This is a genomic window from Pseudoxanthomonas sp. LH2527 (genome assembly GCF_022539275.1).
GTDB lineage: Bacteria > Pseudomonadota > Gammaproteobacteria > Xanthomonadales > Xanthomonadaceae > Pseudoxanthomonas_A.
On sequence record NZ_JAKZBW010000020.1, the window covers coordinates 1 to 53,791 of the forward strand.

Here is a 53,791-nt window from a genome sequence, read left to right on the forward strand (position 1 = left end):
CCTGCCCGCCTTCGAGGACAACTACATCTGGGCGCTGGTCGACGACGAAGGCGACGCGCTGGTGATCGATCCCGGCGATGCGGCCCCGGTGCTGGCGGCCACCGGCAGCGGCCTGTGGCCGGCGGCGGTGCTGGTGACCCACCACCACCCCGATCATGCCGGCGGCGTCGCCGCCCTGCGCGCCCGCTGGCCGACGCTGCCCGTGTTCGCACCCGGGGACGAACGCATCCCCGACGCCACCGAGCGCGTGGGCGATGGCGATGTGGTGCGGGTGAAGCACTGGCAGCTGTCGGTGCTGGGCGTGCCCGGGCATACGCGCAGCCACATCGCCTTCCACGGCGGTGGCACCGACGGCCCACCGCACCTTTTCTGCGGCGACACCTTGTTCAGCCTCGGCTGCGGGCGCCTGTTCGAGGGCACACCGCCGCAGATGCTGGCCTCGCTGGAACGCCTGGCGGCGCTGCCGGCGGCGTCGCTGGTCTGCTGCGGCCATGAGTACACCCTGGCCAATGGCGCGTTCGCCAGCGCCGTGGATCCGCACAATCCGGCGCTGCGCGAGCGCCTGCAGGACGCCCGCGTGATGCGCCAGGCCGGTCGCCCCACCCTCCCCGTGACGCTCGCCAGCGAGCTCGCGACCAATCCGTTCCTGCGGGTGGACACCGACGCCATCCGCGCCGCGGTGTCCCACCGCCTGGGCCGCCCTCCCGCCGACCGGGTGGAGACGTTCGCGACCCTGCGGCAATGGAAGAACGATTTCCGCGCATGAATCCACCTCGCCCCCTGTATCTCGCGCTGCTGGCCGCAGGCATGGCTTGGATGCCGCACGCGGCACTCGCCACCGACCCACCCGCCGAGACCCAGGCCGCACCGGCCGCGCCACCGCTGGATCCGGCCAGCGTGCCGGCCAGCCATCAGCGCAGCGGGCTGGAGATCTACCAGCGCTTCCGCGACGGACTGGCCGATCCGGAGTGCGATAGTCAGGCCACCAACGGACGCTGGAAGAAGCACTTCAGCCATGCGCCCGGGCAACTGGCACGCGCCGAGGACGACCTGCTGCCGCTGTTCGGTTACGTGGTCGATGCGCTGCGCGAGGCGCACCTGCCCACCGAGTACGCACTGATTCCGTTCGTGGAAAGCGGCTACAAGCCGGGCGCACGCAATCCGCAGGGGCCGGCCGGGCTGTGGCAGTTCATCGGCATCACCGCGCGCAACCAGGGCGTGCCGATGCGCGAGGGCTACGACGGCCGGCTGTCGCCGGTGGATTCCACCCAGGCCGCCATCCGCTACCTGAAGACGCTGCATGGCATGTTCGGGGGCGACTGGCGCCTGGCGGTGATGGCCTACAACGCCGGCGAATACCGCCTGCTGCAGTCCATGCGCCGTGCCGGCATGAACGCACGCAATGCGCGCCCGGCGGAGCTGCCGGGGCTGTCCGGCATCACCTACGCCTACGTCGAGAAGCTGCACGCGCTGGCGTGCATCTTTCAGCAGGCCGACGATCGCGATGCCTGGCTCAGGCAGATGGATCGGCCGGTGCCGCGCCTGGCGGCGCACGTCCTGCCCGGTGATGCGACCCTCGATGCCTGGGCCAGGCAACAGCAGCAGCCGGTGGCACTGCTCAAGCGCCTCAATCCCGCCCTGGCCGGCCGCTTCAGCCGGGGCAGCAAGCCGATCCGGCTGCTGGCGCCGACGACGGCAGGCGTGGACGACATCGCGGCAGACGCACCGCCCTCATCGACACCCGACGCCGCACTGGCATCGACGTCCGCCGGCACGTCCCACGACACCCGCACGCACACCGTCAGGCGTGGCGACTCCGCCTGGACCATCGCCCGCCGCTACGGCATCACACCCGCGCGCCTGCTGCAGGTGAACGGCCTGGAAGCCGACGCCGTCCTGCGTCCCGGCATGGTGCTGAAGCTGGACAGCAGCACGGACTGAGCCGTTTCGCACGATGGAAAAAAGAATCCCGCCTGGCGGCGGGATTCGGTGGGAACCTGCTGCGCGGCTCAGAGCCGCTCTTCAAAGACCTTCACCTTGAAGCGCTTGCGCAGCGCATCCACGTAGGCCTGCGTCGCGATGCCGCCATTGAGCTGCACCAGCTGCTGCTGCATGCTCGCGCGCTCTTCCGGCGGCATGTCCGCGATGGCACCGTCGGTCACCTTGTCGACGGTGAAGATCGCATAGGCGCCGTCGCCCAGCGCCACCTTGCCGGCGACGACCTTGCCCTCCGCCGGACGACCCGCGGCGAAGATGGCTTCGTTCGCTTCGGCCGTCGGCATCGGCATGCCGCGGCGCAGGCCCGGCAGTTCGTTGAAACGCAGGCCGTCGGCAGCGGCGACCGTCGCCAGCGACTCGCCCTTCTGCACGCGGGCGACCAGCGCGTCCGCGGCGGCCTGGGCGGCCTTCTCCTGACGGTCCGTGCGGATGGCCTGCACGACGGCATCACGCGCCTTGTCCAGCGGCAGCGCCTGCTCGGGCGTGTGCTGGGCGACGCGGATGACGACGCTGTGGCTGGGCGCGATTTCGATCGGATCGCTGATCGTGCCGTCCTGCACCAGCGTGTCGGAGAACGCCGCACGCAACACCGCCGGCACCGTCGCGATGCCCTGCGGCTGGTCGCGCGAGAACGGACCGACCTTCTGCACCGGCAGGCCGGTGACTTCCGCCGCCGGTGCCAGCGCGGTGGGGTTCTTCAGGGTTTCATTGACCACGCGACCGGCCAGCTCGTTGTACGCACGCTCGCGCTCGCCGTTGGCCTCTTCGGCCGCCAGTTCGCCGCGCACTTCCTCGAAGCTGCGACCGGTGCCGGGATTGATCTGCTTCAGCTGCAACACGTGGTAGCCGAAGTCGCTCTTGACCGGGCCGCGGATCTCGCCGGCCTGCATCGCGAACGCGGCGTCCTCGAAGGGCTTGACCATCGAGCCGTCCTTCGCGAACGGCGGCAGTTCGCCACCGGCATCCTTCGATCCCGGATCCTCGGAGTTGGCACGCGCCAGCGCGGCGAAGTCGGCGCCTTCGCGCGCCTGCTTGGCCAGCGCGGCGGCCTTGTCTTCGGCCTTCTTCTGCGTGGCGGCATCGGCGCTCGCGTCCGCTGCGATCAGGATGTGCGCGACCACGCGCTGCTCCGGCGACATGAAGCGCGACTTTTCCGCCTCGTAGCGCTTCTGCAATGCGGCCTCGTCGGCCGTCGCCGTGACCGGCAACGTGGCGCCGTTGATCTCCACGTACTCCAGCGAGACCTGTTCGGGCTGCTTGAAGTCGTTCTTGTGGCTGTCGTACCAGGCCTTGATCTGCGCATCGGTGACCGACGCCGTGTCCTCGGCCACGGGCGGCAGCAGCGCGATACCGATGTCGCGCGTCTCGCCCAGCAGCTTCCACATGCGGGCCTGCTCACCCTCGGTGACGAAGTCGGAATCGCTGATCGCCTGCGGCAGCAGCATCATGCGCAGGCGCTCGCGCTGCTGTTCCTCGAACTGCAGCGGCGAGACCGCCGGCACCTGCGACGCCAGCAACAGCTGGTACTGCTCGGGACTGAACTTGCCATCGACCTGGAACGCCGGCTCGCTCGCGATCATCTTCTGCACGGCGGCGTCGCCCACCACGATGCCCGCGCGCTTCGCACCCAGCGCCAGCACCTTCTGGTCGATCAGCTGCTCCAGCACCTTGCGCTTGTTGTCGACGCTCTCGAACTCGCGCGGATCGAACGCATCGCCCAGCGCCTGGCGCTGCTGCTGGCGCGCCTGCTCGAAGGCCGTGCGGAAATCATCCTGCGTGACCTCCTCGCGCTGCCACAAGGTGGATACCGGCCACCACTGCGGCGCGGATTCCCACCATGTCGGCGGCGCCTCGACGAGCGCCACGTCACTGGCGGTGCCGCCGGTCACGTATTCGTTCACGCCGACGAAGGCGAACGGAATGATCAGCAGACCCAGGATCAGGCTGGCGACCCAGCCGGTGGTTTTGTCGCGGAGTTTCTGCAGCATGTGCGCACGGGACCCGAATTCTTTCAGCCGCGCAGTTTAGCGTGCCAGGGCAGCGGCGTCTCGCCGCCCGGCGGCTCCCTGGATACCGCACATCTTCGGGCGCCCGGCGGAACACGGACAGCAAAAAGCCCGCTTTCGCGGGCTTTTTGGGTGAAATGGCGGAGTGGACGGGACTCGAACCCGCGACCTCCGGCGTGACAGGCCAGCATTCTAACCGACTGAACTACCACTCCGCGCTGAGACGAACATTGTAAGACGATTTCAGCGATTTCCGCTAGACCATCCGACAATTTTTTTAATCTTGCATCGCCCCGATGTGGTGGGTGCTGAGGGTTTCGAACCCCCGACCCTCTCCGTGTAAGGGAGACGCTCTACCGCTGAGCTAAGCACCCGGGTGATCGCACCCTGCCATCGGCAGCGAGTCGATTAGTTTACGGCATCCTTCAGGGCTTTGCCAGCCTTGAACGCGGGGTTCTTGGAGGCCTTGATCTTGATGGTATCGCCGGTCTTCGGGTTGCGACCCGTGCGAGCGGCACGCTTGCGGACCTGGAAGGTACCGAAGCCGACCAACGTCACGCTGTCGCCCTTCTTGAGGGCCTTGGTGATGCTGGAGATGACGGCGTCGACGGCACGGCCAGCTTCGGCCTTGGACACTTCAGCTTCGTCGGCGACGGCATCGATCAATTCGGTTTTGTTCATTGAGTAACTCCCTGTGCGGCACAACCGCGGAATGAGTGACCGGCACCTCTGGCTTCGCTCGCCTGATCGGAACCGGTCGTGATGTCCACGCGCATCGAGGCACTGCCTCGTGCATGCGGGTGACGTCGTTATACCAGTGCGAAAAATGCCACGCAAGCCGAAAACCCAGTAATGACGCGGGTTTCAGGGCGATGACAGGCATCGCCGAGCATCTTCTTCAATGCTTCACGCCGGGTTGCTGGGAGCCCTTGCCGCGCTCCTTCTTGGTCGCCGGCACCACGCGTTCGCCACCATCGCCGCCGTCGGCGGGCACGGGCGCCAGCGGTCGCTCCAGCGCCAGGTCGAGCACCTCGTCGATCCACTTCACCGGCACGATCTTCATGCCCTCGGTGACATTGGCGGGAATGTCGGCCAGGTCCTTCTTGTTCTCGTCGGGAATGATCACCGTGGTGATGCCGCCGCGCAGCGCCGCCAGCAGCTTCTCCTTGAGGCCGCCGATCGCGGTGACGCGGCCACGCAAGGTGATCTCGCCCGTCATCGCGACATCGGCGCGCACCGGATTGCGGGTGAGTGCGGACACGAGTGCGGTCGCCATCGCGATGCCTGCGCTCGGTCCATCCTTCGGCGTGGCGCCATCGGGCACGTGCAGGTGCACGTCGTGCTTCTGCAGGAACTCCGTGTCCACGCCCAGGCTGGCCGCGCGACTGCGCACCACCGACAACGCGGCGGAACCGGATTCCTTCATCACGTCGCCGAGCTGGCCGGTCAGCAGCATGCCGCCCTTGCCCGGTACCAGCGCGACTTCGATCTGCAGCAGGTCGCCGCCGACTTCCGTCCACGCCAGACCGGTGACCAGGCCGATCTCGTTCTGCTCTTCGGCACGACCGAAGTCGTAACGACGCACCCCGGCGTACTTCTCCAGGTTCTTCGAGCTGACCTGCATCGCAGTCGCTTTCTTGCGCGCGGGCTTCGGGCCGGCGAGGGCGATTTCCTTGACCACCTTGCGGCAGATCTTGGCGACTTCGCGCTCCAGGTTGCGCACGCCGGATTCGCGCGTGTAATAGCGGACCAGGTCGCGGATCGCGTTCTCGGCGATCTTCAGCTCGTCCGCCTTCAGGCCGTTCGCCTTCAGCTGCTTCGGCACCAGGTAGCGCTGCGCGATGTTGACCTTCTCGTCCTCGGTATAGCCGGGGATGCGGATCACTTCCATGCGGTCCAGCAGCGGGCCCGGGATGTTGAGCGAATTGGAGGTCGCGACGAACATCACCTCGGACAGGTCCAGGTCCACTTCCAGATAGTGGTCGTTGAAAGCGCTGTTCTGTTCGGGATCCAGCACTTCCAGCAAGGCGGACGACGGGTCGCCGCGGAAGTCCATCGACATCTTGTCGATCTCGTCCAGCACGAACAGCGGATTCTTGCTGCCGGTCTTGTTGAGGTTCTGCACGATGCGGCCCGGCATCGACCCGACGTAGGTGCGTCGATGTCCGCGGATCTCCGCCTCGTCGCGCACGCCGCCCAGCGACATGCGCACGAACTTGCGGTTGGTCGCCTTGGCGATGCTCTGGCCCAGCGAGGTCTTGCCGACGCCCGGCGGACCGACCAGACACAGGATCGGTCCGCGCAACTTCTTCACCCGCGACTGCACGGCGAGGTATTCCAGGATACGCTCCTTCACCTTCTCCAGGCCGTAGTGGTCGGCGTCCAGCGTGTCCTGCGCGACCTTGAGGTCCTTGCGCACCTTGCTGCGCTTGTTCCAGGGCACGCCGAGCAGCCAGTCCAGGTAGTTGCGCACCACTGCGGCCTCGGCCGACATCGGCGACATCTGCTTGAGCTTGTTGAGCTCGTTGCGCGCCTTGGTCTCGACGGGCTTGGGCATGCCGGCAGCCGCGATCTTGCGCGCCAGCTCTTCCAGTTCGTTGGGCGCCTCGTCCAGCTCGCCCAGTTCCTTCTGGATGGCCTTCATCTGCTCGTTGAGGTAGTACTCGCGCTGGCTCTTCTCCATCTGCGACTTCACGCGGCCGCGGATGCGCTTCTCCAACTGCTGAACGTCGATCTCGCCGTCGACGAAACCGACCAGCAGTTCCAGCCGTTCGCCGACTTCGACCGTCTCCAGCAGCCGCTGCTTGTCGCTCAGGCGCACGCCCAGGTGCGCGGCGATGGTGTCGGCCAGGCGGCTGGGCTCGTCGATGCCGGCCAGCGTCTGCAGCAGTTCCGGCGGCAGCTTGCGGTTGGTCTTCACGTACTGCTCGAACAGGCTCATCAACGAACGCGCGACGGCCTCGATCTCGCGCGGCTCGCGCGCGTCGGTGGAATCGATCTCCTCGCCCTGCCCGTACAGCGATCCGTCGCGCTCGGTCACGTTCGACACGCTCACGCGCGCCGTGCCCTCGACCAGGACCTTGATCGTGCCATCCGGCAGCTTCAGCAACTGCAGCACCTGCGCGAGCGTGCCGACGCTGTACAGGTCCGCGGCTGCGGGGTCGTCGGTTTCGGCGGACTTCTGCGCCAGCAGGATGATGCGCTTGTCGGCTTCCATCGCCTGCTCCAGCGCACGCATGGACTTGTCGCGACCGACGAACAGCGGGATGACCATGTGCGGGAACACCACCACGTCGCGTAGCGGCAGGACCGGCAGGTCGAGGATTTCAGTCTGGGGACGGCGGGGCATGGGGGCTCCAGCAAGTGCGGAATGCAGGGGTGCGCAGGCACCAATGGGCCCGTTATGGGGCCATCGCCCGAGGGATGCAAGAGCGTCGCCAAAACCCCAAGGGAACCGGCCACTTGCGGCAGAGCTCCAGAAACTGAACAGGCGCCACATGGGCGCCTGTCAGAGGAGAGGATCCCGGTCGGATCACTCGGCCGATGCGACCTTCTGCGCCGGCGGATTCTGGTAGATCAGGTACGGCTCGGACTTGTGCTCGATCACCGACTCGTCCACGACCACCTTGCTGACGTTCTCCAGCGACGGCAGTTCGTACATCGTGTCCAGCAGCACCGACTCGACGATGGTGCGCAGGCCGCGCGCGCCGGTCTTGCGCTTCAGCGCCTTGCGGGCGATCGCCGCCAGCGCATCGGGACGGAACTCGATCTCCACGCCTTCCATCTCGAACAGCTTCTTGAACTGCTTGGTGATGGCGTTCTTGGGCTCGGTCAGGATCTTGACCAGCGCGGTCTCGTCCAGCTCTTCCAGCGTGGCGACCACCGGCAGGCGGCCGACGAACTCGGGGATCAGGCCGAACTTGATCAGGTCTTCCGGCTCGACTTCCGACAGCACCTTGCCGACTTCCGACTTCTTCTCGGAGCTCTTCACCTTGGCGCCGAAACCGATGCCGCCGGCTTCGGTGCTGCGCTGCTGGATGATCTTGTCCAGGCCGGCGAACGCACCGCCGCAGATGAACAGGATGTTCTTGGTGTCGACCTGCAGGAATTCCTGCTGCGGATGCTTGCGCCCGCCCTGCGGCGGCACGCTGGCCACGGTGCCTTCGATCAGCTTGAGCAGCGCCTGCTGCACGCCTTCGCCGGACACGTCGCGGGTGATCGACGGGTTTTCGCTCTTGCGCGAGATCTTGTCGATCTCGTCGATGTAGACGATGCCCTGCTGCGCCTTGTCGACATCGTAGTCGCACTTCTGCAGCAGCTTCTGGATGATGTTCTCGACGTCCTCGCCCACGTAGCCGGCTTCGGTCAGCGTGGTGGCGTCGGCGATGGTGAACGGCACGTTGAGCAGGCGCGCCAGCGTTTCGGCCAGCAGCGTCTTGCCCGAACCGGTCGGACCGGCCAGCAGGATGTTGGACTTGGCCAGTTCGACCTCGTCGTTCTTGCTGCGGCTCTCGATGCGCTTGTAATGGTTATAGACCGCCACCGCCAGCGTGCGCTTGGCGCGGTTCTGGCCGATCACGTACTGGTCCAGGACCTCGAGGATCTCGCGCGGCTTGGGCAGGTGGCTGCGGGCGGACTGCGCCTTCTCTTCCAGCTCTTCGCGGATGATGTCGTTACACAGCTCCACGCATTCATCGCAGATGAACACGCTGGGACCCGCGATCAGCTTACGCACCTCATGCTGGCTCTTCCCGCAGAACGAGCAGTACAGGATTTTGGTGCTGTCGCCGGAACGGCCCTGACGATCTTCGCTCATGCTGGTATTACTCGGTCGCTCAACCTGCCCGGAAGGGCTCGCGGTCGGAGAATAGCACACGGTCCCGGCTTGTCGGCCGGGACGGTGAACAGGGGGATTTGTGCCTGAAAACCGGCAATCCGGGGATCAGGCCGACTGGATGGTGTCTTCCGGACGGCGCTCGAGCACCTGGTCGACCAGGCCGTAGGCCTGCGAATCCGCCGCGCTCTTGAAGTTGTCGCGCTCGGTGTCGCGCTCGATGGTTTCCAGCGACTGCCCGGTGTGGTGGGAGAGGATGGCATTCAGCTTGGCACGCAGCGTGAGGATCTCGCGGGCGTGGATGTCGATATCCGTCGCCTGGCCCTGGAAGCCGCCCAGCGGCTGGTGGATCATCACGCGCGAGTTGGGCAGCGCATACCGCTTGCCCTTCGCGCCCGCCGCCAGCAGCAGCGCGCCCATGCTGGCCGCCTGGCCCACGCAGATCGTGCTGACGTCCGGCTTGATGTACTGCATGGTGTCGTAGATCGCCATGCCGGCCGTCACCACGCCACCGGGCGAGTTGATGTACAGGCTGATGTCCTTCTCCGGGTTTTCCGCTTCCAGGAAGAGCATCTGCGCCACGATCACATTGGCCACGTGGTCGTCCACGCCGCCGACCAGGAAGATCACACGTTCCTTCAGCAGGCGGGAATAGATGTCGTAGGCGCGCTCGCCGCGGCTGGTCTGTTCGACCACCATCGGCACCAGGTTGAGGGCTTGGGTTCGGATGCTCATTGGGTTATCGCGCCTGTCGTTCGTGGGAAGGTCCGGCCTAGGATAGCCGGACCCTCTGCCCGGGCGTGCGCCCGGATCAGTTGCGGATGGCTTCCTGGAAGGAAAGCGCCTGCTCGGTGTGCTGGGCGCGCTCGGCGATCCAGTCGATCACCTGCTCCTCCATCACACGACCCTGCAGACTGTTCATCAACTGGGGGTCGTTGCGGTACAACTCAATGACCTGCTCCGGCTCTTCGTAGGTCGAGGCGATCAGGCGCAGCGTCTCGTTCAGGCGCTTCGGGTCCAGGCGGAGCTGGTTGCGGCGGGCCACCTCGCCTACCAGCAGGCCGACCAGGACGCGCTTGCGGGCGGCATCCGTGAAGCCTTCGTGGGCGTTGTCGGGGATCTGCACCTGCTGGCCCTGGCGGCGGGCCTGCTCGGCGGCCTGCTGCACCATCACCCGCGCCTCGTTCTCGACCAGGCGCGGCGGCATTTCCACATGCGCATAGGCGGCGATCAGCTGCTCGCCGACTTCACGGCGCAGGCGGGTCATCAGCGCACCCTTCAGCTCGCGCTCGAGGTTGCTGCGGATGTCGGCGCGGAACTGCTCGGCGTCGCCGCTCTTCACGCCGAAGCTGCGGATGAACTCGCGATCCACGTCCGGCAGCACCGACTCGGCCACGTCGGTGACCTTGACGTGCACGTCGACCTGCCGGCCCGCCAGCTGCGGCACGCGCCAGTCGGCCGGGAACGTGACCGACACGGTCTTCTCGTCCCCCTTGGCCAGGCCCACGAGCGCCTGCTCGATCTCGCCGAACATCACGCCCGAGCCGATCAGGGTGGCACCCTTCTCGACGCCCTCGGCCGGCATGCGCTCGTCGCCGGCCTGCGACCAGGTCTCCAGGCCCACGCGATCGCCGTCCTTCGCGCCGCGCTCGACGGCCTGGAACGTACGACGCTGCATGCGCAGGTTGTCGATCATCTGGTCGATGTCGGCGTCGGTCACTTCGGCGGTGTTGCGCACCACGTTCAGCTTGGCCACGTCGATGTCGCCGAAGTCCGGCACCACTTCGAAGGTGGCGACGAAGTCGAGCTCGCCCTCGCCCTGTTTCTCGATGCGCGGGTTGCCGGCCAGTTGCAGTTCCTGCTCGCGCACGGCGTTGTTGAAGGTCTCGCGCAGCAGGCCGTCGAGGGCCTCGGCACGCACCTGGTCGCCGTAGCGCTGCTCGATGACCTTCGCCGGCACCTTGCCCGGACGGAAGCCCTTGATGCGCGCGGTACGCGACAGCTCGCGCAGGCGGCCGCCGATATGGGTGTCCAGACGCTCCGCCGGCAGGCTGAAGCTCATGCGGCGCTCGAGGTTGCCGACCGATTCGACCGAAACTTGCATACTCACTGACTCCTGCGGCCACGGCACAGCCGGGGCGATGTTGATAATCCGGGACGCCTGGGACGTGGGCGCAAGGCCCCTCCCGGCGGAACTTGCTAGTTTGGCCGATTCCGGAGCGGGCTGCCAGCGGTGGAGCCCGGAGCACGGGCGTTCCGGCCCCCCTTCATCGGCAGCGGGACTCAAAAAGTGTGGAAACCGCCGGCCCAGTCACGGTGGACCATCCAACGGTCGCAGCCCCATGACGGCTGGCGCTTCGCCCGCCGGGCGCGCCATGGCGCGCTCATGTCCGTGCCATCCGGCGCTCGCCGGGGCCTGGTGCGAAAGGAGGGACTCGAACCCTCACGGGGTTACCCGCTGGAACCTAAATCCAGTGCGTCTACCAATTCCGCCACTTTCGCGATTCGCCGCATTGTACCGGCCGCGGCGCCGGCAAGAAAAAAGCGCCCGGGGTGACCGGGCGCTTTCTGCTTTGGTGGGCTGTCAAGGATTCGAACCTTGGACCTATTGATTAAGAGTCCCCCGCGCTCACCAAGTTTTTCAAGCAGTTAAGCCCGCGATCATTACGGTACCACGGCCGTGGAACGCCCGCCATTGGGACGTCGCCCACCCTTTATTACGGAGGCGCGCGTAGTCCTGTCACACCCATTCTGGGCATGGACATACCCAGAATGGTCACACGGTCGGCCGCCAGGTCTGGCGGGCCATCCATGCGGCGTGCTGGGCGTAGACCTCTCGGCGAAGCCGCGCCTCGTGGCGGGCGGCCCAGAGCTCGACACCGCGGCGGCCGGCCTCGTAACTGGTGCAGTCGCGGATCCGGTAGACAGCGGGAAGGTGGGTGTCGAGGCGGGCGAACCATGTACCATCGAGCCGGTCGATCAGGCGGGCGACCCCGCTCGTGCCGAGCTGGTAGACCACCTCGCGGCCGCCGACGTCGGCGCCGAGCCAGGTCCAGCTGAAGGCGTCGTCGTTCATGTCGAAATCCTACCCCGCCTATCGTCACACAGCCTGAGACGGAGGCGACGGTATAGTCAGGCCCATGGACAGAAACGAAGTGATGGGCCGCCTCGCGGAGGCGGAGACCCAGATCCGGGACGGCCAGGTCGGGAGCAACCCCGAGGAGTTCGTCGAGACGCTGTGGGCGCAGGTGCACCAGGAGGCGCCCGAGGACATGCAGGACGAGGTGTACACCCGCCTGACAGCCTTCGTGGACCTGCTGGGCATCGGACCCGTGGACCTGCCGGAGCGCTGACATGTGCTACTCCGCCCAGATCAAGTCCGACTACAGCAAGTTCCTCCGGCAACAGGTGCCGGTCATGGACCTGGCGGCATTCGCCCGCCTGTGGCTGCGCGAGAATGGGCTCGAGCGGGAGAAGATCCCCAAGGGCGTCATCGATACCGTCGGTCCACGGCTGCCGCCCGATGTCAGCGCGGCACTGCACGCACGCTTCGCAGAAGACGAGGCCGCCTGGCAAGCCGAGGCGTTCAAGCAGGCCAAGCGCAAGGCGGACAACGAGCGGAAGCTGCAGACAAAGGTCACCAAGGCCGCCAGCGAGCATGTCCGGATCGCCACCAACAAGATCGAACAGCTCAAGGGCTGGATCGCCGACCTGCACCGGACCGAGCTGAAGGGGCGCGACTGGCAGTTCTTCCCGCAGTGGTGGGTTCCCGTCATCGTCCGGGATGGCGACGACTACGTGGTGCGCCCCATGCGCTACCAGCTGCGGCAACCCGGCACGCCGGCGTCGAGCGACTTCACCCGCAAGGGCGAGATGAGCGGCACCTACAACGCCCGCCGGGACAACCTGGCGCGGTACTGGCGCCGGCAGTTCGGCTACACGCACGGTCTGATGGTGATCGAGGAGTTCTGGGAGAACGTCGACAAGCCTGGCGGCGGTAGCCAGCGCATCAAGTTCCGCCCCAAGACGGGCGAGCCCATGCTGGTGGCCTGCCTGTGGGCCAACTGGACCGACCCCGCCGGCATCGAGCCCGACCTGCCCTGCTTCGCTGCCATCACGGACGAGCCGGAGCCCGAGGTCGCGGCCGCTGGCCATGACCGCACGATCATCAACATCAAGCCCGAACACGTCGAGGCCTGGCTGAACCCGGACCCCAGCAACCTGCAGGCGCTCTACGAGATCTTCGACGACAAGCAGCACCCCCACTACGAGCACCAAGTGGCGAAGGTGGCTTAGCGTAGTCCGATTAGCTGTTCGGAAACGGAGCCGTCGGCGGCGGAAAGTTCGCCGTGTACCTGGCTACGCCCTTGGTGATGCGCAGGTCATCCATCATGCCCTTGTAGGCGTAGCGCGCGTCACCGGTCACGGAACCCAGCAGCAACGGGTCAGTGCTGGTGTGATTGAAGGAACGCGACGCGCTGCCCACCTGCGTGCCGTTGACAAAAAAGCGAACGGTTCCGCCGTCACGAACGAAGGCAACATGCGAGAAGTCCGAGGTGCTGAGCGACACGCCCACGGTGGTGTCCGTGGTGCCGTTCGCACGCAGGTTCAGCTGCCCAGGCATCACTGCAAGCTGAAGCCCATCCGTCGTGTTCTGACCCTTGCGGAAGAATGCACCGAACCCCACGACCGGCGTCTGCGGACGGAACCACCCCTCCACGGTCCAGTCGCCCGTACCGAATCGAAGGTCGGCATGGTCGGGGGTGCTGATGCGGGAGCCGTTCTCCGATCCGATGCTGGGGGTGTTTTCAAACCATCCCGATGCGCCGCCAAATTTGGAGTAGTCGGTTTCTATGCGCGCACTATTCTGCGCCGTCCATACTCGTCCCTTGACGTCGGTGAAGACGGTCGCCCCATCCGTACCGTCGAAATGCAGGAGTGAGGTGACAGAGGCAAAGTGTGGGTCGCTTGCTGCGCCCCTAAGGAGCAGACCGCGGTGGCCGACGGCACCCGTCACGGCGCGAAACCGTTAGCAAGGGTGGCCAGCCAAGTGGCGCCGCCGTCGAACGTCGTGAGCGCCAGCATGTCGATCGCACCAGATCCGGTCGATACGACCCCGTCCGTACCGGCGGCCCATCGGAAGGACGCGGGCCATGCCACCGTGACCGGCGTCGAATGCTGAGTGAACTTCACCAGGATGGAACAGGCCGGCGGCACGTTCGTGAAGCTCCAGCCGGTGACGGCCGCGGTGGGCGCCAAGGTGTGGTAATCGCCCAGGGCGCAGTCGATCGGCACCACGCCCGCGCTTGGCACTGCGGCTGTCACGATGTTGCGATCGACGCCGGGCGACGGCGGCGGCTGCTGCAGCACCATCTCCAGTTCGTCACCGTCGGCGAATGCGCCGTTGCTAAGCTGCAGACTGCAGCTCACCTTGGTGTACCCGCTTGCATCGGTCACGCTGGTGACCTGCCACTTCTGCCAGTTGTCGCGGTCCTCTTCCTCGCGGCCCTGGAAGTACAGGAAACCACCGGGCTGTAGCGCCGCCAGCGCAGCGGCCAGGTCCTCCGCGGCTTCGTCCACGTCGTCGATGAAGATCTGCGTCGCCGAGGTCGGCGTGGCGTGATTCCACCGCACCTTGCCTGCACCCGGATCGGCGTCGGCGGTGGCGGTCATATCCGCCAGCACAGGCGCACGCATCACGAGCACCTGGCCGCCGAAGGGCGCGCCGATCGACAGGATCGGCATGCCGACGTTGCCATCTAGGCCGCCGCCCTGCAGGACCGGAATCAGCTCAAGTCCGCTCAGCGGCATCGCCGGCGGCGGAAGTTCAGAAAGTCGTGCCATTTCAATCACTCCATAAGGATGGGTTCGCCGTTCTCCATCGTGATCAGCGCACCCGACTCCATCTGGAGCGGTGAACCGATCGAGAACTCGCGAACGTGCATCTGATAGCTGCTTAGGCCGTCTCGAACGGCCTCCATTTCCACGCGCGCCAAGCCGGCGCCGACCGGCGTGTGGGTCGATTCAGGTACGAGGAGACCGGCATCGGTGTGTTCCAGCACGCCATTGATGAAGTAGCGCACGGTGTAGGTGGTGCCGGGTTCCGGACCCACGGCCGCCATACTGACGTCGACGAGCTGGTCAGCCTGCTGCACGCGATCACGGTGGACGCCGGTAACGGTGACCTCGCCGATCACCGCGTCGACCTCGAGCAGGCCATTGATGCGGAACTGGCCCGGCGGGTACGGGCGCGCCGCACGCCCGGAGAACTCGACCTCCATTGCGGTGGCGAGCCCGATCGCCAGCTGCTGCGTGCCTGTGTTGGTCAGCAGCTTCACGAAGATGGTTTCGCCGTCGACGTATTCCGTGACGTCGCCGGCGGCGCCGACTTGGAAGAACCAGACGCGCTCGCCGGCGGCGTGTTTGACCGGGACCGTGTCGGAGCAGCCGCGGCCGAACTTGACCGCGCCCGTGATCGAGTTCAGCTCGTCCACACGCACGATCTCGCTGCCCCACAGGGCGGCCATGCCGATCTCCACCTCGTCCAGCCGGTAGCGGTTGGACAGCGTGAACAGCTCATCCTCGTAGCCCGATGCCTCGACAACCACGGCCGCGGCGGTCCAGTCGCCCTGAGCGCCTTCCTCGTACCCGGTGCCCGTATCCACCATCACGGTGTAGTTGCGGCTGGTGGCGGGATCAGCAGCGACCGTCAGCAGGTAGCCAGTCTCCGCCGGCAGCACCTCCAGATCCGCGCGCGACAGTGCGGCTGCAACCTCGATGTAAGGTGCCTCGAATGCGCGCTGCTGGACGATAGGCAGCGGTGTCTGGCTCGGGTTGGTGTCGACGCCGTCCTCGACCTCAATGAAAGCCGTCTCGGGCAGGCTGTAGACATCCTGCAGCGCGGTGATCGACATCGCGCCGCTGCGCAGCTGGCCGCTGCTCTTCTCGCTGAAGATGCAGACCATATCGGCGATGCGCCGCTTCTGCAGCTGCAGGCGGAAGTAGGTGCCCGGACGCCAGGCGTACGGCTTACGCGTGGTCTTCAGCGGAAATCCGCGTAGTGCGTTCGCCCTGGCCATCAACTCGCGCTGCGCGACACGGGCAGCGAGGCCCGCCGTCGGGATCTCCAGGAACTCGATGGTCAGATGGTTCGTGCCGAACTCGGTGATCAATGCCGGCGACTGCACTGGCGGCGTGACGATGGCTTCCTTCTTCTCCGGGTCGAAGTACTTCACCGAGACGCTGTTGACGGCGCTGTCGAGCAGCGTGGGCTGCTCTTCAAACTCCAGCACGTCGTCGTCCGTCAGGACCGGCAGGCTCTCCAGGTCGTAGATGCCGTTGGCGATATCCAAGTACCACTGGCCGTCGATCAGACTGCGCGTCATGGCGCAACCCGCCACGCGCTGGATGCGCTGCTCGAACTCTTCCACGCTCTCCGCGCTGGGGTCATAGGCGGTGCAGAGGCCGAAGCCTTGCTCGTGGAACCAGTCGGCGGCCGCCCGGAAGCTGGCGTCGTTCAAGCTCTCGATCGGCTCGCGCCCCATGTCTGCCTGGGTGCGTGAGTAGAACAGGATGTGGGCCGGGTTCATGGCCAGCTTGTCCTGCGACAAGCCAGTAAACACCATGCCGGCGAAGATGTTGTTGCTGCCCTCCGGCACGCCGTCGGTTACCTTCAGCGCCACCACAGACGCCCCGGTGAACATGACCTCTGCCCGGGAATGGAAGTAGTTGATGGACGTGAGTGCGATCGGCTCTCCGTCGATCCACAGCCATGCGCCATCATCGTGGTAGACGTCGATCGTAGTCGCACCGACAAAATTGACTTCGCGGCGAATCCAGATGGTGCGGCCGAGCCCACCGCTGACGACGGTGTTACGCGCCAAGCCACTTCCTGCAGGCACATACGAGCCGAAGCCACCACGGTCCACCGGCCAGTCCGAATGGTCGTAGGTAGGCGAGGAATAGTCGGCGGTGCTGCCAGGCAGCTCAACCTTGTAGGCCCACATGCCGTCATAGGGGACATCCAGCGAGTTGAACGGGATTGCCGCCTTCTCGGGGTACCAGCACTCCTCATCCCAGCCCTTCAAGATTCGCCGGATCTTGTAGCTGGCCTTCTGCGGATAGGGGTTCATCGCGCCGTACTTGCCGCCCTTGAACACCAGCGTCGTGAGCCCGCGCCACGCTGACTGCTGGGGTCCAAACGCTGACGCGAGGTAAGCATTGACCTGCTGGTCTGGCTCGCCGAACAGCACCTCGACATCCCCCACGATGCCGCCCTGATCTTTCTCGCCGCCCCACAGGTTCGGCGCGTTGATGCTGATGGTGCCGCTCTCTGTGAGCTGGCCCATCCAGGCGGTCTTGTCGCCGCCGCGGAATTCCAGGAACGCGTCCGCCGTCAGCCCCAAGCCCGCGTGGTAGGCGGGCTTGTACCAGTAGCCGACGGTCGTCTTCTTGCTCTTACCCACCGGTGGAGTCTCCGTCCGCGTTCTTCATCGCCTCGCACTGGCGGGCCCACTTCACCAGCGCGATCGCCAACCCATCGCCTGTCGCTTCCAGCACATCGGCCTCGATGCCGTGCTTGATGAAGCTTCGCCAATCCAGCCCGTGGGAACGGAACCAATCTGCAGACTTGCTGCGGCAAAAGCCGTTGCGCTTGCTGAAGCCGGGGATCGTGAACAGATGGGTGCGGGTGACGATCACTTCTTGCCACCCTTTGTCTTGATCGCCACGGTGCCCATCAGCCGCCATGCGAGCAGAAACTCATCGGTCACCCAGCAGGTGCCGAAGTGGTGCTTCACGGCCAGGCCGTCTTCGACGGTAGGCGCGTCAGCGGCCTGCGGCTGCGGTGCCTGCGGCTTCGGGCGCATCGCGTAGCTGATCACCGCCGCGACGATCATGATGATCAGCTGCACGACCCACCAGTAAATGGCCTTGACCGGCTCACCCGGCGGCGGCGGGATGATCGCGGCCACCGCCATCTTGATCAGTTGCAGGATGCACACCAGCACCGCGAACGCGAACACGACCAGGTGGGCGATCTCTCCGCCGCGGGTATCCAACCACCAGTAGCGCGCGCGCCACGACCAGACGTAGTGGAGCCGGCGAAGTTGCTGCATCAGCCCCATGACATGCTGTCCTCTTTGGGGTTCTTACCCGGCTTGTAGATGGCGCCGCCATAGTGCGGCGTGTTGCCGCGCGCGGCGCATGCGGCCCACGTGCGCGGGCAACCAGGCAGGACAGTCACCAGGTCATCGATCTCTGGATTCGGCCCACCTGGTGCGAGCTGGAGCGTTTCACTACCGATGCCGTGAGACACGATCGGCCGGCGGATCACCAGGCCGCTGGCGGTCGTGTAGGTCAGGTAGCCGCCTGCCAGGGTGAAGATAGAATCAGCGAACTCGGGCGCCGTCATCAGCAAGCCGTCGACGTCGGTCAGTGCGGCGGTGATGCCCGTTGCCGGAAAATCCACCTCGATCGCGCTGTCCTCCGCCAAGCCGGTGGCATCGGCAAGGACAAGTGCCGGGCGCTTCGTGTAGGTGATGCGCTCGATCGGACTCGACAGTTGGTCAGTCAGCGTGGTGCCATCTTCCCAGCTGAAGCCCTCCGTGACGTGCACGCCGAGCCCTACAAAAACGCGCCTCCATTCGTAGGCGAAGTAGGCGGCCAGAATCGTCGACGTGCGCTCGATACCGCCGCCGTCCGTCCACCTTGCCGTCCTGCCGACCAGCGCGGTGAGATGGGAGATCAGCTCCGGCACGACCACATGCGCCTGCGGCGGCGTATCGCTGCTGGTCTGTTCCAGCCGCTCGATCGTGCCCTGCACCGTGTGCGCCGCAGGATTGAGGTTGCAGCCGCGTGGCCCGGTGGAGTAGACCGTCTTCCAGCAGCCGCGCTGCCACTTCGCGCCCTGGTTGCGAGCGCGATCGACGCCGTTGTCAGGCTCGCAGGTGAGCTCCAGTTCCGTGTCGGTGAACTTGGGCTGGGTGACCACGCCCTGCCACTCGATAGCAGGCGGATCAACGTCGCCGATGTGCGTTGCCAGGCACATCACCGACATCGTGTCGGTCGGCACGTACGGGAACCAGTTGTCGCCCAGCTCTTGCGTACTCGGATACTCCAGCGCATCGGGCGCGCGGACGTACGCCATGGTGATCTTGATCCGATCCTTTGCGCGTTCGGTCGTCTGCTTGATCTCGCTGCGCTGGATCTGGGCGCCCCGGTAAAGGTGGCCTCCAAACTCCCGATCCTCGTCGCCCGCCCAGTAGCGCCAGGTCAGGCCCTGCCGGCGGAACACGAACAGGTGCACGGGCCGGCCGGTGAAGCGGCCCAGCTCGAACAGGTCAAAGGCCATGGTCGAGCTCCCGCCAAACCAGCTCGCACTGGGCCACATCCGGGCCCATGAAGCGAAGCAGGTTGGTGTCGGTGTCCTGCACGCTGAGCGTCAGGAAGCTGATCATCTTGACCTGCGCCACGGTGAATGCCGCCGGCAGCGCGCTGCCCAGCGCCAGCCGGTCGACGGTCGCACTGGGCGTGGCGACCCCCGTGATCCGCCGGTAGTACACCGTGCCGTCGAACAGCTCGATGCGGATGTCGCGGTGATTCGGCGCGATGGCGCCCGCGCTGGTCGAGAGCAGCGGCCCGGCCACGTCCAGCGACGTGGCGCCTGCGCTGACGTTGGCCGAGATGCGCAGGTCGTGCGCCCAGCTGGGCACCCACGCCGGGCTCCAGCGCCCGGCCAAGGCGAAGAGTGCGGCACGGAACGTGGCGATCGCCTGCGCGCTGTCTGGTGCGTACTGCATCGTGGTCTTGCCGAGCGCCACGCCCGCCACATCCACGACGACCGGCGGCGCAATCTCGAAGTCGACCGGGTCCAGCATGCGCTCCGGCACCCACATCGGGTCCGAGGTCCAGGCAGGCGACAGGAAGTCGAACACCGGGAAGTCGCGGTACAGCGAACCCGGGAACGCCGGCTCCGTGACCAGAGGCTCGTCCAGCCGGAAGCGCGTCTGCACCAGTCCCGAGTCGTCCGCGGTGAATCGGCCCACGGACGGCATCTCAGCCAGGTGGGCGCGACGCACCGGCAACAGGTGCGTGCCCGCCGGCCAGGCGAAGGCCAGCCCGTCAGCCAACACCAGGCCCTCAGGCTCCACGGCGACCACTTCGCGCAGCTCGAAGCGGCGCGGATCCGCGCCCAGCACCAGCACGTGGCCACCCTCGACGAACCGCGCGCCAGCCACATCGAAGGCCAGCGTGTCCTCGTTGGCGGCTGCGGCTACCCCGAGCGCTCGCGCATCGATCGACACCGGCACCCACCATGCGCCTGCGCTGTTGGCCCGCAGCAGCACGTCCATCCAGCGCCGGTTGGCGCCGGACTCAAGAGCGCTGAACGCCAGCATCGTGCGCGGCGACTGGCGCAGCCGGCGATGCTGAGTGCCACCGGTAGGAGCGGCCAGTACGTCCGTCAGCCAGTCGTACTGCTCGCTGTAGTCGCCGCCCGTGGCGAAGGTCCAGGCAACGGGATCAGGCACCGTTGATGGCCCCCAGGTTGTTGCGGGCATGGGCCACCACCACCTTCTCGCCGGCGGCGCCGGCCAGCGCGTTGGCCAGCTCGTCTTCGCTGAACACCACCACCACGCGCGTGGGCTGGGCGCTTCCACCCTGCCCCGCATTCATGCGCGCCTGCAGTGCGTTCTCCTGCTCGCGCGTGCGCACGATCTCGCCCCGCTTGAGGATCGCCGGGATCTCGTCGTGCTGCAGACCGGCCACGCCACCGCCGTGGTAGCGCGGCGCGGCGCCGAACACCATCGGGTTGATATTGTTGCGGGTCAGGCGCAGGGAGCCCACAGTACCGCCGCTGTGCGCGGCGCCGTAGCTGCTCATCGAGTTGGCGATCATCAGGAGCGTGGCGGCGGCCGAAAGCTCCGTGGCCGACTTGCTCAGCTGATTTGCGCCGTAAGAGATGACACCGCCGGCGATGGTCGTCGCGGCTGCCGCACTGGACAGCTTGGCAGCACCCTGTGAGGCGTCCTCCGCATTCCCCTCCCCGCTGCTGAACATATTGGCGATGGCGCTGGCCAAACGCTTCGACGCCGCCTGTGCGGCCATGTCGTAAATGCCCTTGGCGAAGTCGGCCACCAGTTGCCGTACGCTCTCGGCAGCTGTGAGTGCCCCGTCACGGACGTTGGTGAAAAAGTTGTTGAGTGCGCTGACGCCCGCATCTTGCGCACCCTGCTTCAGCTGCTGCATCGATGCCGTAACGTTCGCAATCGCAGTGTCAATGCCGAGCAGCCCATCCCGGGCGGCGGTCATGTTCGGGTCGCCGGGCGCCAGCGAGGCGACGTAGGCGAGCTGCTGCTCGCGCAACGCACGGAGCTGCTCCAGCGTCTGGAAACGGATCTCCTGCAGGCGGCGCTCGCCTTCGACGTAGCCCAGGGTGCCAGCGTCCATCTGGGCGCTGATCGAACCTTCAGCCGCCGAGAGACTACCGGTCAGGTTGGAGAACTGGTCGCGATAGCCCTCCAGCTTTGTCTTGTTGAGCTCGTCCTCGGCCTTCCTCTGCTCGCGCGCCGCCGTGATGGCGACCTCAGCACGATCACGCTGAAGGATGGTGATCTGCTCTTCAAGCTGCCGGCGTTTACCCAGCTCCTTCGTGACCGCCAGCTCACCCTGCAGCTGCTCCAACTGCAAGTCGATCAACTGCTGCTGGAGATCCACGCGCTTGGCGTAATACTCGGCGATGCCGATCTGCTTGTCGTCGAACTGCGCATCGAGCGCCTCCTGCGCACGCTTCACAGCATCCTGCAGAAGCACCGTGCTGGCGGTCAGTTCGTCGATCTTGTCCTTGGTCTTGCTCCCCCCACTCTTCCCGCCATCCTCCCCGAGGATCTTGCGGATGGTCGCCAGCAGCGCTTCTGACGCCGGCGTCACCGTGGCGGCCGCCTCCTTGGCGTCCGTCGCCGCAGTATTGGCCTGCACACCTGCAGCACCGAAGAGGTCTCCGATTCGCTTGACGTCTTGATAGCCTTCCTTCAACAGGTCCCGCGCCGTCGCCATCTCGTTGGCAATGCGACCCGGCACCGCGGAAAAGTCTGCAGCACTCGCTTTGATCCCCGCCGCACCCTGCCGCCAGAAATCGGTGAGCACCGTGATCGGGTTGCCGCCCTCCATCAGCCGCTTGGCCGTGCCCGCGACCAGACCGAGCGTGCGACCCAGCGTGTTCTGCACCGTCTCCGCGACGATGGCCGCAGTGTGGCCTAGCGATGCCACCACGGTGACGACCGCCTCGACAACGTTCTTGACGAAGATGCCGACAGCGGCCACGCCTTTCAGCGCGCCGGCGAGGATTGCTCCACCCTGTGCCGCCGCGCCGGAGCCCTGCCCGGCATCGACGGCAGCGTTGGCATAACCGGACACTGCAGGGATTAGATTCTGGGCGGTCTCGTTCGCGAGCCCCATGGCCACGAACTTGAGCTTGTCCAGCGAGTCGTTGAACTGGCCAGCGCCCGCAGTGGCTGCGCTGCTGAACTCGTTGCCCGTTTTCGCCGCCTCCTCGCCGAGCGCCTCAATGCCGCTGCGTCCGAGGTTGAGCAGTGGAATGAGCCCGGGGCCCAGCCGTTCACCGAAAAGCTCCACCGCGAGACGATTCTTGTCGACGCTGTCTGGCAGGGAGGCGAAGACGGAGGCGAGATCCAAGAGGATCTGGTCGGCGGTTCGCGCCTTGCCAGCAGCGTCGGTGAGCTCGATTCCTAGCTTCTTCAGCACCTCACCGCCGCTGACCACGTCCTTACCCAGCTTAGTGATGCCCTTGCCGAGCAGCTCGATGTCGACGGCGCCGAACTTGGCGGCGTAGGCCAGGCGGGACAGCGACTCCGATGCGACGCCCGTGATCTGCGAGAGCTCATCGATCCGGTCCATTCGGTCAACGGCATCGAACAGCGCCGTAATGCCGCCCGAGACGGTCTGGATACCGATGTAGGCGCCAGCGATGTTGAGCAGCTCCTGACGGACCTGGCCGAGGCCGCTCGACCAGGCAGCGGTATCCGGCGCCGTCTTCGCCGCATCCGCCTTGACCTTTGCCAGCTCGCCACGCAGCACACCCAGCCCCTGCTTGATGTCGGCAAGGTCGGCCGAGATGCGGACCCGCAGGTTGGCGCCGCTGTTGTTGGCCACTACTCGTCCCTCTCCAGTTGCTTCAGGTAGCGAGCCCAGTCGCTCTGCTCGTACTGCGATGCCCGCAGGTTGATCGCTTCATCACGACGCCGTTGGCGTTCGGCGCGGCTGGCCGCCTTTGAGAAGGCAGCGAACTGCGCCAGGGTGTAGCCCTTGATCTCCGTCAATGAATGGCCGGCGCCGACAAGGTGCTGGATGGCGTCTGACCATCCGCGCTTGCCGGCAGGGACGGCGCCGGGCCTGGCGCGAACTTCACCGACTTCATTGCCTGGATAAAAAAATCCCGGTTCACCTCGACGATCACGCGCGCGAGATCGAGCAACTCGGCCGCATTGCGGTTCCCGCCGATGAATTCGGCCGGGCGCCCGGTTGCGATCGCTGCCGCCTCGATGATCGACTCGCCGTGCAGCTCCAGCAGTTCCAGCACCATCACCGTGTCGTCTTCCAGCCATGCTGGGTGCCGCCCTTGCAGGAACTCAGCGATCACGGGCCGCACGAGGCGAGAAAATCGCGGCAGCTGGACAAGGGTGAGCGGCTGGACCTCCAGCTGCTCACCCCGAAACCGGGCCACCCCGGACTGCGGATCCAGGATGTCGAGACCGTCCGTCGACATCAGTCGACCACCACGACCTGGAAGAACTTCGACAGGCCGGCGCCCTTGGACGTATCCGACAGCAGCGAACCGCTGACCTCACCCGCGCCATAGTCCTCGCCCAGCAGGCCCAACGTGGCCAGCACGCCGCCGCTTACCTTGTGCGCGGTCACCCGCACCGGCTTGCCGCTGCGCGCCTCGTTCAGCCCGGACAGCACCATGGTGTACTGCTTGGCCGCGTTGACCATGGCCTCGGTGACGGTGTGAGCGTCGTAGGTGTAGTCCACCTCGAAGTTGGCCGCGCCGGCCACCGGGTCGGTGATCGCGCTGGTGGCCGGGATGTACAGGCCGCCGTTGTCGAGCACGTAGTCATCGCCGGCGTCGTACGGCGTGCCGCCGCCCACCGGCTCGACCGAGGTGATGGTCTTGGCGATCTTGGCCAGCGGCACCCAGCCACCCTTGTAGCCCACCACCGCCTCGGCGCTCGCGTTGCCCGACACCACCTTGGTCGAGGTACCGCGGAGGAACCGCGCGAAGTTCTCGCCATTGAAGTCGTGGAACGTCAGGCTGAACTGCACGTCGTTGACACGGTCGATGCGGTTTCGGATGCCGCCACCGGGGTTGGTGAAGTCCTGCAGCTGCAGCGTGTTGACCTGCGGGGCCAGGTTGAAGACCGAGCAGTTGCCGATCGGCAGGAACGGCGCGGCGGCGCCGAATTCCTTGATCAGGATATGGCCGCTGCCCACGTAGCTGTAATCCGGCTCTTCCATTGTTGCGTACCTCGAGTTATGCCGCGCGGCGGCGGATGGGGATATGACTGGTGTAGGTGATGGCCACGCCGATCCACGCTTGGCCCACCTGCTGCGGCGCCAGCGGCTGGGCCGACTGGTACTGCGGGAACTGGAACCCGACGGGATAGCGGAAGGCCTGGTCCGCCATCGCTTCTTCGATGTCGGTGGTGAGGGCGTCGAGCTTGGCCTGCGCATTCGCCAAGGTGGCCGGCACCTTGGCCAGCACCTGCACCGTGGTCAGGCGACTGGTGTTGCTGCGCGCCGGATCCACCGCGCGGTCCTGCTTGTCCCAGACGACGGCGATGAAGGCCGCCTCGGCCTCACCGATCACCGGCGCCGGCTCGCGCGTCACCGTAAGCCCCGCGTCGGTCAGGTAGCCGTCCGCCACCCGGATGCGCTGCAGGCATTCGGCAATACGCGTCAGCAGCATCTCGCGCGGGCTCACGACTGCACCGCCCACTTGCTGAGCGACTCGTCGCTGCTGTCCACGCGCTGGGCCAGCGTGTACGTGATGCCGTCCACGATGACCGTGCCCGTGACCTCCGGCTCGACCTGCGCACGGCGGAACGTGACGAAGGTGGTGTAGGACGACACCGGCGCGAAGTCGTCGCCGAACTGCGCGATGCCCTTGTCGACCAGCACCTGCACGGTGGTGGGCGTGCCCACCGGCGAGACGTACAGCGCGTCGATGCCACCGACGGCCGCACCCCAGGCGCCGAAGAAGGCCTCGTCGAAGCTCTGCTTGAAGGCGGCCTCACTCATGTGCGCCCCCTGAACTTCGACGACTCGACCGCCTTCTGCAGCTCGCGGTTGAAGTGGAACGGCATCAGCCGGTTCCACTGCCGTTGCGCCAGGGCGAAGATGTCGTAGCGCGGCGTGTAGCGCGCGCTCTTGGTGAAGATGAAGATGCTGCGCACCGCACTGCCGAACCCGGTGGTGATGCGCTCGTAGATGCCGGGCAGCAGCTTGCCGCGGCGCTGCTTGACCACGAAGTAGCTGCCACCGCCGCCCCGCTTGCGCTGACGCGCCAGCCGCTTGTCGCGGCGCGCGTTGGTCTCGTTGGACGTGTAACCCGCCTCCAGGCCAGCGCGCAGCTGCGAGATGATCTGGCGCACCTGCCCGGCGGCGACGTTGCCGAACATGTTCAGGGGCGCGCCGGCGCCTGGCACGGCGAACATGCCGCGCGGCATCAGGCCCGCCGACATCAGCAGGCGCTCCATGCCCTTGAGGCGGCGCTCACCGCCCTGCACCTGCGGCAGCAGGTACTGCGCGGGCGCTGTGCCCTTCGTGGCCTCGTCGCGCAGCTTGATGACGGCATACGGCTTCTGCTTCGTGGCCTTCTCGTACTGCGCCGCGCGCACGGTCAGCGGCGTTGGCCGGTCGAACACGTCGCCCGCCTTGCGAGCCCACACGTTGCGGATCTCGACTGCCGTCGCGTTGCAGGCCTGCACCACTGCGAACGGCAGGTTCTGCCGCTCCAGCTCCGTGAACTGCCGGCTGAGCGCGTTGTCGGCGTCGACTTCGAGGCGGACGAGGCTCACGGCTTCACCTCCGCAGGCTGCTCGTAACAGACGTTGAGCAGGCCTTGAGCGGCCTTCAGTCGGGCGACGGCTTCGCCGTACTGGGCGTCGAAGCCGCCGGCAAGACCAAGAACTCGGCCGATAGCGTCTGCTCGGCCTCGATCGACGAGGGCAAACCCTCCAGCAAGTTCGGTGCCTTGCCAGGCATTGGCTTGCGGACAACGGTCTCGCCAGACGTCCCGCACCCGCTGAGTACCAGCAGCAATAGCAGCGCCAGTACGGCGCCCACGCTCATACGCATCACTCATCTCCTGGGCACGCGTGGCCGCAGCCATGCCCTTCTCGTTGTGATAGGTCGCCTTGGCTTCTGCGGCCTGCACGGCCAGCTGTGCGGATTGCTCTGCCACCGCTCGTGCGTCGCGCGCGACCTCCGCCATGGTTTCGGCGTGGTCAGCCTTGGCCATCTGCAGCCGGTACGACTGCAGCGCAGCGATGCCGCCGAGCGCCAGCGACGCTGCTACCAGGGCGTACAAGACGGGCGCGGTGAGAAAGCGCGTCATGGCGCGTCGTCCCACGTTCCGCCGCCCACGCACCAGGCCGTGAAGCAGGCGCCCAAGAGGAAGCCGACCACGCCGCCTGCGACCGCAGCGATTAGCGCTTGGCCGGTCAAGGCGCATCTCCCAGGCACACGCGCAGCTCGGCCTTCCGGCGGTTGGTCAGCCCACCAACCTCCCGCAGCTGGCCATTCACACGCGCCTTGTTCCACTTCAGCAGTTCGGGGCACCATGCGGCGCCCGGGAACCCCTGATTGATCTTGCGCACAAGCGTGGAGCCGCACGCGTTGGCGACCCCGACGTTGTAGGTCCAGCTCGTGATCGCCGCCATCTCGTGCACCTGCACGGGCCGGGAGATGCAGCGGGACACGCCGGCGTAGTGCTTGCCGATCTCGGTGTCCAGCAGCACATCGCACTCCGCATCGGAATAGCGACGGCCAGGGATGACCGCCTTGCCCGTCACGCCTTCGCACACCGTCCAGATGCCGACGAGATCTCGGTAGGGCACATGCTCCCTGCCCTCCCACGGCTTGATGATGCCTGCGGCGAGCGCCAACACTGCAGCGACGAACGCTCCGGCTGCGGGAGCGACGGGTACCGATCGCGTGGTAGCGCGGTTAGCCATTGCCGCGCACCCGACCGTAGAGCCGACGCACATCGGCCCAGCGGCTCTTCCACCAGCCCAGCCACTCGCCCCAGTTCTTGACCACCGTGGTGAACAGCAGCGATGCCGTGTACAGCACGGAAAGCCAGACGAGGATCGACTGCGGGGAGATGGCGCCCACCTCCGTCGCGGCGGCGACCACGGCTGGCGGTGCGACTTTCGCACCCATGACCGCAAGGTCCTGGCTGATCTGTTCTTTCACGAGGGTCCCCTGTGGACGCTTCATAGGAGGCCCCACCGCCGCGCACGCCACCCGGGATCTGTGCGCGACGGTGGGCCGGGCTTAGGCTTGCAGGCTGCCGGCGCCGGGCAGCAGCTTCACCTTGACGGTCGTCGCGCTCGATCCGGCGGTCTCGACCGCAATCGCGCCGCCGACGAGATCGCCGGTCGAAGCGCCGCTGGCGATAAAGGAGCCGGTGGCGACATCCCAGATCGGCTTCGACCAGGCGTTGATGGCGGCGCCGGTTGCCTTGGGCATTTCCCAGACGCCCTCGACACCGGCCTCACCGGCGCTCCCGTTGGCAACCGTGGTGAGCGATACGCCCAGGAGCGTCCCCAGCAGCACACCACTGCCGGACGACGTGTCGGCGGCGGCGGTGAACGTCAGGTGCTCGCCGGGCTTGATGTAGTTCTTGGCCATGTTCGTATCCTCGATTCGTGGCCCGGACGCGGCCTGCGTCCGGGCCTGGGTGAGAGCCCGTTACTGGCCCGCGTTGCGGATGGCGCCCTTGTAGCCGACGGCGCCGACGCCGTAGCGGTGGACCACCTTCCAGGCCACACCGTCGGTGCGGAAGTTGATTTCCTGCTCCAGCGTCGGGGTCTGCACGCCGTTGAGGAACGCGACCTCGACGACCGGCTCCAGGTTGGGATCGGCCAGCATCATCCAGGCCGTACCGCTGAGGCGCGGACTGTCGATGACGTCGGTGAACAGGCCGCGCACGACGTTCGGCTTGCGCTGCTGCTTGTTCGACTCGTCGTTGTATTCCTGCGCGTTGAGCTCGCGGGCGGTGCTGCCCAGCGCGAGCGGACCCAGGAACAGCGAGGGAACGATGTCCAGGAAATCGTTGCCGCCGGCATCCTTCTGCTGCGCCATCTGCTGGCGGCCTGCGTCGATGAGGGCGATCGTCGGCGCACCGCCCGTGCCAGCGATGTTGCCGTGGTCGGCGTGGAACAGCGTCTTGCCATCGCTCATCAGCGGACCCAGACCCGCATTCAGGGCGAAGAGCGCGTAGACATCCTTCTCGATCGTGCGCGCCGCCGCCTGGCCCAGCGCGGTGGTCGGACGCGAGAAGGCGCCGAGGTCATCGTTGACCAGAACTTCCGGCGTGATCTGCAGGATGCGACCCTTGCGGGCGCCCTGGATCGTCTCCTTGGCAGCGTCCGACATGACGCCGTTCTCGTACTCGCCCTCTTCGTTCACCGCCTTGAGGTCGGAGAAGGAACCCATGTGGTAGCGGTTGTGCGGACGGTAGTCGCTCAGCGTGCCGGTGACACAGAAGCGCGACCAGGTGAACTGCTGCAGCCGGTAGGCGGTCAGCAGCATGCGGTGCAGCACGTTCTCCAGGATGATCGGGAAATCGCCCGTGCTCTGCGCCAGCGCCTGGCGGGAGATCTGGTCACGATCCATGTTGCGGGTGTTCACGCCGGATGCGATCAGGGACTGTTCCGCCACGATGTACAGGGGCTGATGCGCCGCCGGGTTGTCCTGCCGCGCCGCCTGGGCGGCAGCACCCTCCAGGATGCCGGCGCGCGCCAAGATGCCGTCGGCGATGCGCTGACGACGGATGTCGTTCTCGTCGGCGGTCACGCGACCATCGCCGCCGTTCCCGCGGCTGGGCGCTGCGGCGAGCGGCGTGGCGCCGTTCGGCAACCGCTGGAGCAGGCGCGCCTGCGCCTGCTCGACCGTCATGCGCGGATCGGCCAGGCAGGTGGATTCCAGCTCGCGCACGCCGGGCACATCATGGAACGCGGCGAATACGCCACGGATGCTCTCGTTGCGGGCGGCGAGCTGCGCGATCGGGTCGTCGATGGCGACGACGGGAGCCGGAGCCGGGACCGGCGCAGGAGTCACGGCAACCGCAGGGGCCGGGGTGGGATTGTTGCCCTGCGAGGACGGCTGGTTGCCGGCCTGCGCGAGGATCAGGTTGCACTGGTGCTTCATGGTCGAGTCCTCGATATGGGCGAACACCGCCCTCTGGTGAGCTCCGCTGAGCGCGGCGAAGGCAGACGCGGTGACTGTCGTCTGGATGTACTGGCGCAGGGATGCCGTGACATCGCTGCGCTCGGAAGTGGAGATGGCTTGGACGTAGGAAAGCAGGGCAGCTGCCGCCGCCTCGTCGCTGGGGGCGGGCGAAACGTTGGCCTCGATGATCTCGTCTGCGAGACCTGCGGCGACCATCTGCTCCGCCGTGTACCAGTGGTCGCGGCGGTCCGTCAGCTGAGCCTCGATGTCGGCAGGCGCGGTCGCCCGGGCGGTGTAGCCGCTCAGCATCGAGGTGGTGATGGTGTCCAGCATCGCGGCTGCGTCGCGCAGGTCGTCCGCATAGCCCCAGCGACCACTCTGCGGACCGTGCAGCATCATTGTGGCGTTGCGGTGTACCTTGCGGGTCGCGCCCACCTGGGCAATTAGGCTGGCAATCGACGCTGCCACGCCATCGATCGTCACATTGACGGTGGCCGGATGGGCAGCGAGCGCGTTGAAGATGGCAAGGCCATCGCTTACGACGCCGCCGTCGGAGTTGATGCGCACGTTGATCGTGGAGGCGGTGACCGCCGCGAGCTGCTCGACGATACTGGCCGCGGTGATGCCGTCGGCCCAGAAGTAGTCGCCGATCGGGCCGTAGATCAACAGGTCAACCTGCGTGGTGCTGACCGTGTTGAGCGCGATCACCGAACGGCCTCGTGCGTCGGGTGCGATCTGATCTAGGCCGACGTTGTCGAGGGCGTAGATCGCGCCCAGGATGCATGCGGCGAGCACACTGGTCTTCATTGCTGTTCTTCCTCTTCATTGGGTTCCGTGGCCAGGCGCGAACCTGGTGCACGGGCTTGAGTGAGGCCGGCGGCAGAGACTTGCCGCGGGTCGGTGTCGAGGATGATTCCGAGGTCCTCTGCCCAGCGGCGCTCGATCGCGATCTGTTCCAAGGTGTCGTACATGCGATCGCCTCGCTCGGCGATCACACGCGACAGCGACTTCACACCGCCGCGCACGGCCATCGAAATTCCCTGCATCTCGTGGACGGGGTTGATCCATGGCATGGGCGGCGGCAAGTAGTCCGCGCCGATGGCGCTCGCCAAGGTGACGCCAGGCGGAAGCACCAGCTCACCGGACACGACCGCCATGGCGATGAGGCGCTCGTACACGGGACGCACCATCTGGGACACGAACTCGTAGGCGAGCACGCCGTAGGCACCGTACTGCTCGACCAGCTCCTGCCGCTGTGCGCTGTAGGTGCCGTTGTAGTTCTTGGACAGCGACGAGAACGAGATGCGCATCGGCGCTGCGATTGCACGCAGCTGGCCGTTGCGATACGGCTCCAGGTTGGGATTCGGCCGCTTGCTGTCGATCGACTGCACCGACTCGCCAGGACGGAGGTCGTCAAACACCATGCCAGGCTGGAAGCGCATCTTGCGCTTGCCGGCACTCGCGAATCCCTCCGCGTCGTAGAGGGTCGGGTCGCCCTTGATGATGACCGCCGCCATGCTGGCCGCGATCTTCGCGGCGATGCGTTCGGACTCCTCGTAGTCCTTCAGGTCCTCGATGCGCGTGAACGTCGACGCGAGGATCGAGACGCCGCGCACTTGGCCGATGCGATCGATGGTGCGGACGTGTCGGATCAAGTCCGCGGACACGCGCTTCGTTTCCGGACGGAAGACGGCGGCGTCGCCCGGATGCTGCTTGTACACATGGAACGCGACTGCCCTGCCCCAGGCGTTCCGCTCGACGCCCTGGAGGATGCGACGTGCGCTGTCGTCGAGGTCCAGAGGGACGAGATCCGGCTCCATCAGCTCCAGCGAGAACGGGACCGCGGAACCGTGCTCGAGGAACGGCACGAACCCGCGCAGCTCCTGCGCGAAGGCTTCGCCATCGCGGAGCCACGTGCGGGCCAGCAGGCGTTGAACGCTCGCCCAGTCGTGCATCCACGTGACTTCGGGCCGCTTTGCCCATGCCTGGTAGAGCGGCATGATCTGGTCGACGACGGACTCGACGACGTTACCGTCGGCATCGCGCGGGGTGGGCACGATGTTGATGCCGCTCGGCCCGATGATGTTCTGGACCAGGGTGGACAGGCCACCGCTGATAATGTCGTGGTTGCGATCGAGGTGACGCGCCTGGTTCCGAAGTGCGGTGCCGGTCAGGGAGACGATCGCATTGCCACTGCCGGCTTCGCGCGCCTGGCCACGAAGATGGGTCGCCTCGGCCGCTTCGTAGGCCTGCCGATAGGCGACGGCACGGATGCGGTGTTGAGCGCGCGACGCCGCCCACCCGGGCGCCCACTGCAGGAGCGCGCGGTCAAAAGCGGCGGCCATGCGCGAAAGCTGGGGCATGCGCCTTGCGACCGGCGTGCTCAACGGCCGCACCCGCTGAAATCGGCGATCGCAACGCCGGCGGTTCCGCCGGCGGAGGCGGCCTGCTCTGCGTTGGCGCGGCGCATCCACTTGTCGAGTTCCGTGCTGATCCAGTTCGCATCGGCGCGGGTCAGTTGCCGCTCGCCAAGACGCACTGCTTGGCCAGACACCACCTTGCGGTAGGCGTCCTGCAACAGGGCAACTTGTTCGGTGGCGAAGCTCATGGGCGGCTAGGTTGCCGACCCGAGTGCGCACAATCTCGGGGAAACGTACGCACCCCCCCTCCCCCCGCGTGATCACACCTCGCTGTCGAGTAGGCGGTATACGGTCTGACGGCTGATGCGGTACTTCCGGCAGAGCGCCCGCATGGACATGGTCTTGAAATCGGCGCGGATCTCATCCACCGGGTAAGTCACAGCGGAGGGGATGTAGAGATCCTGCGACGGGTATTCCTCTACGAGGTACGCCACGACTGCGTCGACGATGGCCTTGATCTGGTCGGCATCCGTCCGCAAGCGGATCGCGGCGCCAATGGCCAGCTCGTCGGACAGCTGATCGATCCGGGCTTTGGCGCGAGCGGTGTTGCGGCTCACAGTCGGCTGCTCCACCGGCCAGAACCAAACGCATCCTCTTCGCGGGGCGTTTCACGGGAATCCGCGCGCTTCGGTTGAGGATCGGGCGCGCTCGGTGTTTCACGGGAATCCAAGGCGTGCTTCCCGATGCTGGCCAGCAGCTGGGCGGCGCGCGCATCCCACTGCGCGCGCGTCCACTGTGGAAGGCGCAGCTCCGGATGCAGCGTGGCGGCGTAGGCGTAGACCCACGTGTCGAGGGGCTCGTTGCGCGGGCTGCCACGCTTGGCCACGTAGCGGTTCTTTCGCGGGTCGAAGGTCTCGCTGGTCAGGCCGCCGAAGTACTCAAGCGAGAGCTGGTCTGAGAAGCGCATGCGGCGGTCGTCCAGCTCGCGGTCCTCGTCGGCTCCGAGCCAACCGTACAGCATGTTCTTGATGGTGACCGTGCCGACCTGGTAGACCATCACGCCGCGCTTGTCGTACACGCCGCGCCAGTTGATGTCCTGCAGCTTTCCCTTGCCGATGGCGGGCGCGTTGCTCGACTTGGCGCCGAAGATCGCCATGTGCCGGCGGCCGCCGCGGCGATCACGCACGTAGGCCTTCACCGCTTCGGTGCGGTGGCCGAGGATGTCCTGCGCGCTGGCGTCGACGCGCAGCAGCGCGCCGTCCTCTCTGTCGATAGGTTCGTTGAGGAGTTCGGTCAGTGCGACCCAAACCTCGTCGTTGGCCGGATCGCCGGGCAGCTCCACGTAGTCGATGGTCCAGCAGCGCAAGCCACCCTTCGGTGCCCTGCCCCAGCCTATGCGGTGGACGGCGAGGCGGTTGTCCTGCGTGTCGACGCCGGCGGTGACGGCGACCACCCAGTGCGGCACCGGGCGCAGTGCGCGCGCCTCGGCGCGCTCCGCCACCAGGTTCTGTTTGACCGCTCGCATGGCCGGGTCTTCCCAGGCCTCGGCCAGGCGGTCGTTGACGAAGGTCTTGAGCTTGGCGGGGTCGCCCTGGGCGTCCAGCCACATGTGCACCAGGTCCAGCCAGCGCGGCCCCAGGCCGAGCGGGTAGTACAGGCAGTTGGCGCGGTAGCCGCGGATCTTGCGCTCCGGGTGCGTGGGCACCCAGCCGATGCCGAGCTCGCCGGCCTGCTGACGCGCGTGCGCCTGCGCGATCATCGCAGTCTTCTGGTATTCCTCGATCACCACGCCGCACTCGCGGCAGCCGTACCAGCAGCGCGAGGCCTCCGGTGTCCACTGCAGGCCGCTCCACTCCAGCGGCTGCTTCGCGTCGCAGTCCGGGCATGCCACGTGGAACAGGCGCTGGTCGGACTTGTCCCATAGCGCGGTGAGGCGGCAGGTGCCGACCGTGTCCGGCGTGCCGACCTTGAGCCGCTTGTACGTGCTGGGGAAGGCCGAGTTGCGGCCGTTGAGCATCTCGTCCGGATCATCGCCCGTCTTGAGCGCGACGGCGAAGCTGGAGAACTCGTCGACCAGCATGCGCTTGACGCTGGTGGACTTGAGGCGCGTGGGATTGCCTGCGTGCTCGATGTAGAGCTGGCCGCCCTCGAAATCCTTGAACGCACGGCGGTTGCTCGACTCGCGGCTGGCCAGGCTGGTGAGCACGCGCTGCACGGACGGGCAGCTGTCGATCAGCGGATTGAGCTTCTGGTCGATCCACTTGTTCATCGACACTTCGCCCGGCAGCACCACCATGGTCGGGCCAGGGTCCTCGCACATGGCGTACGCCAGCACGTTGGTCTCGATCTCCGACTTGCCGAACTGGATGGGCAGCAGCGCCACCGCCTCGTGGACAGCGCTGCGCGCGGACTGGCTGTCCATGATCTCGATCTGCAGCGGGTTGCGATCGTTACGCCACTGCCCCGCCATCTGGCTGCCCTTGCCGGACAGGATGCGGTTCTTCTCCGCCCACTCGCTGACACGCATGGGGATGCGCGGCGCGATGGCGCGGCCGACGGCGGAGAAGATGATGGTGCGGGCGCTGGCCGTCACCGTGCTTCTTCCTTGGCGATGGCGGTCGCCTTACGCGCGAACTCGCGCTCGATGTGTTCGATGGCGTCGCGCAGGATCACGCGCACGCGGTCTTCGTCCTGCTCGGCCGCCAGCTGCGGCGCCAGGATCGCCGGCAGGTTGTCCAAGTCGGCACGCATGGCGGTGACGGCGTCGGCAATCGCCGAGCGGACCTCGTCGACGGGAAGCAGCTGACCCAGCTCGACCGCCTCGTCACGCAGCAGCTTGCGTGCCTTCGCCTCCTCGGCCTGCGCCTGGGCAAGCGCGCGGCGCTTGGCCAGCGGATCGTCCTGTGCGGGCGCCAGCGGCGCCTCCGCGTCGTCCGGCTCACTGGGCGCCGACGCAGCCTCAAGGGCGACGGCAGCGCCCCGTGCGGCTGCGTGGCGCGCCGCCACGCCCGCCTTGGACGGGTCGGCCGTCTCGCCCAGCAGCTTGCGGCTCTCTGCCAGCAGGAAGCGTTTGCCGTCGGCCGAGCGCACCAGGCGTCCCTCGCCCTTGAGTTGGGTGATGTAGGAAGGCGCCACGCCCAGGATGTGGGCCAGTTGCTTCGCGGTGACCTCGTTCGCGACGCTCATGCCCTCCTGCCCCTCTCTTCCCTTCCTTTCAGCGCAAGCGGGAGAGTCATTGGCGCGCGCGCGCGACCGCCTGTGCAGGGTGTGCAGGCAGCTGTGCAGGGTGATGGAATCGCGGGATGCAACAGGGACGGGGCCTGTGCAGGGTGTGCAGGGTGTGCAGGGGGGCATATACGCGAGAGCGCTTCGCCGCGCGTGATGTGGAAGGCGTGGCGCTCACGCGCGCCCGCGCCTATATAGGGCCTGCACACCCTGCACACCCTGCACAGGCCCTGTGCCGCAAGGGTTTCACTCTTGTTGCTACCCTGAACTGGTGACTGCACACCCTGAACAATGGAGGTCATGCACCCCCCTTGTAGGCGTTGAGGTCGGCACGCACCTGCACCACCTGGTCACCAAGCCACATCTTTTCGCTGATCCCGTCCGGAGGGGCAGTCAAGCCAAGCATCAGGAACGAATGCAGGCCGCGCTCTTCCTGACCGATGAAGTACCGCTTTCGATTGGCTTTAGGCGGCGCCACACCCCGCTTCCGCACCAGGGCGTTGACGAACTTCGACGACGGCGCGGCGCGGGTGCCGGCGCGGTGGCACCAGACCTTGTAGACCTCGTACCAGTCCTCGGTGAGCCCGGGCCGCGGCTTGATGCTGTGGATCTCCTGCCCATACAACTCATCGAAGAACCGGAGAGGCGTGTCCAGGCCAAGGCTGATCAGCTCGTCGCGCGCCTCCGTGTGCGGCGGCAGCGTGCCCGGACCTAAGTCGCCCAGATCCAGCGACAACAAGTGCGCGTGCAGCGCGGCCACACCACCGTCGGCCAGTTCCTGCAGGACGGCGCGGTAGAACTCGGCCGACAACTTGTCCGGCGTCCAGATCACGGCGTGCCGGCGGTCGTCCTCCTCGAGGACCACGGGCATGGCTTCGTTCGACAGGAACACGATGTTGACGTGGTTCCGCTCGTCGTACGCCGCCATGTTCTTCGGGTTGATGCGGATCCACTCGCCGGTGATGAACGCCTTGAGCTTGTTCTTTACGTGGTAGAGGTCGGAGCGCGCGATCACCTCGTCGGCGATCAGGAACAGCTTGCGGCTGGCCCAGTCGTTGAAGCGGTCCTCGATGGCGGACTGGTCGATGATCCGGCCGTACTGGCCATAGATCCCCATCAGCGCTTCGAAGAACATGTTCTTGCCCGTGCCCTGCGGACCGTGCAGCACCAGCGTGGTCTTCATCTTGGCGCCGGGGTGCTGGATGGGATACGCCACCCAGCGCAACACCCAGTGATAGAGCTCTTTCGCGTTGCGATCGGCGCTGCACATGTGCCACAGCAGCTGCAGCAGCTTCTCGCAGGCGCCTGGTCGCGGCGTGGTCGGCCAGCCGGCCCACAGGTTGCAGGTGATATTGGGATCGTCGCCGGCGGGATCGAAGCCCACCTCGCGCACGCGCACGATGCGCCGGCGCGGCGATTCCTGCCAGTCGCGGTGCACGTCCTTCCGCAGGCACATGTCGCGCATGTCCGACAGCGACATCAGGCAGTGCTCCTGGTGGTCGAACACCGTCCCGCCCTGCCCGGCCACCAGCGAGAAGCGCGCCAGCAGTTCCTGACTCGATTCGACTGGCCGCAGCGGCGCGTCCCCCGCGCCCCCGGTGGTGGTGGTGACGCGCGGCGCCTGCGGCCGGCCCCACGCAAGATCCGTGAGGCGGGCTTCGACCTGCGTGCGGACTACGTGCAGGCCTTCGGCCTGGTAGAGGTCGTTGAAGTCGTTGACCTTGTGGCCACGCTCGAGGAACTTCGCGCGTCGACCGGCTTCGTCCTCGAACCGCGGCAGCAGCCAGGCGCCGTTGTGTGCCAACGCCGCGGCCGACGCGGCGGCCACGCCGGCGTTGGTGAGGCGGTGTTCCTCGCCGCATTCCGGGCAGGTGGCCGGGTGATCATCCAGGATGAAGCGCGTGCCGCACTTCTTGTGCCGCGCCAGGATGTCGTCGTCGGCGCAGATCAGCAGCCGCGCGCGTGGATACTGCTTGCGCAGCGCCGCGCAGACCGCGTCGATGTTGCCGGCGTCGAACACGACGGCGACGGGATAGGTGGTGGCCTCGTACAGGGTGGCGCCGGTGGCGTAGCCTTCGGCCACCAGGATCAGCCAGTCGGGCGACCCGATCAGGTGGAAGTGGCCCTTCTTTGCCAGGCCGGCTGGCCAGAACTCCTTCTCGGGCTTCTGCTGCTCGGCGGCTTCCTGCCTGGTGCGCAGCAGCTGCAGGCCGTGCAGGCCGCCGCCGGCATCGAGCACCGGTACCACGGCGGCGCCCTTCGGCGAGTAGCGCAGGCCGTGGCCACGCACGCCCTTGCGTTTCAGGTACTCGGCGTCGCCGTCGACGGCCAGGCGCGACCACATGTTGCGGGCGTGGCGCGCTGCAGCTTCGTGTCGGCGGCGCTCTTCGGCCCGGGCACGCTCGCGGTCCTCGCGAAGACGCTTCGTCAAGGCAGCGCGCTGCTCATCGGTGAACTCGCGATCGCGCTTCCGTAGCTCTACCTTCTGCGCGCCGTTGTCGTTCGCGTGCCAGATGCCGTACGTTCCGACGATCAGCACGTCGCCGCCCGGCGGCGCGAATTCGTGGAGCGTGTACCAGCCGCGTTTCTCGCGGCCACCGCCTTCGGTGCGCACGCGGATCATGCGCCCGCTGGTATCCAGTTGATCGATCAGCAGGCCGAAGCCGCGTAGTTGCTCGAGGACGTCGTCGTAGTTGACTGCCATTTCAGTAACCGACGACCCCACTGACTACCCCAGAAACGGGGTCCGAATTACCCGCATAGGCCCCCTCCAGGGAGGACCCATGCACGGGCCCGTTCAGGTTCGACCGCGTGTCGAGGGTTACTGAACTGCCATGCGTCGACGCGCGCGTTCCGCTCTCACGCCGAGGGGGCCGGGGATTCGACAGGCGATGCAGGGTCACTCGCCACCCCGCAGCGGCAGCGCCCGCTGTGCGGAGCGACGCGCGTCATCCTCTATGGCGATGCGGTCGTACTCGGCAATGGCCTGCTCGTGGGTCAGCGCATGCGCATCGTCGTACAGCGCCGCCATGGCAGCGAGCAGCCCCGGCGCGCAACGGCGGGCATTCGGCAAGCCCGGCACGAGCGGGCGGTAGTGACTCCCCCTGTTCCCCATGCTCAGCTCCCCTGCTCCACCATGCTCTCGATGCGGCGCAGGAGCGCCGTGAGTTTGGTCTGCGCGCGGTGCACGGCGCCCTTGATGCCCACGTACTCGGCCGGCGTCAGCACGCCATCGGCGAAGGCCTGGTGGATGGCCGTGCCCAGGTCGCCTTGCTTCGACCACACGGCGGCTACCATCTCCAGCACAGCCATGTCGGATGCATCGGTGTCGTCTGCCGTGGGCAGGTCCAGCACGATGCGACCACACTCGCTGGCCGCCGCACGAAGGATGCGATCGTCTTCCGTCAGGGCGCTGATGCGCACCGCCTCACGCAAGCTCAGGTGGTGCGTGGTGTTGTTGGTGTTGACCTTGTTCCGCAGGACGGCGGCGGACATGCCCAGGCGAGGCGCGAGGGATTCACTACCGCCGGGGTAGTCGTGCACCACAGCGTGGGCGGCGTCGTCAATGTTCACCAGAGGCCTCCGCGAACGTAGCTCACCAGGACAGCCGGGCGCACGATGGCGCCATGTCCAACGTCATCCCGTTCCCCGCCCGTCTTGCCCTCACCGTGCTGCGCGCATTCCACGTGCGCACCGGTGCCGGCGCGCTGGTCGCAGTGTTCTTTGGTCCCCTGCCACGCCTCCCAGGCGAAGGTGCCGGCCAGTGCCAGGACGGTGAGAGCCAACGCCAGCCTGAGGAACTTCGCCGTGGTCACGACTGAGTCGCGCCGCCGATCCTTCGCTTCTGGCCAGCGGCCCTGCAGGCGACGGGCGGTGCTGGTATCCAGCGCCATACCGAGGATGTCGGCGTCGGTGAGGGTGCGGCGGGAGCGAGGCATCTCAGTTGGCCCCTACCGCATCGGCCTGCTGCGTCAGAAGGTCCTGGAAGCAGTCCGGCCTCTTGACCATCGCAGTGAGCACGCGCTTCTCGGGCACTACCCCATCGCCCCACTGGTTGACCGCCGATTGGGTGACGCCGAAGAAGGCGGCCAGATCCACGTCCAGCTCAATGCCAAGGCGGGCCTTGAGGTCTTGCTTTGTCAGGGGGGCTGTCATGGGCGCCGATCTTAAGCGCACTAAAGGCAAATGGTCAAGCGGTCTAAAGCTTTGCGGACTTAAGCTGTCTAAATGAACCCTTCGACGCTAGGCCAACGCCTCAAGGCCGCCATGGATGCCTGCGGAAAGAACGCCGCCGCAGTCGCGGGCGATGCTGGCACTACTGAGGGGACGATCTCGAACTGGGTCAACGACTCAGTGAGTCCCGACAACGTAAAGGCAGCCATGCTCTTCGCGATCGCGGACGCCGTAAAGGAAGACCCCCGTTACCTACTGGGCGGCTCTCGTCGGACGGTCACCCCGCTCAGATTGCGAGAAGTCGAGGCTCCTCCATACATCGCCGAGTCGTCTCAGCTGGTGCAACTGGAGGCTTGGAAGATCGCATTCCAGCTGGTAGCCGAAGCATTGGGGAACGATCTCACGCTACCACCCGACAAGCAGGCAGAAGTGACGCTGTTGACCCACGATCTGCTCACAGAGGGAATGCCCAGGGCGAAGGTGCTGCGCTTCGTTCGCGCTGCCGCGGCATAAGCCGCACAGGATTCATCCATGTCAGACAAGGTTGCACGGCTCCGTCAGTTGATGGCCGATGCTGTACCGCGCCCTGCCGCCCGCTCGCAAGCCGAGGAAGACATGTGGGCACGCTATGCGCAGCACGCAGCCAATGCTCCCGAGCCATTCTCGCTCGACGATACTCAGCGGGCACTCGACGTTCGCGCGATTAACCGCATTGCGACTTGGTACAACGCCAGTTCGGCGTTGATAGCTTGGCTGGATAAGGCCGGAGCCAGTTGCATCAGCGGCTTGGACGACGAACAGGTCAGCAACCTTCGCGCCTACATGCAACAGATCGAAGACTGTGCTCAGTCCGGCTTCGACTCGCCGTTCGCGCCCACCGCGGGGTAAAACCAGCCCTTACGGAATCCTCGGTTGATAGTTCATCGGCTCTGCCGACGCTGGCTGCGCCTGTTGAGCATTCGATGCGCCAGCCCCTTTGCAGACGATGATCAAATTTCCGTCGTAATCCCCAAGGCCCCAGTAGTCCTTCTGATCGACTTCGACCGCGTATCCAGAGGGGCACACCTGCGCGGCTTTCTCGTAACACTGTGAAGTGACTTCGCACCAGACCTTGTAGCCACGCGCCCCTGACGGCGCGGTCAGGGGTTTAGCGGTGGTGCATCCGACCAGCGCAATTGAAGCAACCAGCGTCATTGCAAAGCGCATCGTGATCTCCCTATGCCGATGTTTGCAGGCCCGGCCTGGCATTTTCCGACCTGCAGCACCGCAAAAAAGCAGCGCCAAGCCGAACATACATCACTGAAACTTTAGTGCGATTGACTCCTGAACTTTAGCGTGCTTTAGTACGCCGGCCAGCCCACCAGCTGGCGGGCGACCGGCGGGTCGCCACCCTGCCGGACCTCCCCCTCCGGCCGCTGACCGGCCCCTCCCCAGGCCATAGGCACTGACCCGCCGGCGCCCTCCCTTCATACGGAGAGCGCCATGTCCAACGCCGCAGCCCGCGTCACCTACCCCACCGGCGACGCCGCCACCAGCCTGACCGTCGTCGACACGACCGCCGGCCTGGAATGGCTGCGCAAGCCGCTGGCCGGTCGCTACGAACACCAGCAGGCCATCGACGCCTGCGAAGCCGTGGCCCTCGTGGGCGGAGGCTTCCGCCTGCCCACCCGCGCCGAGCTGCTGACGCTGGTCGACATCACCAAGTTCGACCCGGCCATCGACACCGAGGCCTTCCCCGACATCAAGGGCGGCTGGTTCTGGACCAGCGACCTGTGCGCCTGGTCTTCGGCGTCCGCGTGGTACGTCTACTTCAACTACGGCGGCGTCTACTACAGCCACCGCAACTACGACGGGTTCGCGTTGGCCGTGCGCCGCGTCGGTCAGTAATCGGCCCCTCTGCCTACCTGACCGGAGACGCTGCCATGTTCGACGCCTGCACCCCGTCCGACGACCAGCAGACCGACACGCTGGTCCCGCTTCCGCACGCCGCTGCGCGCTGCCTGCGCGCCTGCAGCAGCCACGACCACGCGCATGCCGAGCAGCTGCGCGCGGGCCACAACCGCCGCCACGTGCCGCGCCTGCACGTGCGTAGCGAGCGCGAGGAAGTGCGCGCCCGCGAGCTGGCCAGGGAGGCGCGCTGATGGCCGCCTTCGCGATCGACCTGGAAGCCGTGCGACGCGCCCACCGCGAGCTGGACCGCGCCGGCCTACCCAACCTGCGCCGCGACGCCACGCGCCTGGTGATCTCCGAGAACCAGCACGGCCGCACGGGCAACTACGTGGCCAGCCACATCCGCCTGCTGCGCATGCAGGCCGAGCAAGTGCAAGGCGGTGCGGCATGAAGACCGACTATCGCAACCACCAGCCCAGCGCCAACCGCAGCGCTCACCGAACGGCACAGATGGCCTTTCGGATCGCAGCGGCTTTCCCGCACGCCACGCCGTCCGTGGCGCAACTGCGCGACCACTTCGGCATGTCGCGCGCAACCGCTTATCGCTGGATCGCTGCAATGAAGGCGGCGCGAGGGGTGGCGGCATGAGCACGCTCTGGCTGATCACCTACTCCATCCACGGCCAGGCTCGCCAGGCGGCATTCGGTCATAACGCCATCGCCGACTACCGCGCGATCGATCCCAACGCCACGGTGCGCGAGATCCCGCTGGCCACCCTCGCGCCGCTGATCGATCTGGCACGTGCTTTCGTCGACAACATCGACGAGTGGGATGGCGAGCCCGCCCCTGGCATGCGCTGGTACCGCGAATACCACGCAGCCAGGCAACAGCTGCAGGCGCTGGGAGAGAGGGCATGAGCCCCGCCACTCTGGCCTGCATGCTCCTGGTGATCAGCCTGCTGATCGCCGAGGCGTGCCTCACCCGGAGGCCGCGCGCATGAAAGAAGCGCCCACCTTCGACCGTCGCAGCGATGTGCCCAACGCACCGCTGCCGCCCTACCTGCACCTGCAGGACCACAGCGCCTGCGACCACCACCCGTGCTCGGCCTGCATCGGTGTGCGCATCGTCAAAGGCAATCGCGACATCGAGCCCAGCAGCTGGTGGGCGCTCGCAACCAGGAGCCACGCATGATCACCCTCATCCTTGCCGCGACCGTCGTCGCACTGCAGATCCTGCTCGTCGTACTGGTCACCCGCCGCCACGATCGCGATCTGGCCGACGCCGAGGCCCGCGCCGACGACCACAGCATCACCCTGCAGCAGCGCGCCGACGCCGTCGCCATCGCCCACCAGGCATCGCTGGACAACCTCAAGCGCCTGCGTCTGGTGCGCGACGAAGATCGCAAGCGCCTGTGGCTGAGCGTGCGCGACGCCTGCGACGCCGAGATCCAGGACGTGCACGCCGCCCTGCAGGCAGGTGTCGCATGAAGCGCACGCCGTTCCTGGGCGCGCTGGAGAGCATCCAGCACACCACGCCCGACTTCACCCCGCCAACCCGCATGCGCCTGCGCGCGGCCGGTGCCATCGGCTGGCTGCTGCTGGCCACCCTGATCGTCCTCACCCTGGCCGCCGCCGGCGGCCGCTGGAGCTGACATGCCCGAATTGCAGCCCAAGATGCGCGACGCCCTCCTGGCCGCCATCGCCACGCCTTCCCATACGCTGCAGCGCGCCTGCGGCGGGTACGTCGCCCTGGGCACGTCCACGGTGAAGCACAGCGGCCCGAAGCTGTTCCAGGCCTTCACCCGCCGCACCGTCAACCGCCTGCTCGACGCCGGCCTGGTGACCTTCGACGAGCCGGAGTTCCCCACCCGCATCACGTTGACCGATGCCGGCGTGCGCAGCGCGCAACAGTTGGCACAGGCGGGTGCGAAGTGAAGCGCCTCGCCGACTTCCTGTTCCAGATGCTGCTGACCAGTGTTGCCAGCCGCCGACCGCCTGACTTCGTGGTGGGCGCCGATGGACCTGGTGGCGCCTACCTCCTCCGGTGGTTCCTGACGCCGTGGCGCGAATGGCAGAGCCGTCTCGGCAAGCGCGCTGAGGTCAACCCGACGCGCTTCAACATCGCGATGCAGCGCGCCGCACGCCTGCTGCCCAATCTCTACCTGCACAAGTTCCTGCGCGACGATGACGACCGGGCGCTGCATGACCATCCGAGTTTCGCAGTGAGCTTCATCCTGCGAACCGGCTATGTAGAGCACACCATCGCTGACGGCGGGATCCACGTCCGCACGCAATACCAGGCCGGGAGCCTCCGCTTCATGCGCACCGTCCATGCGCATCGCATCGAGCTGCTGCGCAAGGTCGTCCCTGGCGGTAGTTCGCATGTGCAGCTGAGCGACCCCGTGGAGCCATGCTGGACGCTATTTCTCTTCGGACCCACCGTGCGCGAATGGGGCTTCCATTGCCCTGAGCGGGGATGGGTGCACTGGAAGGCCTTCACCGCTGCAGGCAAGCCTGGTGAGGTTGGTCCGGGGTGTGGCGAATGATCCTGCCCCCTCGCAGCCGCCAGAAGCAGGCCGAGAGCGACGCCATCGCGGCCGACGTCGCGCGCTTCCTCAAGAAGAAGGGCAACGCCATCGAAGTGCTGGGCAACTCGCCCATCCGCGAGGGCAAGTCGATGAAGGCCATCGAGCGCGCCAAGCTGCTGCTGATCAAGCGGCAGAACCGCGAGCGCCGTCGACGAAGGCTGTCAGACGAAGAGGAATGACCACGCCATCCGCCCCGCGCCTGGGCAAGCAACTGAGGCGTGCCAACCAGCTGCTGCGAGACGCCGAGCGCGTCTTCCACGACCTACCCGACCACCACTGCCCTCGCCTGCTGCTGGAACGCATCCAGCTGCACCTGGCGAAGGACCAACCACCGCCTGGAGAACCCGAATGCCCAAAGAACTGACCGGACCCGAAGCGCTTCACGCGATGGCACGCGAAGCAACCGCGCACGGCCTGACCGTCAACGCAGACCACTACACCCGCCTCGGCAAGCAGTGGGAAAGCCTCGAGCAGTACGCCGAGGTTCTGGAAACCCAGCTCGCCGAGCAGGGCAAGGCGATTCCGCCACGCCCGCTGCCGCAGCACGCCGTCACGCCGACCGATCGGCGCCACTGAGAACCCCGCCATGGACAACATCACCATCCACGCCGAGCACGTCACCCTGAACCTGCACAGCGCCGATCCGCTGGCGCGCATCGAGGCTATCCCGGGCGGTGTGACGGCCCTCGCCGCACCGCTCGCCGTCCCGAGCAATGCATTGCCTGCCGCACGCTTCACCAAGGTCCTCGCGGACGGCACCGAGGTCAGCGCCGAAGATCCGCGCGACAGTCACGTCGCGGTGATCGATCACCACGCCGGTCTGATGTGGTCCGTCGAATCGCTGGGCGATCCGGATGCGGAGGACGACGGGATCACGCAGGAGCACTGCATCGAGCGCTGCCGTGAGCTGCGCCTGCTCGACCACGCCGACTGGCGCCTGCCGACTCGCGCTGAGCTGGCCGGCCTGGTCGATGACACGCGCCACGAGCCCGCCATCGACACCAACCTGTTCCCGCGCGTGAAGCCGCGCTGGCACTGGACCAGCACGCCTTGCGCCTGGTCTTCGGCGTCCGCGTGGGGCGTCGACTTCAGCGGCGGCCTCGTCGACGGCTACCACCGCGGCTACGACGGGTTCGCGTTGGCCGTGCGCCGCGTCGGTCAGTAGTTGGCCCCTTTGTCCTTCCATCCAGGAGCACACACCATGAAAAAGCCCGCCATGATCAAGCTGGCCGCCGATGGCCAGGAACTGCCCGCCGACGCGACCGACTGGGTCGCCGTGAAGCTGCCCGAGCACGGCCTGATCTTCACCGCCACCCAGATCAACGAGGAGGAGACCGACCAGGAGTCGCTGCAGACGCAGGCCGTGGCGCTGGACCTGCTGGGCGCGACCGACTGGGACCTGCCCACCATCGACGAGCTGCAGCTGCTGATCGACCGTGATCGGTACGACCCGGCCATCGACACGGCGTTCTTCCGCGACATCCAGAGCGACTGGTACTGGAGCAAGACCCCGGCCGCCTGGTCTTCGGCGTCCGCGTGGATCGTCAGCTTCAACGGCGGCTTCGTCTACGGCCTCCACCGCGGCAGCGACGGGTTCGCGTTGGCCGTGCGCCGCGTCGGTCAGTAATTGGCCCCTCTGACCTGATCTGACCGATGACGTCCCGCTACCAGCCTCCGCCGATCATCAAGGCCGCACAGCGCCTGCTCGTGGACATCGAGCAGTTCGTGCGCGGCTTCGACCGCTACCACAAGTACCAGATCGGCAGCGATCTACGACGTGCCGCCAGCACCGTGGTGCAGTTGGCCTCGCGCGCATGGCGAGACCAGGCACATCGCCGCCGGTGGGTCGGTCAGCTGGTATGGGCCGTCGACGAGCTCAAGCAGCACATGCAGACGGCCAAGCTGATCCAGGCCTTCCGCAGCTTCCGTCACTTCGAGCACCTTGCACGCCAGGCCGAAGAGCTCGGCGCGCAGGTCGGCGGGTGGAACCGCCAGCTTTCCCCTCAAGCCCAGAATGCGGGCGGCGGTCGTGCCGCCCCGCAGCGTGGCAAGAAACTGAGTACCCGTACCGCCTCTGCGGGGGCCAATCGATGACGAAGCCACGCTACCCACATCCGGGCTGCGTGGCCTGGTCGCAAGTGTATGGGGAGGCGGCCGCCTGGTCTTCGGCGTCCGCGTGGAACGTCAACTTCAACAACGGCAACGTCAACAACAACCACCGCAACAACAACGGGTTCGCGTTGGCCGTGCGCCGCGTCGGTGAGTTTCAAGGGGAACGGAAGCCCTCGCTGCTGCAGGGGCTGTACTACGCATGGAAGCGCGCACGCCGGCAGAAGGTGCCCAGCCACAACCAGCTGCGCTTCGATGACCGGTGGATGGACGGGCTGCTCCAGATCGAACGCGAGATCCTTACGGGCACATGGTCGCCACGCCCATCCACCTGCTTCATCGCCACACGCCCGAAGGCGCGCGAGATCCACGCGCCGGACTTCGCTGATCGCGTCGTGCACCACTGGCTGGTGCCGCAGTTGGAGGCGATCTACGAGCCGCGTTTCATCCACGACAGCTTCGCCAACCGGCGCGGCAAAGGAACGCACGCGGCGGTGAGGCGTGCGCAGGCGTTCGCCCGACAGGTGCACAGCGGCCAGGGCGGCGGCTACTACCTGCAGCTGGACATCCACAACTTCTTCAACAGCATCCATCGCCCCACCTTGTGGCGCACGCTCAAGCCGCGCCTGCAGCGAGCCGGGCTACCCGATCAGGCGCTTCGCGTCACGCATGCTCTGCTGCGGCATGACCCGGGCAAGGCCGGCGTGCAGGTGCGCGCCACGGCCGCCGAGCTGGCGCAGGTGCCGCCCCACAAGCGGCTCGCCAATGCGCGGCCGGGCTGCGGCCTGCCTATCGGCAATCTGTCGTCCCAGTTCTTCGCCAACGTGTACCTGGACGCGCTGGACCAGTTCGCCAAGCACGTGCTCAAGGCCAAGCGCTACCTGCGCTACGTCGACGACTTCGTGCTGTTCCACCACGACCGCGCGCAGCTGGAGCGCTGGCAGGCGCAGATCGTTCAGTTCCTCGCCAACGAGCTGCGCCTGTCGCTCAAGCCGGAGATCCGCCTGCGCCGCCTGACCGATGGCCTGGACTTCCTCGGCTACGTCATCTACCCCACGCACACGCTGGCGCGGCCGCGCGTCATCGCGCACCTGCGCAAGGCGCTGACCGAGTGGGAAGGCGTCCACGTCGCCGGCAGCCGCATTCGCGGCACCCCCAACGATCTCGACCGCATCCGCTGCGTGGTGTCCAGCTACGCAGGGCACCTGCGGCACGCCAACAGCCACCGCTTGCGCGCGGCCATCCGCCGGCGCTTTCCCTGGCTTCGCACCGCCGCGGCACCGCGCCGCTTCCATCACCGCCTGCATGCCAGGCGCATCACACTGAGGATTCGCACCGCATGACCTACATCCAGTCCATCCCGCTGGCGCAGCTGCGCCTCTCCCCCCGCAACGTCCGCAAGACCGGGGCCACGGCCGTCGACGAACTGGCGGCCAGCATCGCCGCCGAGGGCGTCCTCAACAACCTGGTGGTGACAGCGGCCAACGACGGTCAGTTCGAGGTCGAAGACGGCGGCCGCCGCCTCCAGGCGCTGCAGCTGCTCCAGAACGAAGGTCGCCTGACCGATGCCCTGAGCAAGGTGCCGTGCCACGTAGTCGAAGCCGAGCGCGGCACCGAGGCGGGTCTGACAGCCAACCTGATGCGCCAGGCCATGCACCCGGCTGACGAGTTTGTCGCATTCCAGCAGCTGGTCGCCGAGGGCAAGGCGATCGGCGAGATCGCCGTGCGCTTCGGCAAGACGGCTCGCCACATCGAGCAGCGCCTGCGCCTGGCCAACGTGCGCCCCGACCTGTTCGAGATCTACCGCGCCGGCGGCATGAACATCGACCAGCTCACCGCCCTGGCCACCACCGACAACCACGAGCTGCAGCGCCAAGCGTGGGAGACGGCGCGCAGCGAGTACGAGCGCTCGCCCACCCACCTGCGCGACTTCATCACGCGCGAGTCGGTACGCAGCGACAGCCCGCTGCCCCGGTTCGTTGGTCTGGAGGCGTATGAGCTGGCAGGTGGGCGCGTGCGCACGGACCTGTTCTCCGAGCACGTGTACCTGCTGGACCTGCCTTTGCTGGATTCCCTGGCACTGGACCGACTGGAGGCGATCGCGGAGCAACTACGCGCGGACGGTTGGGCATGGGTCGAGGCCCGCGTGAGCATGAGCCCCCAGGAACGGCATGCGTACGACAACCATCCCCGCTACTTCTCCGCCAAGGGAGACGATCAGTTCGCTTCGCCGGAAGACGAGACGCGACACGCTGAGATCTCCGCCAGGCTCGACGCCATCGACGACATCGACGTAGACGAGCTGGATGCGGATGCGGCTCGCGCCCTGCAGGACGAAGAAGATCGGCTTTACCAAGAGCGCGACATCATCGACGGCCGATGCGTTGCGTCCTATCCCGCCGATGTGAGGGCAGAGTCTGGCGTGCTGGTGTACCTCAGCGATGGCGGGAACCTCGAATACCAGTGGGCAAGGCTCCTCCCTTCGCGGAAGAGTGGCGCGGCGGTACCCGTGGCGCCGGCATCCAGCAACAGCGCCACGAAGCCTGCCAAGAAGCCGGAACTGTCAGAGGCGATGCGCGCCACGCTGTCGGCGCACCGTAGCGCCGCAGCAGCGATGCAGCTGGCCAAGGACCCGACGCTGGCGCACTGCGTGCTGCTGGAGCGACTGCTGATGTCGCACTGGCCCAATTGCTACGGCAACAATGGCCTGCATCTGGCGTTCGGCAACAGCGGCCCGAGGACAGAGGCCGACATCCACAAGGCGATCAGCGCGGCGATCACGGAGCGCCTGCAGATCATCAAGCAGGTTCCCCGCAAGGACACGCTGCAGTTCCTGCTGCGCCAGACCGACGCGTGGCGCCTCGAGCTGCAGGCGGCCCTCGTGGTGGCGCACTTCGATGGCGCGACCGGTAGTGATCGCGGCCACGAAGGTGTCGACGCCATCCACCTGATCACCGACTTCAACATGGCCCAGCACTGGTCGCCAGAGGTGGACAACTTCGCCGGCCGGATCCATGCCGACCTACTGGCGCAGGGGGTGACTGAGGCCAAAGGCAAGGACCAGGCGGCCACGCTGAGCGGCCTCAAGAAGGACGAACGCGCCGCACTGGGCGCTAAGCTGCTCGCCGGCACCGGCTGGCTGCCGAAGCTGCTGCGCGGCCCGTCGTACGGCAAGAAGCTGGAGCAGACCAATACGACCACCGAGCCGGCCTCCAAGCACCACACGGGCGCGAAGAAGGCTGCCGTGAAGAAAGCACCGGCGAAGAAGATCGCTGCCAAGAAGCCGGCAAAGAAAGCCCCCAAGAAGGCCGCGGCACCGAAGGCTAAGCCGGCCAAGAAGAAGTCGTAAGCGGCGTGAACACCTTCCGACCCACCCTCTCGGGCCTGACGCCTTCATTCCATTCGGAGGCGCCGCGGCCGGCGCCTCTCACCCAGGAGACCATCGACGTGGCCACCACCCACACCAACGCCGAGCGCATCCTCGTTGCACTGCGTGATGCAGGCGGCAGCCTGCCAGGCGCGGACCTGCGCGCTGCCCTTGCCGACATCGACCAGCCCGAACGCGCCAAGGCAGTCGGCCTGCTGCGCAACCAGGGCAGGATCCGCTCCGAAGGATCCACACTGCAGATCACCTACCACCTGGTGGAGCAGCCGCAGGCGAACGGGCTTGCAGCTGCTCCGCCGCGCGCCGCGCGGCAAATGCAGCCTGCGGCGCCCGTTACGGAAACAGAAGATGCTGCGCCGGCAAGCCTGAGCCTTGAGCTGCAATTCCTGGCCTGCCTTGAGCAGATCGCGGATGACCCCGAGTTCGCGGTCCTGCCTGAGTCAGCCAAGATCCGCGCCGCGGAATGGCTGGTCAGCCGCCTGCGAGACGCCGCCTGACGTGATTGGCCCCGTCCTCGAATTCTCCGACCTGCAGCAGATCAGCGGCTACACCCGGCGCGCTGACGTAGAGCAGTGGGCCGAGAAGGCGGGCGTGCCGGTCAAGCCGTGCCGCGGCGGCGTGTGGACCACACTGGACGCCCTGAACCGGGCGCTGGGCGTGCTGCCGGCCAATGACGATGCCAACGCGCCCTACCCGGCTGATCTAATCTAGGCCTGCAGGAGGCAACGCCATGGCACCACGCGGACGCGAGCGCAAGTTCAACCCCACCATCCCGGCGCACATCGACCAGACGGCGCTGCCAGCCGGTGTGTACTGGGATGCGTCTGGCCGCGGCCGCTGGTACGTGTTCATCCAGAAGGAAGGCCGGCCCGCCCGCGAAACCATCGCCGGTCCCACGGCCAAGCTGTCGGATCTGCACCGCCTGGTCGAGGAAGGCAAAGGAGGCCCCACGCACGGCACGATCGCCTGGATGCTGGCCGCCTTCCATGACAGCACCAAATTCAAGACGCTGGCCAAGGCCACGCAGCGCGATTACGCCGTGTGCCGGAAGATCATCGAGGCGTTCCCGATCACCGGCGGCGGGAAGTTCGGAACGCTCATGGCTGGCCGGCTCACCCAGACCAACGTGCAGCGCCTGGTCGAGAAGATCGTCCGCCAAGGTCACCCGTCCAAGGCCAACCACGTGCTGCGCTACCTTCGCCGGGTCTACAAATGGGCCGGCCCGCACCTGGGACTGAAGGACAACCCCGCCAAGGGCATCGAGCAGGCCCAGGAACGCCAGCGCAGGCGCCTGCCGCCGCAGTCTGTATACGACGCGGTGCTGGCCTTCGCGCGCGAACGCGGCGCCCTCAAGGCCCACACGAAGGGTTCCCAGCCCCCGTACCTGTGGATGGTGGCCGAGCTCAGCTACCTGTGCCGCTTGCGCGGCATCGAGACCAATACGCTGGTGGAAGCGCAGGGCGAGCCGGAAGGCCTGCGCACCGATCGCAGAAAGGGCAGCCGCAACAACATCGTGGAGTGGTCGCCGCGACTGCGCGCGGCCTGGGACGCGGCGCTGGCGCACCGGCGCGGCGTGATCGCCCGACGTGGCCAGCCCGAGCAGCTGCGGCCAGAGAATCGCTTCGTGTTCCTCTCCGAAGACGGCGAGCCGCTGACCAAGGACGGCCTGGACAGCGCCTGGCAGCGGCTGATCTTGAAGGCGATCGAGGCCGGCGTGATCACCGAGGAGCAGCGGTTCAGCCTGCACGACCTCAAGCGCAAGGGCGTCACCGACACCAAGGGCACCAAGCGCGACAAGCAGGACGCCGCCGGCCTGACCGAGCCCATGATGAACGTCTACGACCTCAGCGTTCCGCTCGTGAAACCTGCTGATGCACCCTGATTTTTACGGAGCATCATTACGGAGGCAAAGAAAAAGGGACTTAGATTTTCACCTAAGTCCCTGTTCTTAATGGTGGGCTGTCAAGGATTCGAACCTTGGACCTATTGATTAAGAGTCAACTGCTCTACCAACTGAGCTAACAGCCCCGAAAACTGGGCGCGTAGTGTACCCGCATCCCTTGTTTGTTACAAACCCCGCCGCAGCGGAATCTTCCATCAATGGGGTGGAAGACGGGATTTGAACCCGCGACCCCCGGAATCACAATCCGGTGCTCTAACCAACTGAGCTACATCCACCACTGAAACCTGCTGTTCCCGCCGGAGCACACCACCCATGGCGCGCCCGACAGGACTCGAACCTGTAACCGCCGGCTTAGAAGGCCGGTGCTCTATCCGGTTGAGCTACGGGCGCCCGGTCCGGATTGTCGCATCCCCGCCCTGCCGGAACACACCCTGGCGGTGCATCAGACTGGTCGGGGTAGAGGGATTCGAACCCCCGACCCTCTGCTCCCAAAGCAGATGCGCTACCAGACTGCGCTATACCCCGACGAGGGTCCCGGCGTGGCGTCTGGACGCCAACGAGGCCGCGTATTGTCGGAACCTGCGGCCCCGCTGTCAAACGGAACGTGCGGGGCGGTCGCCTTGCGATATGCTCAGCGGCATGGGACAGACGTCCGGCAACCACGTGAGGGAACGATGATACGCAGCGGCAATCCGGCATTGAAGGAATCCACGTTCCTCGACCTCGGCAGCGGGACCGTCGTCTCGCGCGATGGCGAGGCAATGACGCTCAACGGCACGGTCAACAAGACCGGCATCCTGTTGTTGCTGACCGTGTTGACGGCAGCGTACTCCTGGAACCAGGCACTCGGAACGGACGGCCTGCCCGCACCGGGGTTCGCGCTGTACATGTGGGGAGGCGCCATCGGCGGCCTGGTCCTGGCGCTGATCACCGTCTTCAAGAAGACCTGGTCGCCCGTCACCGCGCCGCTGTACGCGCTGGTGGAGGGATTCTTCCTGGGTGCGATCTCGGCGGTCTACAACGCGAAGTTCGACGGCATCGTGATGCAGGCGGTCATGCTGACCTTCGGCATCATGTTCGCGTTGCTGTTCGCCTATCGCAGCGGCCTGATCAAGGCGACCGAGAACTTCAAGCTGGGCGTGGTGGCGGCGACCGGCGGCATCGCGCTGGTCTACCTGGCCAGCATCGTGCTGGGCTTCTTCGGCATCAACATCCCGATGATCCACGAAGCAGGCTGGGTCGGCATCGCCTTCAGCCTGTTCGTGGTGGCCATCGCCTCGCTGAACCTGGTGCTGGACTTCGACTTCATCGAAACCGGCGTGGAACAGGGCGCGCCCAAGTACATGGAGTGGTACGGCGCGTTCGGCCTGATGGTCACGCTGGTGTGGCTGTACCTGGAACTGCTGCGGCTGTTGTCGAAACTGCAGTCGCGCGACTGAGTTTCCGCACACGGCACGATCAAGGGAACGGGGCGCGCAAGCGCCCCGTTTTCATTCCGCCGCCGGCACCGTGCGGCGCGACGGCCACAGCATGAAGGCCAGCGCGGACACGGCCAGCAGCCAGCAGTACTGCACGCTGCCGGCCAGCGCGAGCGGCGACACGGCCGCCAGCGACGCCGCCAGCAGGATCTGCGCGCCATAAGGCAGCACGCCCTGCACCACACAGGCGAACATGTCCAGGACGCTGGCCGCGCGGCGCGGACTGATGCCGTGGCGCTGCGCGATGTCCTTGGCCAGGCTGCCGGTCACCAGAATGGCGACGGTGTTGTTGGCCGTCAGCGCATCCGAACCGGCGGCCAGCGCGGCGATGCTGAGTTCACCCGAGCGACGGCCGGCGTGGCCACGCGCGAACCGGGCGATGACCCGGGCCAGCCACGCCAGGCCGCCGGTGGCCTTGATCAGCGCCGCAAGGCCACCGATGAGGATGGACAACAGGGTGATTTCCACCATGCTCTCGAACCCCACGTAGATGTCGCCGGCGAACGAGACCACGTCGTAGTCCTGCGCCATCGCGAAGCCGAACAGACCGGACGCGACCAGGCCGATCGCCAGTACCAGCACCACGTCCAGCCCGGCCAGCGCCAGCCCCAGCACCAGCAGGTACGGCAGCGCCAGCCAGGGCGACGCGGCGTCGGGCGCTTCGACGGGCGCGGCGTCGCCCAGCACGCCGAGCAGGACCAGGGTCGCGATGGCCGCCGGCAGCGCGATCTTGAAATTCTCGCGGAACTTGTCGCGCATCTCCGCGCCCTGGCTGCGGGTGGCGGCGATGGTGGTGTCGGAGATGATCGACAGGTTGTCGCCGAACATCGCCCCGCCCAGCACCGCGCCGACGACCAGCACGCGGTCCAGTCCCGCCGCGTCGGCCACGCCCAGCGCGATGGGCACCACCGCGGCCACCGTGCCCATCGAGGTGCCGATGGAAAGCGAGACAAACGCTGCGACCAGGAACAGACCCGGCAGGATCAGGCTGGCCGGCAGCGCGCCCAGACCCAGCGCGACGACCGCATCGACGGCCCCGATCGCCTTTGACACGGTGGCGAACGCGCCCGCCAGCAGGAAGATCAGGCACATCAGCATGACGCTGCTGTCGCCCATGCCCTGCAGCAGCGTCTGCTGGGCCGGGATGCCGCGCCGGCGGGCCAGCCAGACGCCCAGCGCCAGTGCCGGCAGGATCGCCACCGGCGCGCGCAACTGGTAGAAGCCCATGGCCTCGCCCTGCGCGGTGTAGTACAGGCCCGCGCCGAAGAACAGCGCCAGGAACAGCAGCAGCGGGGTCAGCGCCAACGCGCTGGGACGGACGGACATGGCGGGACCTTCTTCGTGGGGCCGCGGAGTGTGCGTGCCCTTCGC

The 53,791-nt window shown here is 66.7% G+C and carries 66 protein-coding genes and 7 tRNA genes; 28 read left to right on the plus strand and 45 right to left on the minus strand.

Going from position 1 to position 53,791, the window contains the following annotated elements:
• Position 1: 1 nt before the first annotated feature.
• A complete protein-coding gene (gene gloB / locus MMG85_RS11700) occupies positions 2–766 on the plus strand; it encodes a hydroxyacylglutathione hydrolase (RefSeq protein ID WP_241046208.1) in 765 nt (254 codons plus the stop codon).
• Positions 763–1,941 carry a lytic transglycosylase domain-containing protein gene (locus MMG85_RS11705; RefSeq protein WP_241046209.1) on the plus strand — a complete coding sequence of 393 codons (1,179 nt, stop codon included), beginning with the start codon at positions 763–765 and terminating at the stop codon, positions 1,939–1,941. The genes gloB and MMG85_RS11705 overlap by 4 nt, the downstream gene beginning before the upstream one ends.
• Before the next feature lie 68 nt (positions 1,942–2,009).
• Here the strand turns inward: MMG85_RS11705 and MMG85_RS11710 are convergent, their stop codons facing one another.
• From MMG85_RS11710 to MMG85_RS11755, 10 genes are all read right to left on the minus strand, one after another.
• Entirely contained in the window at positions 2,010–3,986 is a 1,977-nt protein-coding gene (locus MMG85_RS11710) for a SurA N-terminal domain-containing protein (RefSeq protein WP_241046210.1), read from the minus strand.
• 156 nt (positions 3,987–4,142) lie between these two features.
• Positions 4,143–4,219 (minus strand) — tRNA-Asp (locus tag MMG85_RS11715).
• An 84-nt stretch (positions 4,220–4,303) separates the two neighbouring features.
• Positions 4,304–4,378, minus strand: a tRNA-Val gene (locus tag MMG85_RS11720).
• 34 nt (positions 4,379–4,412) lie between these two features.
• The gene (locus tag MMG85_RS18480) at positions 4,413–4,718 is read right to left on the minus strand and encodes an HU family DNA-binding protein (protein ID WP_268793387.1); all 306 of its coding nucleotides are present in this window, start codon (positions 4,716–4,718) and stop codon (positions 4,413–4,415) included.
• Between the two features lie 184 nt (positions 4,719–4,902).
• Positions 4,903–7,353, minus strand: a complete 2,451-nt coding sequence (lon, locus tag MMG85_RS11730) for an endopeptidase La (RefSeq protein WP_345778851.1) — start codon at positions 7,351–7,353, stop codon at positions 4,903–4,905.
• Positions 7,354–7,536: 183 nt separating this feature from the next.
• Positions 7,537–8,820 (minus strand): ATP-dependent Clp protease ATP-binding subunit ClpX, encoded by a 1,284-nt coding sequence (gene clpX / locus MMG85_RS11735; RefSeq protein ID WP_055941984.1) that lies wholly within the window; start codon positions 8,818–8,820, stop codon positions 7,537–7,539.
• A 126-nt stretch (positions 8,821–8,946) separates the two neighbouring features.
• Entirely contained in the window at positions 8,947–9,573 is a 627-nt protein-coding gene (clpP, locus tag MMG85_RS11740) for an ATP-dependent Clp endopeptidase proteolytic subunit ClpP (RefSeq protein WP_055941981.1), read from the minus strand.
• A 76-nt stretch (positions 9,574–9,649) separates the two neighbouring features.
• A complete protein-coding gene (gene tig / locus MMG85_RS11745) occupies positions 9,650–10,942 on the minus strand; it encodes a trigger factor (protein WP_241046290.1) in 1,293 nt (430 codons plus the stop codon).
• Positions 10,943–11,255: 313 nt separating this feature from the next.
• Positions 11,256–11,340: transfer RNA gene (locus MMG85_RS11750), tRNA-Leu, on the minus strand.
• Positions 11,341–11,614: 274 nt separating this feature from the next.
• Positions 11,615–11,914, minus strand: a complete 300-nt coding sequence (locus MMG85_RS11755; protein WP_241046211.1) for a hypothetical protein — start codon at positions 11,912–11,914, stop codon at positions 11,615–11,617.
• 64 nt (positions 11,915–11,978) lie between these two features.
• On the opposite strand from MMG85_RS11755, the gene MMG85_RS11760 reads away from it, so the two are divergent.
• Complete coding sequence (locus MMG85_RS11760; protein WP_241046212.1) at positions 11,979–12,191, plus strand: hypothetical protein; 213 nt, start codon at positions 11,979–11,981, stop codon at positions 12,189–12,191.
• A gap of 1 nt (position 12,192) precedes the next feature.
• The gene (locus MMG85_RS11765) at positions 12,193–13,134 is read left to right on the plus strand and encodes an SOS response-associated peptidase family protein (RefSeq protein ID WP_241046213.1); all 942 of its coding nucleotides are present in this window, start codon (positions 12,193–12,195) and stop codon (positions 13,132–13,134) included.
• A gap of 10 nt (positions 13,135–13,144) precedes the next feature.
• Here MMG85_RS11765 and MMG85_RS11770 read toward each other — a convergent pair whose 3' ends face one another.
• From MMG85_RS11770 to MMG85_RS11905, 29 genes are all read right to left on the minus strand, one after another.
• Positions 13,145–13,855, minus strand: a complete 711-nt coding sequence (locus tag MMG85_RS11770) for a LamG domain-containing protein (RefSeq protein ID WP_241046214.1) — start codon at positions 13,853–13,855, stop codon at positions 13,145–13,147.
• Positions 13,852–14,682 (minus strand): hypothetical protein, encoded by an 831-nt coding sequence (locus MMG85_RS11775; protein WP_241046215.1) that lies wholly within the window; start codon positions 14,680–14,682, stop codon positions 13,852–13,854. The genes MMG85_RS11770 and MMG85_RS11775 overlap by 4 nt, the downstream gene beginning before the upstream one ends.
• A gap of 5 nt (positions 14,683–14,687) precedes the next feature.
• Positions 14,688–17,303 (minus strand): hypothetical protein, encoded by a 2,616-nt coding sequence (locus tag MMG85_RS11780; protein WP_241046216.1) that lies wholly within the window; start codon positions 17,301–17,303, stop codon positions 14,688–14,690.
• Positions 17,296–17,538, minus strand: a complete 243-nt coding sequence (locus MMG85_RS11785; RefSeq protein WP_241046217.1) for a hypothetical protein — start codon at positions 17,536–17,538, stop codon at positions 17,296–17,298. Before MMG85_RS11785 ends, MMG85_RS11780 begins: the two co-directional genes overlap by 8 nt.
• On the minus strand, positions 17,535–17,954 hold the full coding sequence (locus tag MMG85_RS11790; protein WP_241046218.1) for a hypothetical protein: 420 nt from the start codon (positions 17,952–17,954) through the stop codon (positions 17,535–17,537). The genes MMG85_RS11785 and MMG85_RS11790 overlap by 4 nt, the downstream gene beginning before the upstream one ends.
• Positions 17,954–19,189: a phage BR0599 family protein gene (locus tag MMG85_RS11795; RefSeq protein ID WP_241046219.1), complete on the minus strand. Its 1,236-nt coding sequence runs from the start codon at positions 19,187–19,189 to the stop codon at positions 17,954–17,956. The genes MMG85_RS11790 and MMG85_RS11795 overlap by 1 nt, the downstream gene beginning before the upstream one ends.
• Positions 19,179–20,366: a hypothetical protein gene (locus tag MMG85_RS11800; protein WP_241046220.1), complete on the minus strand. Its 1,188-nt coding sequence runs from the start codon at positions 20,364–20,366 to the stop codon at positions 19,179–19,181. The genes MMG85_RS11795 and MMG85_RS11800 overlap by 11 nt, the downstream gene beginning before the upstream one ends.
• The gene (locus tag MMG85_RS11805; protein WP_241046221.1) at positions 20,359–23,007 is read right to left on the minus strand and encodes a phage tail tape measure protein; all 2,649 of its coding nucleotides are present in this window, start codon (positions 23,005–23,007) and stop codon (positions 20,359–20,361) included. Before MMG85_RS11805 ends, MMG85_RS11800 begins: the two co-directional genes overlap by 8 nt.
• The gene (locus tag MMG85_RS11810) at positions 23,007–23,174 is read right to left on the minus strand and encodes a hypothetical protein (RefSeq protein ID WP_241046222.1); all 168 of its coding nucleotides are present in this window, start codon (positions 23,172–23,174) and stop codon (positions 23,007–23,009) included. Before MMG85_RS11810 ends, MMG85_RS11805 begins: the two co-directional genes overlap by 1 nt.
• A complete protein-coding gene (locus MMG85_RS11815; protein ID WP_241046223.1) occupies positions 23,171–23,620 on the minus strand; it encodes a hypothetical protein in 450 nt (149 codons plus the stop codon). The genes MMG85_RS11810 and MMG85_RS11815 overlap by 4 nt, the downstream gene beginning before the upstream one ends.
• Positions 23,620–24,369: a hypothetical protein gene (locus MMG85_RS11820; RefSeq protein ID WP_241046224.1), complete on the minus strand. Its 750-nt coding sequence runs from the start codon at positions 24,367–24,369 to the stop codon at positions 23,620–23,622. The genes MMG85_RS11815 and MMG85_RS11820 overlap by 1 nt, the downstream gene beginning before the upstream one ends.
• Positions 24,370–24,385: 16 nt before the next feature.
• Complete coding sequence (locus tag MMG85_RS11825) at positions 24,386–24,835, minus strand: hypothetical protein (RefSeq protein ID WP_241046225.1); 450 nt, start codon at positions 24,833–24,835, stop codon at positions 24,386–24,388.
• Entirely contained in the window at positions 24,832–25,152 is a 321-nt protein-coding gene (locus MMG85_RS11830; RefSeq protein ID WP_241046226.1) for a hypothetical protein, read from the minus strand. Before MMG85_RS11830 ends, MMG85_RS11825 begins: the two co-directional genes overlap by 4 nt.
• On the minus strand, positions 25,149–25,931 hold the full coding sequence (locus tag MMG85_RS11835; protein ID WP_241046227.1) for a hypothetical protein: 783 nt from the start codon (positions 25,929–25,931) through the stop codon (positions 25,149–25,151). The genes MMG85_RS11830 and MMG85_RS11835 overlap by 4 nt, the downstream gene beginning before the upstream one ends.
• On the minus strand, positions 25,928–26,470 hold the full coding sequence (locus MMG85_RS11840; protein WP_241046228.1) for a hypothetical protein: 543 nt from the start codon (positions 26,468–26,470) through the stop codon (positions 25,928–25,930). Before MMG85_RS11840 ends, MMG85_RS11835 begins: the two co-directional genes overlap by 4 nt.
• Positions 26,471–26,576: 106 nt before the next feature.
• Positions 26,577–27,023, minus strand: coding sequence for a lysozyme (locus tag MMG85_RS11845; RefSeq protein WP_241046229.1), 447 nt, complete (start codon positions 27,021–27,023; stop codon positions 26,577–26,579).
• Positions 27,024–27,081: 58 nt separating this feature from the next.
• Positions 27,082–27,330 (minus strand): hypothetical protein, encoded by a 249-nt coding sequence (locus MMG85_RS11850; protein WP_241046230.1) that lies wholly within the window; start codon positions 27,328–27,330, stop codon positions 27,082–27,084.
• Positions 27,331–27,411: 81 nt separating this feature from the next.
• Entirely contained in the window at positions 27,412–27,768 is a 357-nt protein-coding gene (locus tag MMG85_RS11855) for a capsid cement protein (protein WP_241046231.1), read from the minus strand.
• A gap of 60 nt (positions 27,769–27,828) precedes the next feature.
• Entirely contained in the window at positions 27,829–30,117 is a 2,289-nt protein-coding gene (locus MMG85_RS11860) for a ClpP-like prohead protease/major capsid protein fusion protein (protein WP_241046232.1), read from the minus strand.
• Positions 30,114–31,673: a phage portal protein gene (locus tag MMG85_RS11865; protein WP_241046233.1), complete on the minus strand. Its 1,560-nt coding sequence runs from the start codon at positions 31,671–31,673 to the stop codon at positions 30,114–30,116. The genes MMG85_RS11860 and MMG85_RS11865 overlap by 4 nt, the downstream gene beginning before the upstream one ends.
• Before the next feature lie 20 nt (positions 31,674–31,693).
• Positions 31,694–31,918, minus strand: coding sequence for a hypothetical protein (locus MMG85_RS11870; RefSeq protein WP_241046234.1), 225 nt, complete (start codon positions 31,916–31,918; stop codon positions 31,694–31,696).
• Positions 31,919–31,990: 72 nt separating this feature from the next.
• The gene (locus MMG85_RS11875; RefSeq protein WP_241046235.1) at positions 31,991–32,287 is read right to left on the minus strand and encodes a Mor transcription activator family protein; all 297 of its coding nucleotides are present in this window, start codon (positions 32,285–32,287) and stop codon (positions 31,991–31,993) included.
• On the minus strand, positions 32,284–34,263 hold the full coding sequence (locus MMG85_RS11880) for a terminase gpA endonuclease subunit (protein ID WP_241046236.1): 1,980 nt from the start codon (positions 34,261–34,263) through the stop codon (positions 32,284–32,286). Before MMG85_RS11880 ends, MMG85_RS11875 begins: the two co-directional genes overlap by 4 nt.
• A complete protein-coding gene (locus MMG85_RS11885) occupies positions 34,260–34,856 on the minus strand; it encodes a hypothetical protein (protein WP_241046237.1) in 597 nt (198 codons plus the stop codon). Before MMG85_RS11885 ends, MMG85_RS11880 begins: the two co-directional genes overlap by 4 nt.
• 337 nt (positions 34,857–35,193) lie before the next feature.
• Entirely contained in the window at positions 35,194–37,599 is a 2,406-nt protein-coding gene (locus MMG85_RS11890; protein ID WP_241046238.1) for a DUF5906 domain-containing protein, read from the minus strand.
• A 195-nt stretch (positions 37,600–37,794) separates the two neighbouring features.
• A complete protein-coding gene (locus MMG85_RS18485; RefSeq protein ID WP_277399854.1) occupies positions 37,795–37,926 on the minus strand; it encodes a hypothetical protein in 132 nt (43 codons plus the stop codon).
• An 86-nt stretch (positions 37,927–38,012) separates the two neighbouring features.
• Positions 38,013–38,468 carry a phage regulatory CII family protein gene (locus MMG85_RS11895; RefSeq protein ID WP_241046239.1) on the minus strand — a complete coding sequence of 152 codons (456 nt, stop codon included), beginning with the start codon at positions 38,466–38,468 and terminating at the stop codon, positions 38,013–38,015.
• On the minus strand, positions 38,465–38,833 hold the full coding sequence (locus MMG85_RS11900) for a hypothetical protein (RefSeq protein ID WP_241046240.1): 369 nt from the start codon (positions 38,831–38,833) through the stop codon (positions 38,465–38,467). The genes MMG85_RS11895 and MMG85_RS11900 overlap by 4 nt, the downstream gene beginning before the upstream one ends.
• Position 38,834: 1 nt before the next feature.
• Complete coding sequence (locus MMG85_RS11905; RefSeq protein WP_241046241.1) at positions 38,835–39,050, minus strand: helix-turn-helix domain-containing protein; 216 nt, start codon at positions 39,048–39,050, stop codon at positions 38,835–38,837.
• 72 nt (positions 39,051–39,122) lie between these two features.
• On the opposite strand from MMG85_RS11905, the gene MMG85_RS11910 reads away from it, so the two are divergent.
• Positions 39,123–39,581: a helix-turn-helix transcriptional regulator gene (locus tag MMG85_RS11910; protein ID WP_241046242.1), complete on the plus strand. Its 459-nt coding sequence runs from the start codon at positions 39,123–39,125 to the stop codon at positions 39,579–39,581.
• Positions 39,582–39,599: 18 nt separating this feature from the next.
• A complete protein-coding gene (locus MMG85_RS11915; protein ID WP_241046243.1) occupies positions 39,600–39,956 on the plus strand; it encodes a hypothetical protein in 357 nt (118 codons plus the stop codon).
• Positions 39,957–39,965: 9 nt separating this feature from the next.
• On the opposite strand, the gene MMG85_RS11920 is transcribed toward MMG85_RS11915, so the two are convergent.
• Positions 39,966–40,274: a hypothetical protein gene (locus MMG85_RS11920; RefSeq protein ID WP_241046244.1), complete on the minus strand. Its 309-nt coding sequence runs from the start codon at positions 40,272–40,274 to the stop codon at positions 39,966–39,968.
• Positions 40,275–40,550: 276 nt separating this feature from the next.
• On the opposite strand from MMG85_RS11920, the gene MMG85_RS11925 reads away from it, so the two are divergent.
• The 21 genes from MMG85_RS11925 to MMG85_RS12025 all read left to right on the plus strand — a co-directional run bounded on the left by MMG85_RS11925 (position 40,551) and on the right by MMG85_RS12025 (position 50,921).
• Positions 40,551–40,955: a DUF1566 domain-containing protein gene (locus MMG85_RS11925; RefSeq protein WP_241046245.1), complete on the plus strand. Its 405-nt coding sequence runs from the start codon at positions 40,551–40,553 to the stop codon at positions 40,953–40,955.
• A 35-nt stretch (positions 40,956–40,990) separates the two neighbouring features.
• The gene (locus tag MMG85_RS11930) at positions 40,991–41,209 is read left to right on the plus strand and encodes a hypothetical protein (RefSeq protein WP_241046246.1); all 219 of its coding nucleotides are present in this window, start codon (positions 40,991–40,993) and stop codon (positions 41,207–41,209) included.
• Positions 41,209–41,409: a hypothetical protein gene (locus MMG85_RS11935; protein WP_241046247.1), complete on the plus strand. Its 201-nt coding sequence runs from the start codon at positions 41,209–41,211 to the stop codon at positions 41,407–41,409. Before MMG85_RS11930 ends, MMG85_RS11935 begins: the two co-directional genes overlap by 1 nt.
• Positions 41,406–41,606 (plus strand): hypothetical protein, encoded by a 201-nt coding sequence (locus tag MMG85_RS11940; protein WP_241046248.1) that lies wholly within the window; start codon positions 41,406–41,408, stop codon positions 41,604–41,606. Before MMG85_RS11935 ends, MMG85_RS11940 begins: the two co-directional genes overlap by 4 nt.
• Positions 41,603–41,875: a hypothetical protein gene (locus MMG85_RS11945; protein WP_241046249.1), complete on the plus strand. Its 273-nt coding sequence runs from the start codon at positions 41,603–41,605 to the stop codon at positions 41,873–41,875. Before MMG85_RS11940 ends, MMG85_RS11945 begins: the two co-directional genes overlap by 4 nt.
• Before the next feature lie 79 nt (positions 41,876–41,954).
• Positions 41,955–42,149, plus strand: coding sequence for a hypothetical protein (locus MMG85_RS11950; protein WP_241046250.1), 195 nt, complete (start codon positions 41,955–41,957; stop codon positions 42,147–42,149).
• Positions 42,146–42,445, plus strand: coding sequence for a hypothetical protein (locus MMG85_RS11955; RefSeq protein ID WP_241046251.1), 300 nt, complete (start codon positions 42,146–42,148; stop codon positions 42,443–42,445). The genes MMG85_RS11950 and MMG85_RS11955 overlap by 4 nt, the downstream gene beginning before the upstream one ends.
• Positions 42,442–42,609 carry a hypothetical protein gene (locus MMG85_RS11960; RefSeq protein ID WP_241046252.1) on the plus strand — a complete coding sequence of 56 codons (168 nt, stop codon included), beginning with the start codon at positions 42,442–42,444 and terminating at the stop codon, positions 42,607–42,609. Before MMG85_RS11955 ends, MMG85_RS11960 begins: the two co-directional genes overlap by 4 nt.
• Position 42,610: 1 nt before the next feature.
• On the plus strand, positions 42,611–42,892 hold the full coding sequence (locus tag MMG85_RS11965; RefSeq protein ID WP_241046253.1) for a hypothetical protein: 282 nt from the start codon (positions 42,611–42,613) through the stop codon (positions 42,890–42,892).
• The gene (locus MMG85_RS11970; RefSeq protein WP_241046254.1) at positions 42,889–43,503 is read left to right on the plus strand and encodes a hypothetical protein; all 615 of its coding nucleotides are present in this window, start codon (positions 42,889–42,891) and stop codon (positions 43,501–43,503) included. Before MMG85_RS11965 ends, MMG85_RS11970 begins: the two co-directional genes overlap by 4 nt.
• A complete protein-coding gene (locus MMG85_RS11975) occupies positions 43,500–43,724 on the plus strand; it encodes a hypothetical protein (protein ID WP_241046255.1) in 225 nt (74 codons plus the stop codon). The genes MMG85_RS11970 and MMG85_RS11975 overlap by 4 nt, the downstream gene beginning before the upstream one ends.
• The gene (locus MMG85_RS11980) at positions 43,721–43,909 is read left to right on the plus strand and encodes a hypothetical protein (protein WP_241046256.1); all 189 of its coding nucleotides are present in this window, start codon (positions 43,721–43,723) and stop codon (positions 43,907–43,909) included. The genes MMG85_RS11975 and MMG85_RS11980 overlap by 4 nt, the downstream gene beginning before the upstream one ends.
• On the plus strand, positions 43,894–44,121 hold the full coding sequence (locus MMG85_RS11985) for a hypothetical protein (RefSeq protein ID WP_241046257.1): 228 nt from the start codon (positions 43,894–43,896) through the stop codon (positions 44,119–44,121). The genes MMG85_RS11980 and MMG85_RS11985 overlap by 16 nt, the downstream gene beginning before the upstream one ends.
• A gap of 10 nt (positions 44,122–44,131) precedes the next feature.
• The gene (locus MMG85_RS11990; RefSeq protein ID WP_241046258.1) at positions 44,132–44,710 is read left to right on the plus strand and encodes a DUF1566 domain-containing protein; all 579 of its coding nucleotides are present in this window, start codon (positions 44,132–44,134) and stop codon (positions 44,708–44,710) included.
• A gap of 36 nt (positions 44,711–44,746) precedes the next feature.
• Positions 44,747–45,172 (plus strand): DUF1566 domain-containing protein, encoded by a 426-nt coding sequence (locus MMG85_RS11995; protein WP_241046259.1) that lies wholly within the window; start codon positions 44,747–44,749, stop codon positions 45,170–45,172.
• Positions 45,173–45,198: 26 nt separating this feature from the next.
• The gene (locus MMG85_RS12000; RefSeq protein ID WP_241046260.1) at positions 45,199–45,639 is read left to right on the plus strand and encodes a four helix bundle protein; all 441 of its coding nucleotides are present in this window, start codon (positions 45,199–45,201) and stop codon (positions 45,637–45,639) included.
• On the plus strand, positions 45,636–46,997 hold the full coding sequence (locus MMG85_RS12005; protein WP_241046261.1) for a reverse transcriptase domain-containing protein: 1,362 nt from the start codon (positions 45,636–45,638) through the stop codon (positions 46,995–46,997). Before MMG85_RS12000 ends, MMG85_RS12005 begins: the two co-directional genes overlap by 4 nt.
• The gene (locus MMG85_RS12010) at positions 46,994–49,003 is read left to right on the plus strand and encodes a ParB/RepB/Spo0J family partition protein (RefSeq protein ID WP_241046262.1); all 2,010 of its coding nucleotides are present in this window, start codon (positions 46,994–46,996) and stop codon (positions 49,001–49,003) included. Before MMG85_RS12005 ends, MMG85_RS12010 begins: the two co-directional genes overlap by 4 nt.
• Positions 49,004–49,008: 5 nt before the next feature.
• On the plus strand, positions 49,009–49,536 hold the full coding sequence (locus MMG85_RS12015; protein WP_241046263.1) for a hypothetical protein: 528 nt from the start codon (positions 49,009–49,011) through the stop codon (positions 49,534–49,536).
• Between the two features lies 1 nt (position 49,537).
• A complete protein-coding gene (locus MMG85_RS12020; RefSeq protein ID WP_241046264.1) occupies positions 49,538–49,750 on the plus strand; it encodes a hypothetical protein in 213 nt (70 codons plus the stop codon).
• A 19-nt stretch (positions 49,751–49,769) separates the two neighbouring features.
• The gene (locus tag MMG85_RS12025) at positions 49,770–50,921 is read left to right on the plus strand and encodes an integrase (RefSeq protein WP_241046265.1); all 1,152 of its coding nucleotides are present in this window, start codon (positions 49,770–49,772) and stop codon (positions 50,919–50,921) included.
• A 70-nt stretch (positions 50,922–50,991) separates the two neighbouring features.
• Here MMG85_RS12025 and MMG85_RS12030 read toward each other — a convergent pair.
• From MMG85_RS12030 to MMG85_RS12045, 4 genes are all read right to left on the minus strand, one after another.
• Positions 50,992–51,067 (minus strand) — tRNA-Lys (locus MMG85_RS12030).
• Positions 51,068–51,140: 73 nt separating this feature from the next.
• Positions 51,141–51,217, minus strand: a tRNA-His gene (locus tag MMG85_RS12035).
• Between the two features lie 38 nt (positions 51,218–51,255).
• A tRNA-Arg gene (locus MMG85_RS12040) sits at positions 51,256–51,332 on the minus strand.
• A 58-nt stretch (positions 51,333–51,390) separates the two neighbouring features.
• Positions 51,391–51,467 (minus strand) — tRNA-Pro (locus MMG85_RS12045).
• A 149-nt stretch (positions 51,468–51,616) separates the two neighbouring features.
• On the opposite strand from MMG85_RS12045, the gene MMG85_RS12050 reads away from it, so the two are divergent.
• Positions 51,617–52,381 carry a Bax inhibitor-1/YccA family protein gene (locus tag MMG85_RS12050; RefSeq protein WP_241046266.1) on the plus strand — a complete coding sequence of 255 codons (765 nt, stop codon included), beginning with the start codon at positions 51,617–51,619 and terminating at the stop codon, positions 52,379–52,381.
• Positions 52,382–52,432: 51 nt separating this feature from the next.
• On the opposite strand, the gene MMG85_RS12055 is transcribed toward MMG85_RS12050, so the two are convergent.
• A complete protein-coding gene (locus MMG85_RS12055) occupies positions 52,433–53,746 on the minus strand; it encodes a Na+/H+ antiporter NhaC family protein (RefSeq protein ID WP_241046267.1) in 1,314 nt (437 codons plus the stop codon).
• Positions 53,747–53,791: the final 45 nt, after the last annotated feature.

What these genes read in the sequence shown, in the direction of transcription:
- MMG85_RS11705 (WP_241046209.1), top strand. Translation starts at nt 763, where the DNA reads ATGAATCCACCTCGCCCCCTGTATCTCGCGCTGCTGGCCGCAGGCATG.
- MMG85_RS11710 (WP_241046210.1), bottom strand. Translation starts at nt 3,986, where the DNA reads ATGCTGCAGAAACTCCGCGACAAAACCACCGGCTGGGTCGCCAGCCTG.
- lon (WP_345778851.1), bottom strand. Translation starts at nt 7,353, where the DNA reads ATGCCCCGCCGTCCCCAGACTGAAATCCTCGACCTGCCGGTCCTGCCG.
- clpX (WP_055941984.1), bottom strand. Translation starts at nt 8,820, where the DNA reads ATGAGCGAAGATCGTCAGGGCCGTTCCGGCGACAGCACCAAAATCCTG.
- clpP (WP_055941981.1), bottom strand. Translation starts at nt 9,573, where the DNA reads ATGAGCATCCGAACCCAAGCCCTCAACCTGGTGCCGATGGTGGTCGAA.
- tig (WP_241046290.1), bottom strand. Translation starts at nt 10,942, where the DNA reads ATGCAAGTTTCGGTCGAATCGGTCGGCAACCTCGAGCGCCGCATGAGC.
- MMG85_RS11755 (WP_241046211.1), bottom strand. Translation starts at nt 11,914, where the DNA reads ATGAACGACGACGCCTTCAGCTGGACCTGGCTCGGCGCCGACGTCGGC.
- MMG85_RS11760 (WP_241046212.1), top strand. Translation starts at nt 11,979, where the DNA reads ATGGACAGAAACGAAGTGATGGGCCGCCTCGCGGAGGCGGAGACCCAG.
- MMG85_RS11765 (WP_241046213.1), top strand. Translation starts at nt 12,193, where the DNA reads ATGTGCTACTCCGCCCAGATCAAGTCCGACTACAGCAAGTTCCTCCGG.
- MMG85_RS11775 (WP_241046215.1), bottom strand. Translation starts at nt 14,682, where the DNA reads ATGGCACGACTTTCTGAACTTCCGCCGCCGGCGATGCCGCTGAGCGGA.
- MMG85_RS11790 (WP_241046218.1), bottom strand. Translation starts at nt 17,954, where the DNA reads ATGCAGCAACTTCGCCGGCTCCACTACGTCTGGTCGTGGCGCGCGCGC.
- MMG85_RS11795 (WP_241046219.1), bottom strand. Translation starts at nt 19,189, where the DNA reads ATGGCCTTTGACCTGTTCGAGCTGGGCCGCTTCACCGGCCGGCCCGTG.
- MMG85_RS11815 (WP_241046223.1), bottom strand. Translation starts at nt 23,620, where the DNA reads ATGTCGACGGACGGTCTCGACATCCTGGATCCGCAGTCCGGGGTGGCC.
- MMG85_RS11820 (WP_241046224.1), bottom strand. Translation starts at nt 24,369, where the DNA reads ATGGAAGAGCCGGATTACAGCTACGTGGGCAGCGGCCATATCCTGATC.
- MMG85_RS11830 (WP_241046226.1), bottom strand. Translation starts at nt 25,152, where the DNA reads ATGAGTGAGGCCGCCTTCAAGCAGAGCTTCGACGAGGCCTTCTTCGGC.
- MMG85_RS11840 (WP_241046228.1), bottom strand. Translation starts at nt 26,470, where the DNA reads ATGACGCGCTTTCTCACCGCGCCCGTCTTGTACGCCCTGGTAGCAGCG.
- MMG85_RS11855 (WP_241046231.1), bottom strand. Translation starts at nt 27,768, where the DNA reads ATGGCCAAGAACTACATCAAGCCCGGCGAGCACCTGACGTTCACCGCC.
- MMG85_RS11860 (WP_241046232.1), bottom strand. Translation starts at nt 30,117, where the DNA reads ATGAAGACCAGTGTGCTCGCCGCATGCATCCTGGGCGCGATCTACGCC.
- MMG85_RS11865 (WP_241046233.1), bottom strand. Translation starts at nt 31,673, where the DNA reads ATGCCCCAGCTTTCGCGCATGGCCGCCGCTTTTGACCGCGCGCTCCTG.
- MMG85_RS11870 (WP_241046234.1), bottom strand. Translation starts at nt 31,918, where the DNA reads ATGAGCTTCGCCACCGAACAAGTTGCCCTGTTGCAGGACGCCTACCGC.
- MMG85_RS11885 (WP_241046237.1), bottom strand. Translation starts at nt 34,856, where the DNA reads ATGAGCGTCGCGAACGAGGTCACCGCGAAGCAACTGGCCCACATCCTG.
- MMG85_RS11890 (WP_241046238.1), bottom strand. Translation starts at nt 37,599, where the DNA reads ATGGCAGTCAACTACGACGACGTCCTCGAGCAACTACGCGGCTTCGGC.
- MMG85_RS18485 (WP_277399854.1), bottom strand. Translation starts at nt 37,926, where the DNA reads ATGGCGGCGCTGTACGACGATGCGCATGCGCTGACCCACGAGCAGGCC.
- MMG85_RS11900 (WP_241046240.1), bottom strand. Translation starts at nt 38,833, where the DNA reads ATGCCTCGCTCCCGCCGCACCCTCACCGACGCCGACATCCTCGGTATG.
- MMG85_RS11905 (WP_241046241.1), bottom strand. Translation starts at nt 39,050, where the DNA reads ATGACAGCCCCCCTGACAAAGCAAGACCTCAAGGCCCGCCTTGGCATT.
- MMG85_RS11910 (WP_241046242.1), top strand. Translation starts at nt 39,123, where the DNA reads ATGAACCCTTCGACGCTAGGCCAACGCCTCAAGGCCGCCATGGATGCC.
- MMG85_RS11915 (WP_241046243.1), top strand. Translation starts at nt 39,600, where the DNA reads ATGTCAGACAAGGTTGCACGGCTCCGTCAGTTGATGGCCGATGCTGTA.
- MMG85_RS11920 (WP_241046244.1), bottom strand. Translation starts at nt 40,274, where the DNA reads ATGCGCTTTGCAATGACGCTGGTTGCTTCAATTGCGCTGGTCGGATGC.
- MMG85_RS11925 (WP_241046245.1), top strand. Translation starts at nt 40,551, where the DNA reads ATGTCCAACGCCGCAGCCCGCGTCACCTACCCCACCGGCGACGCCGCC.
- MMG85_RS11930 (WP_241046246.1), top strand. Translation starts at nt 40,991, where the DNA reads ATGTTCGACGCCTGCACCCCGTCCGACGACCAGCAGACCGACACGCTG.
- MMG85_RS11935 (WP_241046247.1), top strand. Translation starts at nt 41,209, where the DNA reads ATGGCCGCCTTCGCGATCGACCTGGAAGCCGTGCGACGCGCCCACCGC.
- MMG85_RS11940 (WP_241046248.1), top strand. Translation starts at nt 41,406, where the DNA reads ATGAAGACCGACTATCGCAACCACCAGCCCAGCGCCAACCGCAGCGCT.
- MMG85_RS11945 (WP_241046249.1), top strand. Translation starts at nt 41,603, where the DNA reads ATGAGCACGCTCTGGCTGATCACCTACTCCATCCACGGCCAGGCTCGC.
- MMG85_RS11950 (WP_241046250.1), top strand. Translation starts at nt 41,955, where the DNA reads ATGAAAGAAGCGCCCACCTTCGACCGTCGCAGCGATGTGCCCAACGCA.
- MMG85_RS11955 (WP_241046251.1), top strand. Translation starts at nt 42,146, where the DNA reads ATGATCACCCTCATCCTTGCCGCGACCGTCGTCGCACTGCAGATCCTG.
- MMG85_RS11960 (WP_241046252.1), top strand. Translation starts at nt 42,442, where the DNA reads ATGAAGCGCACGCCGTTCCTGGGCGCGCTGGAGAGCATCCAGCACACC.
- MMG85_RS11965 (WP_241046253.1), top strand. Translation starts at nt 42,611, where the DNA reads ATGCCCGAATTGCAGCCCAAGATGCGCGACGCCCTCCTGGCCGCCATC.
- MMG85_RS11975 (WP_241046255.1), top strand. Translation starts at nt 43,500, where the DNA reads ATGATCCTGCCCCCTCGCAGCCGCCAGAAGCAGGCCGAGAGCGACGCC.
- MMG85_RS11980 (WP_241046256.1), top strand. Translation starts at nt 43,721, where the DNA reads ATGACCACGCCATCCGCCCCGCGCCTGGGCAAGCAACTGAGGCGTGCC.
- MMG85_RS11985 (WP_241046257.1), top strand. Translation starts at nt 43,894, where the DNA reads ATGCCCAAAGAACTGACCGGACCCGAAGCGCTTCACGCGATGGCACGC.
- MMG85_RS11990 (WP_241046258.1), top strand. Translation starts at nt 44,132, where the DNA reads ATGGACAACATCACCATCCACGCCGAGCACGTCACCCTGAACCTGCAC.
- MMG85_RS11995 (WP_241046259.1), top strand. Translation starts at nt 44,747, where the DNA reads ATGAAAAAGCCCGCCATGATCAAGCTGGCCGCCGATGGCCAGGAACTG.
- MMG85_RS12000 (WP_241046260.1), top strand. Translation starts at nt 45,199, where the DNA reads ATGACGTCCCGCTACCAGCCTCCGCCGATCATCAAGGCCGCACAGCGC.
- MMG85_RS12005 (WP_241046261.1), top strand. Translation starts at nt 45,636, where the DNA reads ATGACGAAGCCACGCTACCCACATCCGGGCTGCGTGGCCTGGTCGCAA.
- MMG85_RS12010 (WP_241046262.1), top strand. Translation starts at nt 46,994, where the DNA reads ATGACCTACATCCAGTCCATCCCGCTGGCGCAGCTGCGCCTCTCCCCC.
- MMG85_RS12025 (WP_241046265.1), top strand. Translation starts at nt 49,770, where the DNA reads ATGGCACCACGCGGACGCGAGCGCAAGTTCAACCCCACCATCCCGGCG.
- MMG85_RS12050 (WP_241046266.1), top strand. Translation starts at nt 51,617, where the DNA reads ATGATACGCAGCGGCAATCCGGCATTGAAGGAATCCACGTTCCTCGAC.
- MMG85_RS12055 (WP_241046267.1), bottom strand. Translation starts at nt 53,746, where the DNA reads ATGTCCGTCCGTCCCAGCGCGTTGGCGCTGACCCCGCTGCTGCTGTTC.